This is a genomic window from Enterococcus sp. AMC1623 (assembly GCF_058216495.1).
This window is the reverse complement of the sequence record NZ_CM177096.1, coordinates 1,910,515-1,968,185: the sequence shown is the minus strand read 5'-3', so window position 1 is coordinate 1,968,185 and position 57,671 is coordinate 1,910,515. Positions and strand designations below refer to the sequence as shown.

Annotated in this window: 50 protein-coding genes and 1 riboswitch (2 of these 51 only partly in view); of the genes, 40 read left to right on the top strand and 10 right to left on the bottom strand. The window is 35.4% G+C overall.

Translation table 11 applies throughout. The features are described 5' to 3' along the window. Positions 1-51 carry the 3' end of a LysR family transcriptional regulator gene (locus AC4BC7_RS09585; protein WP_207871527.1) on the top strand. The gene continues 864 nt to the left of window position 1, outside the view, so the window shows 51 of its 915 coding nt (coding positions 865-915); its start codon lies beyond the left edge, outside the window; it ends in the stop codon at positions 49-51. Between the two features lie 225 nt (positions 52-276). Further along, complete coding sequence (locus AC4BC7_RS09580) at positions 277-2,220, top strand: bifunctional metallophosphatase/5'-nucleotidase (RefSeq protein WP_490502731.1); 1,944 nt, start codon at positions 277-279, stop codon at positions 2,218-2,220. Positions 2,221-2,266: 46 nt separating this feature from the next. On the opposite strand, the gene AC4BC7_RS09575 is transcribed toward AC4BC7_RS09580, so the two are convergent. The 3 genes from AC4BC7_RS09575 to AC4BC7_RS09565 all read right to left on the bottom strand — a co-directional run bounded on the left by AC4BC7_RS09575 (position 2,267) and on the right by AC4BC7_RS09565 (position 5,323). Then, positions 2,267-2,743, bottom strand: coding sequence for a YehS family protein (locus tag AC4BC7_RS09575; protein ID WP_490495154.1), 477 nt, complete (start codon positions 2,741-2,743; stop codon positions 2,267-2,269). A gap of 43 nt (positions 2,744-2,786) precedes the next feature. Next, complete coding sequence (locus AC4BC7_RS09570) at positions 2,787-2,990, bottom strand: hypothetical protein (RefSeq protein ID WP_490502730.1); 204 nt, start codon at positions 2,988-2,990, stop codon at positions 2,787-2,789. A gap of 164 nt (positions 2,991-3,154) precedes the next feature. Then, the gene (locus tag AC4BC7_RS09565) at positions 3,155-5,323 is read right to left on the bottom strand and encodes an amidase family protein (protein ID WP_490502729.1); all 2,169 of its coding nucleotides are present in this window, start codon (positions 5,321-5,323) and stop codon (positions 3,155-3,157) included. Positions 5,324-5,497: 174 nt separating this feature from the next. Between AC4BC7_RS09565 and AC4BC7_RS09560 the strand changes: the two genes are divergently transcribed. Both AC4BC7_RS09560 and AC4BC7_RS09555 read left to right on the top strand, forming a co-directional pair. After that, positions 5,498-5,962 (top strand): hypothetical protein, encoded by a 465-nt coding sequence (locus AC4BC7_RS09560; protein ID WP_207871522.1) that lies wholly within the window; start codon positions 5,498-5,500, stop codon positions 5,960-5,962. Between the two features lie 21 nt (positions 5,963-5,983). After that, positions 5,984-7,282 (top strand): hypothetical protein, encoded by a 1,299-nt coding sequence (locus AC4BC7_RS09555; protein ID WP_490502728.1) that lies wholly within the window; start codon positions 5,984-5,986, stop codon positions 7,280-7,282. A gap of 55 nt (positions 7,283-7,337) precedes the next feature. On the opposite strand, the gene AC4BC7_RS09550 is transcribed toward AC4BC7_RS09555, so the two are convergent. Continuing rightward, a complete protein-coding gene (locus AC4BC7_RS09550; RefSeq protein WP_207871520.1) occupies positions 7,338-7,670 on the bottom strand; it encodes an arsenic metallochaperone ArsD family protein in 333 nt (110 codons plus the stop codon). 158 nt (positions 7,671-7,828) lie between these two features. On the opposite strand from AC4BC7_RS09550, the gene AC4BC7_RS09545 reads away from it, so the two are divergent. The 7 genes from AC4BC7_RS09545 (at position 7,829) to AC4BC7_RS09515 (ending at position 17,875) form a co-directional block, all read left to right on the top strand. Continuing rightward, complete coding sequence (locus AC4BC7_RS09545) at positions 7,829-10,132, top strand: D-alanyl-D-alanine carboxypeptidase family protein (protein ID WP_490502727.1); 2,304 nt, start codon at positions 7,829-7,831, stop codon at positions 10,130-10,132. A gap of 154 nt (positions 10,133-10,286) precedes the next feature. After that, the gene (locus AC4BC7_RS09540; RefSeq protein WP_490502726.1) at positions 10,287-12,539 is read left to right on the top strand and encodes a glycosyltransferase family 2 protein; all 2,253 of its coding nucleotides are present in this window, start codon (positions 10,287-10,289) and stop codon (positions 12,537-12,539) included. 5 nt (positions 12,540-12,544) lie between these two features. Next, positions 12,545-14,092, top strand: coding sequence for a chitinase (locus tag AC4BC7_RS09535; protein WP_490502725.1), 1,548 nt, complete (start codon positions 12,545-12,547; stop codon positions 14,090-14,092). A gap of 189 nt (positions 14,093-14,281) precedes the next feature. Next, the gene (locus AC4BC7_RS09530; protein ID WP_490502724.1) at positions 14,282-14,749 is read left to right on the top strand and encodes a hypothetical protein; all 468 of its coding nucleotides are present in this window, start codon (positions 14,282-14,284) and stop codon (positions 14,747-14,749) included. 89 nt (positions 14,750-14,838) lie between these two features. After that, a riboswitch (PreQ1 riboswitch) is annotated at positions 14,839-14,883 on the top strand. An 18-nt stretch (positions 14,884-14,901) separates the two neighbouring features. Then, positions 14,902-15,876 carry a nucleoside hydrolase gene (locus AC4BC7_RS09525; protein ID WP_490502723.1) on the top strand — a complete coding sequence of 325 codons (975 nt, stop codon included), beginning with the start codon at positions 14,902-14,904 and terminating at the stop codon, positions 15,874-15,876. A 15-nt stretch (positions 15,877-15,891) separates the two neighbouring features. After that, entirely contained in the window at positions 15,892-16,446 is a 555-nt protein-coding gene (locus tag AC4BC7_RS09520; RefSeq protein ID WP_207871515.1) for an ECF transporter S component, read from the top strand. Positions 16,447-16,513: 67 nt separating this feature from the next. Then, positions 16,514-17,875, top strand: a complete 1,362-nt coding sequence (locus AC4BC7_RS09515; protein ID WP_243430364.1) for a coiled-coil domain-containing protein — start codon at positions 16,514-16,516, stop codon at positions 17,873-17,875. Positions 17,876-17,926: 51 nt separating this feature from the next. On the opposite strand, the gene AC4BC7_RS09510 is transcribed toward AC4BC7_RS09515, so the two are convergent. From AC4BC7_RS09510 to AC4BC7_RS09500, 3 genes are all read right to left on the bottom strand, one after another. Continuing rightward, entirely contained in the window at positions 17,927-18,871 is a 945-nt protein-coding gene (locus tag AC4BC7_RS09510; RefSeq protein WP_490504395.1) for an IS3 family transposase, read from the bottom strand. Continuing rightward, positions 18,757-19,320, bottom strand: coding sequence for a helix-turn-helix domain-containing protein (locus AC4BC7_RS09505; RefSeq protein WP_311055572.1), 564 nt, complete (start codon positions 19,318-19,320; stop codon positions 18,757-18,759). Before AC4BC7_RS09505 ends, AC4BC7_RS09510 begins: the two co-directional genes overlap by 115 nt. An 85-nt stretch (positions 19,321-19,405) precedes the next feature. Continuing rightward, a complete protein-coding gene (locus AC4BC7_RS09500) occupies positions 19,406-19,885 on the bottom strand; it encodes a GyrI-like domain-containing protein (protein ID WP_207942494.1) in 480 nt (159 codons plus the stop codon). A 108-nt stretch (positions 19,886-19,993) separates the two neighbouring features. Here AC4BC7_RS09500 and AC4BC7_RS09495 point away from each other — a divergent pair, with 108 nt between their 5' ends. Both AC4BC7_RS09495 and AC4BC7_RS09490 read left to right on the top strand, forming a co-directional pair. Then, positions 19,994-20,926: a helix-turn-helix transcriptional regulator gene (locus tag AC4BC7_RS09495; RefSeq protein WP_490502722.1), complete on the top strand. Its 933-nt coding sequence runs from the start codon at positions 19,994-19,996 to the stop codon at positions 20,924-20,926. A gap of 53 nt (positions 20,927-20,979) precedes the next feature. After that, a complete protein-coding gene (locus AC4BC7_RS09490) occupies positions 20,980-21,645 on the top strand; it encodes an HAD family hydrolase (RefSeq protein ID WP_207942492.1) in 666 nt (221 codons plus the stop codon). 114 nt (positions 21,646-21,759) lie between these two features. Here the strand turns inward: AC4BC7_RS09490 and AC4BC7_RS09485 are convergent, their stop codons facing one another. Continuing rightward, positions 21,760-22,299, bottom strand: coding sequence for a DUF924 family protein (locus AC4BC7_RS09485; RefSeq protein WP_207942491.1), 540 nt, complete (start codon positions 22,297-22,299; stop codon positions 21,760-21,762). 2 nt (positions 22,300-22,301) lie between these two features. Further along, the gene (locus AC4BC7_RS09480; RefSeq protein WP_207942490.1) at positions 22,302-22,883 is read right to left on the bottom strand and encodes an alpha/beta hydrolase; all 582 of its coding nucleotides are present in this window, start codon (positions 22,881-22,883) and stop codon (positions 22,302-22,304) included. 32 nt (positions 22,884-22,915) lie between these two features. Between AC4BC7_RS09480 and AC4BC7_RS09475 the strand changes: the two genes are divergently transcribed. The 25 genes from AC4BC7_RS09475 to AC4BC7_RS09355 all read left to right on the top strand — a co-directional run bounded on the left by AC4BC7_RS09475 (position 22,916) and on the right by AC4BC7_RS09355 (position 55,132). Continuing rightward, positions 22,916-23,893, top strand: coding sequence for a VOC family protein (locus AC4BC7_RS09475; RefSeq protein ID WP_490502721.1), 978 nt, complete (start codon positions 22,916-22,918; stop codon positions 23,891-23,893). 133 nt (positions 23,894-24,026) lie between these two features. After that, the gene (locus AC4BC7_RS09470) at positions 24,027-26,258 is read left to right on the top strand and encodes an ATP-binding cassette domain-containing protein (protein WP_490502720.1); all 2,232 of its coding nucleotides are present in this window, start codon (positions 24,027-24,029) and stop codon (positions 26,256-26,258) included. Positions 26,259-26,419: 161 nt separating this feature from the next. After that, positions 26,420-27,802 carry an extracellular solute-binding protein gene (locus AC4BC7_RS09465; RefSeq protein WP_490502719.1) on the top strand — a complete coding sequence of 461 codons (1,383 nt, stop codon included), beginning with the start codon at positions 26,420-26,422 and terminating at the stop codon, positions 27,800-27,802. Between the two features lie 55 nt (positions 27,803-27,857). Next, complete coding sequence (locus tag AC4BC7_RS09460; RefSeq protein ID WP_490502718.1) at positions 27,858-28,739, top strand: carbohydrate ABC transporter permease; 882 nt, start codon at positions 27,858-27,860, stop codon at positions 28,737-28,739. Continuing rightward, complete coding sequence (locus AC4BC7_RS09455) at positions 28,739-29,560, top strand: carbohydrate ABC transporter permease (protein WP_207942485.1); 822 nt, start codon at positions 28,739-28,741, stop codon at positions 29,558-29,560. Before AC4BC7_RS09460 ends, AC4BC7_RS09455 begins: the two co-directional genes overlap by 1 nt. 67 nt (positions 29,561-29,627) lie before the next feature. Further along, positions 29,628-30,656: a LacI family DNA-binding transcriptional regulator gene (locus AC4BC7_RS09450; RefSeq protein WP_490502717.1), complete on the top strand. Its 1,029-nt coding sequence runs from the start codon at positions 29,628-29,630 to the stop codon at positions 30,654-30,656. A gap of 243 nt (positions 30,657-30,899) precedes the next feature. Next, entirely contained in the window at positions 30,900-31,925 is a 1,026-nt protein-coding gene (locus AC4BC7_RS09445) for a LacI family DNA-binding transcriptional regulator (RefSeq protein ID WP_490502716.1), read from the top strand. Between the two features lie 140 nt (positions 31,926-32,065). After that, positions 32,066-33,331, top strand: a complete 1,266-nt coding sequence (locus AC4BC7_RS09440) for an extracellular solute-binding protein (protein ID WP_207942482.1) — start codon at positions 32,066-32,068, stop codon at positions 33,329-33,331. Between the two features lie 82 nt (positions 33,332-33,413). Then, the gene (locus tag AC4BC7_RS09435) at positions 33,414-34,310 is read left to right on the top strand and encodes a carbohydrate ABC transporter permease (protein ID WP_060792734.1); all 897 of its coding nucleotides are present in this window, start codon (positions 33,414-33,416) and stop codon (positions 34,308-34,310) included. Positions 34,311-34,325: 15 nt separating this feature from the next. Beyond that, positions 34,326-35,150 (top strand): carbohydrate ABC transporter permease, encoded by an 825-nt coding sequence (locus tag AC4BC7_RS09430; protein WP_207942481.1) that lies wholly within the window; start codon positions 34,326-34,328, stop codon positions 35,148-35,150. A 31-nt stretch (positions 35,151-35,181) separates the two neighbouring features. Then, the gene (locus AC4BC7_RS09425) at positions 35,182-36,492 is read left to right on the top strand and encodes an alpha-glucosidase/alpha-galactosidase (RefSeq protein WP_207942480.1); all 1,311 of its coding nucleotides are present in this window, start codon (positions 35,182-35,184) and stop codon (positions 36,490-36,492) included. Positions 36,493-36,639: 147 nt separating this feature from the next. Continuing rightward, positions 36,640-37,899, top strand: coding sequence for an extracellular solute-binding protein (locus tag AC4BC7_RS09420; protein WP_490502715.1), 1,260 nt, complete (start codon positions 36,640-36,642; stop codon positions 37,897-37,899). Positions 37,900-37,908: 9 nt separating this feature from the next. Beyond that, positions 37,909-38,781, top strand: coding sequence for a carbohydrate ABC transporter permease (locus AC4BC7_RS09415; RefSeq protein ID WP_002290370.1), 873 nt, complete (start codon positions 37,909-37,911; stop codon positions 38,779-38,781). 11 nt (positions 38,782-38,792) lie between these two features. Next, positions 38,793-39,623, top strand: coding sequence for a carbohydrate ABC transporter permease (locus AC4BC7_RS09410; RefSeq protein ID WP_490502714.1), 831 nt, complete (start codon positions 38,793-38,795; stop codon positions 39,621-39,623). Between the two features lie 39 nt (positions 39,624-39,662). Further along, on the top strand, positions 39,663-41,846 hold the full coding sequence (locus AC4BC7_RS09405) for an alpha-galactosidase (protein WP_490502713.1): 2,184 nt from the start codon (positions 39,663-39,665) through the stop codon (positions 41,844-41,846). Between the two features lie 167 nt (positions 41,847-42,013). After that, complete coding sequence (locus tag AC4BC7_RS09400) at positions 42,014-43,006, top strand: LacI family DNA-binding transcriptional regulator (RefSeq protein ID WP_207942477.1); 993 nt, start codon at positions 42,014-42,016, stop codon at positions 43,004-43,006. A gap of 59 nt (positions 43,007-43,065) precedes the next feature. Then, positions 43,066-44,373: an ABC transporter substrate-binding protein gene (locus tag AC4BC7_RS09395; RefSeq protein WP_490502712.1), complete on the top strand. Its 1,308-nt coding sequence runs from the start codon at positions 43,066-43,068 to the stop codon at positions 44,371-44,373. A 65-nt stretch (positions 44,374-44,438) separates the two neighbouring features. After that, positions 44,439-45,323, top strand: coding sequence for a carbohydrate ABC transporter permease (locus tag AC4BC7_RS09390; protein WP_207942475.1), 885 nt, complete (start codon positions 44,439-44,441; stop codon positions 45,321-45,323). Continuing rightward, positions 45,323-46,156 carry a carbohydrate ABC transporter permease gene (locus AC4BC7_RS09385; protein WP_207942474.1) on the top strand — a complete coding sequence of 278 codons (834 nt, stop codon included), beginning with the start codon at positions 45,323-45,325 and terminating at the stop codon, positions 46,154-46,156. Before AC4BC7_RS09390 ends, AC4BC7_RS09385 begins: the two co-directional genes overlap by 1 nt. Before the next feature lie 19 nt (positions 46,157-46,175). Then, entirely contained in the window at positions 46,176-47,867 is a 1,692-nt protein-coding gene (locus tag AC4BC7_RS09380; RefSeq protein WP_490502711.1) for a glycoside hydrolase family 13 protein, read from the top strand. Beyond that, entirely contained in the window at positions 47,864-49,309 is a 1,446-nt protein-coding gene (gtfA, locus tag AC4BC7_RS09375) for a sucrose phosphorylase (RefSeq protein ID WP_490502710.1), read from the top strand. Before AC4BC7_RS09380 ends, gtfA begins: the two co-directional genes overlap by 4 nt. 92 nt (positions 49,310-49,401) lie before the next feature. Further along, positions 49,402-50,799 carry a glycoside hydrolase family 32 protein gene (locus AC4BC7_RS09370; RefSeq protein ID WP_490502709.1) on the top strand — a complete coding sequence of 466 codons (1,398 nt, stop codon included), beginning with the start codon at positions 49,402-49,404 and terminating at the stop codon, positions 50,797-50,799. 122 nt (positions 50,800-50,921) lie between these two features. Further along, positions 50,922-51,920: a LacI family DNA-binding transcriptional regulator gene (locus AC4BC7_RS09365; RefSeq protein ID WP_207942471.1), complete on the top strand. Its 999-nt coding sequence runs from the start codon at positions 50,922-50,924 to the stop codon at positions 51,918-51,920. Between the two features lie 125 nt (positions 51,921-52,045). Then, positions 52,046-53,704 (top strand): glycoside hydrolase family 13 protein, encoded by a 1,659-nt coding sequence (locus tag AC4BC7_RS09360; protein WP_490502708.1) that lies wholly within the window; start codon positions 52,046-52,048, stop codon positions 53,702-53,704. 15 nt (positions 53,705-53,719) lie between these two features. After that, complete coding sequence (locus AC4BC7_RS09355; RefSeq protein ID WP_490502707.1) at positions 53,720-55,132, top strand: PTS transporter subunit EIIC; 1,413 nt, start codon at positions 53,720-53,722, stop codon at positions 55,130-55,132. 34 nt (positions 55,133-55,166) lie between these two features. Here the strand turns inward: AC4BC7_RS09355 and AC4BC7_RS09350 are convergent, their stop codons facing one another. Further along, a complete protein-coding gene (locus AC4BC7_RS09350; protein WP_490502706.1) occupies positions 55,167-56,609 on the bottom strand; it encodes a helix-turn-helix domain-containing protein in 1,443 nt (480 codons plus the stop codon). A 281-nt stretch (positions 56,610-56,890) separates the two neighbouring features. On the opposite strand from AC4BC7_RS09350, the gene AC4BC7_RS09345 reads away from it, so the two are divergent. Together AC4BC7_RS09345 and AC4BC7_RS09340 are read left to right on the top strand one after the other, a co-directional pair. After that, a complete protein-coding gene (locus tag AC4BC7_RS09345; protein ID WP_207942467.1) occupies positions 56,891-57,310 on the top strand; it encodes a hypothetical protein in 420 nt (139 codons plus the stop codon). Between the two features lie 32 nt (positions 57,311-57,342). After that, positions 57,343-57,671: the start of a helix-turn-helix domain-containing protein gene (locus AC4BC7_RS09340; protein ID WP_207942466.1), read on the top strand. 1,075 nt of this gene lie beyond the right edge of the window; 329 of the gene's 1,404 nt are visible here — the first part of the coding sequence; the start codon lies at positions 57,343-57,345; its stop codon lies beyond the right edge, outside the window.

The following is a 57,671-nucleotide window of genomic DNA, read 5'->3' as shown; positions in this document are numbered from 1 at the left end:
GAATCAAAAGAATTATGTACGGTTTTAGGGGATGAGTTGTACGAAAAGTAACAAAGGTGCCATGAATGGAGATATTGAGGAATCACTATCTCTTCAGCGGACAGTAATAAGATGTTATTTATTTTGGATAAAGTTTTCATATTTCACTTGAAGAAAACTAATAGTGTTCCTTCAATTGCCCATAAAACCGCAGTATGTTATGCTATTTCTTGAAACTGTTTTCAAAAAGTGTAGAGGAGGAATATCCTTAGAAAGGGCTAAGGGTAGATGGGGAATATGAAGAAATATATAAACAAGAAAGTAGTTGTTTTATTAAGCATGGGAGTACTTGCTGGCTGTGCGACTAATACGACCAGTGAAGACAAAGAAACGGAGAGCGCTAATTCTGAAGAGAAACAAATCACTATTTTAGGGACATCGGATATTCATGGTCGCTATATGGCGTGGGATTATGCGATGGATGTGGAAAATAAGGCGGGAAGCTTTGCGCAAATTAGTACGATTGTCAAAGAAGTTCGCGATAACAATGAGCATACAATTTTAGTTGATGCGGGTGATTTGATTCAAGATAATTCAGCGGAATTGTTTAAAAATGATGACCATCATCCAGCCACAGAAGTGTTAAAAGCCTTGGATTATGATGTTTGGACGATGGGAAATCATGAGTTCGATTATGGATTTGATGTTTTGGACAATATCACTGAGCAGTTTGATGGGGGTGTTTTAGCTGGAAACGTACAGTTGGAAGATGGAACGCCGTATTTTGATTCGTATAAAATTGTGGAACGCGATGGTGTGAAACTTGGTTTTATTGGGATGACGACGCCATTAGTTGCGGAGTTTAAGAAAGATACAGATATTTTTGATGGAAAAAAATTAACTGATCCTGTCAAAGAAACGATTGAAGTCGTAAAAGAGTTGAAAAAAGATGTCGATGTATTAGTAGGTGTTGTTCACATGGGAATCTCTAATGAAAACGATGTGCATAATACGGGTGTAGCAGATATGGCAGAAGCCGTTCCAGAATTGGATGTGGTATTTGCAGGTCACATGCATACATTGGTAGAGGAAGAGTTCATTAATGATGTATTGATTGTTGAACCTGATAAATATGGCCGTTTTGTTTCGCGTGTGGATTTAACCTTAACTAAAAATGAGGATGGTTATGAAGTGCAAGACAAATCTGGTTCTGCTATAGAAGTGGCTGGTTATGAAGAAGATCCTGAAATTAATGAATTACTAAAACCATCGCATGAACGTGCGAGAAAAGATGCGAATACGGTATTAGGTGAACTTGTGGGCATGGATTTAGTTCCTGAAAATGAGATTCAAGGGATTTCATCTGCACAAATTCAAGAAACACCGTTAGTCAATTTCTTTGGTGAAGTGATGCTTCATTATAGTCAAGGAGCCGATGTGGTGGCGTTTCAAATTGATACTGATACACCTTCTTTAGATATGGGAGAAATTAAGAAAAAAGACATTGCACGAAACTATCAATTTACAGATGGTGAAGTGACGGTCTATGAAATCACTGGTAAAGATTTAAAAGATTATATGGAATGGGGCGCTGACTATTATAATCAAACGAGACCGGGCGATGTGACAGTCAGCTTTAATCCAGAACGTCGAACAAGCAAATACAATACAAATGACCGTTTTTACAATGTGAAATATGACATTGATTTATCAAAGGAAACTGGGGAACGAATTGTTAATTTAAGACGTTTAGATGATACACCAATCAAAGAAGATGACACGTTAAAAATTGGAATGAATCAATATCGAATGAACTTTTTAGTATCTGAAGATGGACCGTTAGCCGGCAGAGAATTTAAAGAAGGCTATTCCACTTTTGCTCAGGACGCATTTGGTGAAGTAGAAGGTCGCATTAGAGAACTGTCTGCTCGTTATATTAAAGAAGAGAAAGATGGCGTCTATGAAGGTGTTCTGCTAAACAATTGGAAAATTATTGGTGTAGAAAATGATGCAGAAGTACGCAAAGATGTTGTCGATTTAGTCAATGCAGAGATTTTAGAATTACCTAGTGTGGAAGAAGGTAAAGTGACGAACATTGCGTCAATCAATATCAACGACGAAGTAACCCAACAAGATATTGATGCATTAGCTAAAAAAGCCAATATAGCGGTTGAAGAGTTGCCAGATATTCAAACGACAGGTGAATTGTACCAAGCGATTAATGAAAAACGTAGTAAATAATCAAAAAATAAACCGCATCAGATGGGAATCTGGTGCGGTTATTTTTCTACTTATCTTTACGATATTCTAACATTAATCCTTTTAAGAAATTACGCGCATATTTATCTAAACAAGGTTTGTAATTGCGATGCCCTTCTTTACGTAAAATGGCACCTAGTTCGCCTTTAGAAACGTTCACTCCTGCGAGCGCTAAAATCTCTAACATATCTTCACTAGTTAGGGACAGGGCAATTTTTAATTTCTTTAGCAACAAGTTATTGGCATTGCCATTATGCAACTCTAGCGCAGGTTCAGGAGCACCTTCACGCACGCCACGCTGAGAAGTAATCATACCATTTAGAAAACGTTCAAAATTCTCATTGGTTAATGCTAATTCATAGTTTTCTTCATCTTTTTTCTTCAACATTTCTCGAACTTCTTCTTTAGTAACAGTTACGCCACCTAATGCAAAAATTTTTATCATATCGTTATCTTTAATGTCTAGCGCATAGCGTAAGCGCGTTAAACGATCATTATGATTCATACTTAACACCTTCCATTTCCCTTTGATTATAACAGATTTATCGTTAGTCTGTTTGATACATCGAAAAAAGCGATAAATCTTCTAATGTAACGTAATAGAAATTTTCAGTTGTCACAAATGTGGAATAAACGGATTTCGGTATCGCTACTTCAATATGACTAAATTCCAGTTCATCATTTTTTAAAGTGGTAAGGGCGTTTTGATAATTTTGTTGTTCGTCTTCAACTAGAGAACTAGATCCATTCATCATCTTCTCTAAATTATCTTCTGGATGTTTCAAAAGGTACGTAAAGTTAGAAATTAAAAATTCTTTGACTTCTATACCACCCTCATGGAGTTAGATTTTTGGTCTAGCTTTTTGGGGTCGGTACATAGTTCAAACTATAATGGGCGTTTTTTCTGTTAGACAAACTAGTTTTTAAGTTTTCGCCAAGCTACAAAACCGCCTGCAATCATGAGAATACTCACACCAGCAATTGGCAAAATATTTTCGGATTCTCCCGTTCTAGGTAAATTCTTGGAAGGGGGATTTTTTTCTTTAGCAGTTGGTTTATTTGTTTTTTTTGTTGACGAAGTTGTTTTTGATTCAGTTGTATGCTTTTTTGTGCTACTAGTTGACGTTTCCTCTTTGGAAGAAGAATCGTTGGTACTATTAGTAGAAGTTTCATTTTCAGTTGTTGATTCTGTGGAACTAGTTGTTTCACCTGTCGAAGAGTCTATGGTGCTGCTTGATTGTGTATGTGTATCTGAAGTCGATTCTCCCGAGTTTGATTCTGAGGTTTTGGTGCTCGATTCTATGGTGCTACTTGATTGAATTTCTTCATCACTTGAATCATCGGGTTCTTCAGGTATTTCTGGCGTTTGCGCGATTTGATTGAATTGTTGATTTTCTTCAAATAATTTTCCGACTTCCAGTAATAAATAGTCGTTATTTTGAGCAGCCATAAATTGAATGCCTAAGGGTAAGCCATCTGTTGAAACATAAGTTGGTAAACTAATCGCAGGTGTACCTGTTAAATTTGCTACTTGGGTAAACGGTGTATGCGTTAGACCTGGTAACCATTGATCATAAACTAGTTGCAATTTTTCTTCTTTAGACAAAGTTTCCATATTCTTGATAGCTTCAATGTGTTCTGGAAGCATGGCTGTATCATTTAGCAAAGGGGCAGTCGAAGCAGTCGTCGGTGTTAAAAATAAAGGATATTTTTCTTGAAACGAAGCCAGTTCTGCACCAATTTGCCGAACTTCTTCCCATGCTTGATCAACGTCTGCGGTTGTTAAATCTTTACTTGTTTGAAACAATGCCCAAGTCGTCCAATCAACATCGTCCATTTCAACTGGTCGTTTTGCTTGTTGTTTGGCTAAAAAATCAATGATGCCCATGGAGCTAGCACCGATTGTATAATAATTTTCCATCAACTGGACACCGTCATAAGGTTGCTCGACTTCTTCTACTTGAAAGCCTTGTTGACGTAAAAAATCAACGGCTGTTTCTACTGCTTGAACGGCTTCTGGTTCAACGGGCGTACCCACAGGTGATTTAGTCGAGTAGGCGATTTTAACGTCTTGTGTTAATGAAAGTTGTGGCAAGTCTTGGGTTTTAAACGTATCAAACAAAGTGATGGTATCATCCATCGTTTTTGTTTCTGCAAAATGACTGGTTTGTCCACGTTCGCTAGCGGAATTGCCAACTAAAACACCTCGAGAAGGCTTCATCCCAATAATGCCATTCCAAGAAGCTGGGATACGAATGGAACCACCGGCATCGCTTCCTGTACCAATCGGTGTATAACCAGCAGCGACCCCAGTTGCTGAACCGCCAGAAGAACCGCCTGCTTGATATAAAGGATTCCATGCACTACCTGTCGGACCATAGAGCTTGGAATTTGTAATATTTTTTAGTCCCATTTCTGGATAATTGGTTTGCCCGATTACAATAAAACCAGCATTTTGAAAAGCTTTCGTGAACGTTCCGGTTGAACGTGAAACGACATCTTTTGAAAATGTTAAACCGTTTGAGTTACTCCCACCAGCAATTGTGTGACCCAATCCTTTGACAATTAAAGGAACACCTAAAAAAGGTTGTCCTGTATCTTCAATTTCAGCGGCTTCTTTGAGCGCTTCTGTTTCACGCAAAGAAATCATGGCATTGTAGGTATCATCTTGCTCGCGAATTTTTTGAAAAGCGAATTGGACTAATTGAACACTAGTCACACGCTGTTGCCGGACAGCTGCTGCAAGTTCTAATGCCGAACTATTTTCATAGTCTGCCAAAGTAAAGGTACTGGGTACTTCGGAAGAATTTTCGGTAGACTCAACAGAAAAATTAGTTGCAGATTCAGTTGTTATTAAAGTAGAATCGGTTGTATTTTTCTGTTCACTACTGGAAGTGAGTTGTTCTTCATCTGAAGTGACGCGTTCAGATAGACTAGTGGATGTTGCTATACTTTCGACAGTGGTTTGTTCTGTACCACTGGTTGAATCGATCGTGTCTAAAACCCCTGTTGACACTGGAATAAGTAACACACTTGTTGCTAATAAAATTCCCCATTGTTGCCATTTAATCCCTATTCTCTTCATAAGCATCTCCTTAAAATAACAAAAGTAGTTACGATTATTAGGCTAAAGGAAAGCTGTATTTCTGTCAATTCAATTGATTGCTTGTTATTTTATTTAATGATGGTTAAATAAAGGTTGTCACTATAAAAAGAACAAGTTATCATTAAGGAAATAACTATAATTGGGGGTTTTGTTATGAATGAGTATCAACAGATAGTCGCACGTTATAAAAAATATAAACAATACGAGTGGAAGGTGCTTTTCGTCTCGATTAGCTTACTTATTTTAGCGAGTATCTTTGTTTCATTAGATTTGATTCGAATAAATCCATTTGTCGTGTATTTGTTTGCGATGGGGGTCGCACTTTATTATGCCTGGCATATTCGTGTGGAGACTAAAAATTTTTATCAATTAAAACGTTTTTTGAAAAAACATGATGTCGAAACATTGAAAGATAAAGAATTGTTATTTTTTATAGATTACCAATTAACACACGCAGTGAACCAAAAAGTGTTAGATGTGAATGCCCATCAATTAACTGAGACAAAACAAACATTGTCATTGATAAAAAATTATTATAACCATTTAAAGGATGGTGATAATCAAGAAACAACGTTGACATTAATTGGGTATCAAACTTTGATAGAACAAGAAAAATAGTGCGAGTAGGTAGGGTGTAAAATGAAATTAAGACGTGCAGTAGTAGGTATTATTTTAGCATTTTCAGCTACAGGGGTTGTTGCAGCAAATGAGAATGCCAATGCGTACCAAGAAGTTTATACACAACAAGATAAACAAGAACGACAAATTCAAACGATTTTAAACTCGGAATTTATTTCTGAAGAAGACTCAGAACTATTAAAGCAAAAAGTAACCGAAATCAATCAAGCAGAAGAAAAAGCGAATCGCCAGACATTAAAAACGTTAATTGCAGAAGAACAACAAGATTTTTCTGCTGTTAAAAAACGGGTTGCCAAAAATGAAAAGCTAGTCATTCAGACAGAGCAAGAAGAGTTATTAAAGAAAATCACAGAGCTAGAAATTAAAAGCCAAGAGAAATTTATTGCTAAAAAAGATCGCCAACAATTAACAGAACTGAAAGAAGAAGCTCAATTGGCGCCTAATTCCACTATCACCACTATTCGAGAACTTACACGTACAGTTAGCGAATTAGCTGAACAAATGGCAAACAATCAAGCGTTAATTACAGAAACAGTGAAGGAACTAGCTGAATTAAATAAATCATCAGAAGCGCTAGCTAAACAAAAGTATGTATCTTCTAGTGAAAAAGAGGAGTTAGCAGCAGATAGAAAAGAAAATGCGACATATTTAGAACAAGCCGAGAATCTACAAGCAATTACAGAGCGCAAATCCTCTTCTCAATCTTTAGTCACACGCTTGCAAACAAAACAAACAGAAAGTGCTGAAGATTTTGATGCACATGAAAAGAAAGCTACCGAATTCATTCAAACGGCTCGCTCTTTAGTAGCAAATGGGGACTTGACGTCTGATGAGCAAGCAAAACTAGAGGACGTGCTTACAACATTAGATGATTCTCTAAAAATGAAAAATTATCAGCCTGGTGATTTGGCAAAAAATTCGCAAACTTTGCAAACAACATATGATGAATTCTTAGAAAAAAGTAATGAACGAATTGCAGAAGCGAAGAAAAAAACTGAAAAAGAAGCAGCTGAAAGAGCAAAAAAAGAAGCTGAGGAACAAGCTGCTCGTGAAAAAGAAGCTCAAGCGGAAGCTGCTAGACAACAAGCAGCAGTGGAACAAACGACGAACGCTAACGATTCAGCTACTCCTACTTTAGTGGGCGACTGGCATCAAGCGCCAGCCGGGTATAAGTATTTAAAAGTAGAGAGCGGGAAAACATATGGTCAAGTGAAAAATCCAGGGAATTTTAGCTTGATTACAGAAGCCGAAGCTGCCAATTATAGTCCTGGTCATGGCAATGGCTCTGCTAAACAATAACTACCAAAGACGAGATGACCGATTTTAGTCATCTCGCCTTTTTAGTAGTCCCTGTCTACATCAGATCATCTGGTTTGTATTGGAAAGAAATCCCAAACCCTGTTAATTCACTCAACTCAAAAACATCCAATAAACTGTTTGTTTTGACTATTTTTTTATTAACACAAGCAATAGGTAATATATGTGTACCATGTTCCTCTAGCAACTTCCACACAGCGTAATTCTTTTTAAATTCTGCGGAGGAATCGTTCAAAGAGTGTAGATAGTAATTATTGCAATCTTTGTGAGAATGTTTGTTTTTGTTTAACGCTGCTAATACTTCTATCCCTAACAGGATTTCTTCTGATTCTGGTTTATTTTTGTCTAATACATAATAGTCAATATCCATTATTATCCTCTCCATTCATATTGCTACAATTTAATCCTACCATATCATTTAGTATGCAAAAGAGCTAGATAAGGAAAAGTTCATCGCCTCCATGCGTCATTGCAGGGAATTTGCTATACTATAAATAGAAATATAATCGTTTTTTTAGGAGGAGGAATATGAATATCAAATTAGGTAAATTGTTGATTGCTACAATAATTATGGGAAGTTTTCCAGTAAACTTATTTGCAGAAGAAACAGTAACTTCTACGACAGACAGTGATATAAGCTCTGAATCAATTTCTGACATTTCAGAAAGTCAAACATCTGTGACTAGTGAAAGTCAAAGTTTTGAAACAACAGAATCTTTAGTAGAAATAACAGATAGTTTAGAAAATACCGAAACAACCACTGAAGAATCTAGTACTTCGGTTAGTGAACAACTTTCTAGCGAGACAAATTCTTCAACAATGAGTGAAACAAAGACAACCGAAACAACGACAAGTGAATCTTCTACAGAAACCTCTCAAGAAACAGAAGAAACCACAGAAGAACCGCAAATTCAATTGTTTCAACAAGCGATATCTTTACCTTACGCCACCATTTTGTCAACAGCTAAAATCTGGGATGATACGTTGAAGAAAGAGTTGGGCACGACAGCGACTCTAATCAATCAAACTGTAAAAGTCGAAAACAAGCTAACGAAAAATAATCTGACGTATTATAAGATTGCTACTAAAGATCGGTCATTAGGATATGTTGAAGCAAAAGTTTTAGAACTGACAAAAGAAGGTAATGGGAAACACCATAGTTATGGAAAATATGTAACGGTAAAAAATGATCAATACATGTGGCAAAATTTTTCATGGGAGAAACGAACGACCAACGCTGCGAAAAAAAATCGCACCTATCAAGCCCGCGGGTATTATCAGCATTTTAATGGGAGTCGTTATTTAACCTTATACGATAATCATGGCAATTGGGTAGGTTATACCAATGAAAATAATGTAGCCGTAGCAGACGGTCAGCAAGGGATTTATCTGGCGAATAATAACTATGTAACGGTAAAAAACGATCAATACATGTGGCAAAATTTTTCATGGGAGAAACGAACGACCAACGCTGCGAAAAAAAATCGCACTTACCAAGCACGCGGGTATTACCAGCATTTTAATGGGAGTCGTTATTTAACGCTATACGATAACAATGGCAATTGGGCAGGTTATACCAATGAAAATAACGTAGCCGTAGCAGATGGTCAGCAAGGGATTTATCTGGCGAATAATAACTATGTAACGGTAAAAAACGATCAATACATGTGGCAAAATTTTTCATGGGAGAAACGAACGACCAACGCTGCGAAAAAAAATCGCACCTATCAAGCCCGCGGGTATTATCAGCATTTTAATGGGAGTCGTTATTTAACGCTATACGATAACAATGGCAATTGGGCAGGTTATACGAATGAAAATAACGTAGCTGTAGCGAATGGCCCACAAGGAATTTATCAAGCAGATAGTAAACAGGTAACAGTGACGAATGATCAATACATGTGGCAAAATTTTTCATGGCAGAAGCGAACGACTAACGCTGCGAAAAAAAATCACACGTATCAAGCACGTGGCTATTATTACCATTACAACGGCAGTCGTTATTTAACTTTATATAACAATCAAGGAACTTGGATGGGGTACGTGAACGAAAATAATACGAAAAAAAGTAGTCCACAAGGCGACGCTATTTCCACATCAAAACGAGTAACTATCCCTAGCTCAAACTATGAGGTGTGGCAAAATTTTGATTGGCAGCGAAAAACGACAGCACGTCAATTAAGCGGGAAAATTTATCACGTGAAAGTCTATTATCAACATAGGAATGGTTCAACCTATTATTCCTTGTATGATTCGAAAAATAATTGGCAAGGTTATATCAACGCAACTGGAACAAGAACAGTTGAGACTAGGCAAGGGATTACCTATGTCGATGGTATTCTAATTGCGAATAAAAAGCATTCTTTGCCAGCTAATTATAATCCAGGCGAAAATTCAACAGCAGGTGGTAAATTCCGTCAATTATTACGAGCGATGCAACAATTGAATATGGATGTGAGTAATAGTTACAGTGGTTTTCGTTCATATAGTTATCAAAGTGTGTTATATCAAAATTATGTAAGAGCCTACGGGCAAGCCGCAGCAGATCGTTTTTCTGCACGACCCGGCTATTCTGAACATCAAACAGGTCTAGCTTTCGATTTAATTCATAACAATGGCTCATTATTGGAAAAAAGTCGCGAAGCTAATTGGTTAGCGGCGAATGCACATCAGTATGGTTTTATCATTCGTTATAAAGCAGGAAAAGAAGCCATTACTGGGTATCAATATGAGCCATGGCATGTGCGTTATATCGGGAGTCAAGCAAGTGCGATTTATCGCTCAAACAAAACATTAGAAGAATATTTAGGAATTCCTGGTGGAGGATACTAAATAAAAAGCGACAGTGAAGATGAATCATTGTCGCTTTTTTGCGCACAAAAATCATTTAGTTTCTAAAATGTAAACGTTTTTATTGAAGTTTATAAAATAGAAGTATATAATTTCTATAATCGAAACAATTATTAAATAAAAAGGTTGTGAAGAAATGAAGAAAAAAGAGTTTGGAACCGAAAAAAGCACCAAACCATTATCCGTGTTGCATGACCACGTTTCAGTTTCTAAGTTAACCCTCAATCGACTCTATATTGTCACCTCGATTGGTTTTTGGGTACTGTATGTCTCTTCCACTATTTTTAAGCAATTTACGAATACAACACATGAATTTCAAACAGTTGTAGAAGCAGCTCTTTATATTTTGATTGTGACACTCTTAAATTTTTCCGCCTTAATCTATTTATTTTCTAGAGAAGGGGCATTTAAACGATTTAATCAACACACTCGAGTCCCCCGAGAAAAAATCGATCAATTTTTTACACAAAAACAACCGACGATTACGGTGTTAGTTCCGTCTTATGATGAAGAAGTCGCTGTTATTCGTAAGACGTTATTATCCGCTGCGTTACAAGAATATCCGCAAATGCGGGTGGTTCTTTTAATTGATGATAATCCGGTGCCAAATAATCCACAAGCCTTTGAAAAATTAGAAGCAACGAAACGATTGATTCACGAAATTACTACGCTTTTACAAGAACCACGCGACCATTTTGAACAAGTTCTAAAAGTGTTTGAGCGTGGACAAGTTACTAAAAAAATTGCGGGTGATCGTTTACGAGCAATTGCTAGAGAGTATACACGTGCGGGTGACTGGTTAAGTGAGATGGCGCAACAAGAAATAAATGAAGACCACGTCGATCAATTTTTCATTGAGCAAGTCTTACATGATTTAGCGAATGAATTATATTTAGTGGCAAAAGCGTTACTGACTGCTGCGAATCAACAGTCATCAATTGACTATACTCGTGCACATCAACTGTACTGTCGCTTGGTGTGGCTATTCAAAGTAGAACTTGATTATTTTCAAAGAAAAAAATATAGTTCATTATCCCATGAAGCGAATAAAGCGATGAATTTAAATGCGTATATTGATTTAATGGGTGGCAGTTATCAAATTGAGCGTACGCCAGCGGGTGACATTTTGACACGAACAGAAGAAACACCAGATGTGGTGATTCCAGATAGTGAATTTTTGTTAACGCTTGATGCCGATTCTATTTTATTAAGAGAGTATTGTTTGCGTTTGGTTTATTTATTGAATCAAGCTGAAAATAAAAAAGTTGCGGTTACGCAAACGCCCTATTCATCTTTTCGAGGGACGCCTACTAGGATCGAACGAATTGCAGGTGCTACCACCGACCTTCAGCATATTCTTCATCAAGGAACCACCTATTACGGCGCAACATTTTGGGTAGGAGCTAATGCGGTCATTCGTAAAAAAGCTTTGGAAGATATTGCCGAAATATCTTATGTGAATGGCTTTAAAATTAGACGTTTTATTCAAGACCGAACTGTAATTGAAGATACCGAATCTAGCGTAGATTTAGAAAAACACGGCTGGCAATTAGTAAATTATCCAGAACGTTTGAGCTACAGTGCGACTCCGCCAGATTTTGGTTCCTTAATCATTCAAAGACGGCGTTGGGCAAATGGTGGATTATTGATTCTTCCAAAATTATTTGGAACAATGAAACAACGAAAAAAGGCGGGCCATCCAATCAAATGGATGGAATTTTGCATGCGTCTTAATTACATGGCGTCCATTTCTTGGGCTAGTTTTAGTTTGATTTTTCTATTAGCGTATCCCTTTGCTGAAAATCTTTTAAGTGTCTATATCTTATGTTCAGCATTACCTTATTTTATGGCAATGGCGGGAGATTTGAACTATTCACGTTATAAACGAACAGATATTTTTAGAATCTATGGGTTTAATTTAATTCTCTTAGCAGTTAATTTAGCGGGTGTGCTTAAATCAATCCAACAAGCGTTAACTGGAGAGAAAATTCCTTTTGCACGGACACCTAAAGTAAATAATCGCACGGCTTCACCAACCATTTATTTACTTATGCCGGTAGTCATTATTCTTTTTTCCAGTTTTATGTGCTATCGTTCGTTGCTAGTAGGAAATTGGGGAAATGCCCTTTTTGCTGGTTTCAATGCAATAACAGCTACTTGGGCATTTGTGTCGTATATTGGTATTTGGAATATGTGTGTGGACATCTTCCATAATTTTATTGATTGGTTCTTTGTCGAAGTGAAACCAAAACATACCACCTTACAAAATCCGGTGAATGACTTGAATTGGCAAGCAGTCTTGTATTATGGGGATGATAAAAATAAAGTCCCTTTAAACGTCGAGTTGCAATATTCGAAACAACCACTAGCCAAGAAGAGAGAGGAATGAGTGATATGAAGAACAAACAGGTTACGCCTACTCGTCGCTTGTCCATTTTACGTCTACTATTCATGGTGGTGGTACTTTTGATTGGGTCAGGTGCTTATTTAAATCGTACAGAACTGTTTGCTCAATTTCAAAAATCGGATCATCAACCGTGGTTTGCTTCATATGTCGATGTGACTGCAACACCCCAGTTTAATTTTGAGCAATTGGAGGATAACGTTGTTTTATCATTTGTTGTAGCATCAGAAAAGGATGGTTCACCTAGTTGGGGGAATTTTTATTCATTAGAGGAAGCGAGTCAGAATCTAGATCTTGATCGACGTATCGCACGACTAAGACAAAAAGGGTATGATGTGATTGTTTCCTTTGGCGGACTATTGAATGATGAATTGGCGTTGCGCTATACGGATGTTGATTCGCTTGTCGCAGCGTATCAAGAAGTCATCGATCGTTATGACTTAACGACGATTGATTTGGACTTGGAAAATGATGGTCTCACCAATCGAACAGTCAATCAGTTACGGGCACAAGCAATTGCTAAGTTACAAGCAACTCGAAAAAAAGCTGGCAAACCGTTGGCTGTGTGGTTGACACTGCCGGCTGATCCGAATGGCTTAACAAAAGATGGAACGGATACAGTTGCTGAATTTTTAACCAACAAGGTTGATTTAGCAGGAGTGAATATTATGACGATGAACTATGGTGGTAGCCGTCAACCGAAATTATCTTTAGCTGAGAATGCGATACAGGCATTGAAGGAAACCCATCGGCAATTAAAAATTATGTATAACAAAGCTGGAATTTATCTAAGTGACGCTGTATTATGGGCAAAAATAGGTGCAACGCCCATGATTGGACAAAATGATGTTGCTACTGAACGCTTCACCTTAAAAGATGCGACAGAATTAAATCAGTTCGCCCAAAAAGTGAAATTAGGACGAATGTCGATGTGGTCGGCTAATCGTGACCGTAAATCCAATCCAGATTATGTACCAGCAATGTTGGTATCTGATAGTTATAGCGGCGTTACCCAAGAAGGCCAAGATTTTGCCAAGCGATTAAAGAAAAATTTAAACGGCAAAGTTGCAGAAAATGCGCAACTTACAACAGTTTCTAATTTAACAAAAGAAGAGTTACAAAAACCCGATGATCCTGCGACTAGTCCGTATCCGATTTGGTCAGAAGAAGGCGTTTATTTAGCGCAAACGAAAGTCGTTTGGCATCATCATGTCTATGAAGCAAAATGGTGGACGAAAGGCGATGCACCCGACAGTCCGATTTTACGTGCCGAAGAAACGCCTTGGCAACTTATCGGTCCAGTTTTGCCTGGTGAAAAGCCGTTACCTCAATTAAAATTACCTGAAGGGACGTATCCGAACTGGTTAGAAGACACAGTGTATACTGCTGGAAAACGAGTCATGTTTGACGGCATTGGGTATGAAGCAAAATGGTGGAATAAAAATGAAAATCCCGAAAAAGCGTTAATCAATTTTGAAACATCGCCATGGAAAGCCCTGTCTCAAAAAGAGATTAAGCAGATGATACAAGCAGAATAATTTTTCAGATAATTTTCAGAAAAAAGGCAAACGTATGCTCCCCTCTTGTGGTATACTGTTAACGGAATAAAATGCAAAAGAGGGGTTAGTATCGGAAAAAGAAGAAAAACATTAAAAAGTCGTGTTAAAAAAATAACACGTAAACTTATCCGTCAATTAAAAAAAATGCCACCATCAACAGTCGTCTCTTTGTCTTCAGTTATGGCTAGTTTATACGGCGTTTTAGGAGAAGGATTTGTTAAATTTTCGAATTATAATTTGATTACGCTGTTTAATCAAATGGAAAGTGTCATTAAACGTTGGGCGGCATATAGTCCAGAATTGTTAATGAATTATCGCAATAATTTCCAGCTTTTCGATTTTGCGAAGTACGCACTAATCGGAGTGCCTATCATCATTTTAGTTTTACATGTCTTATCTTCCAAAAAAAGTCAGATTATCGCTTTTGTTTTTTCTGTCGTTCAATTGGGCTTGTTTACGTATCTGAACAGTTATACTGGAAAAGTTGTTTCCGCTGCGTCAGATGATTACACGACTAATTTTGTCCGCTTACTTCTGGATAATCAAAACAATATGTTTGGGATGCCTGCGTATTCTTTATTCGTTGGTGTGATTGGTTTAATTTTAACATCGCTATTTAAAGCCGTGAAGCGCTAGAATTTTTCTAGTGCTTTTTTCATTCAGCTCTTTTCATTCAAAATAATTTACGGTATGATGAGACACGTGCATGAAATCGAGAAATTTTTCTCGGACTGGTTCGAAACCTCCCAGTTATAAAAAACTATATACCTCTTGAAAGGAGGTTGGAAATGCAACGACAAAAAGTAATTATTGATTGTGACCCTGGTATTGATGATATGTTGGCGCTAATGCTGGCTGTTCAAGCACCAGAGCTAGAAGTAGTTGGAATCACTGTTGTTTGTGGCAATGTTCCTGTTGAGTTAGGAGTTGAAAATACCTTTCGCTGTTTGGAACGTTGTCATAGACTAGATATTCCTGTGTATCAAGGTGCAGCAACACCTTTGATGCGAGAATTTATCAGTGCGCAAGATACACATGGAATGGATGGTTTAGGCGAAACATATTTCCCTCGAACATCCAAGAAAACAATAGAAGCACAAGATGCAGCAACGTATCTAGCGACCACTTTTGCTCAACCAACAGCTATTTCCGTCATCGCCTTGGGTCCGTTGACAAATATTGCGCAAGCTTTGCAGAAAAATCCACAGCTTGGAGAACATATGCAACGCTTTGTTTCAATGGGTGGAACGTATAAAAGTCATGGGAACTGTTCACCAGTAGCAGAATACAATTACTGGTGTGATCCAGATGCTGCAGCGTACGTCTTTCAACAGCTAAATCAAACAATCGAAATGGTTGGTTTAGATGTAACGCGTGAAATTGTTTTTACACCGACATTAATTGAATACTGTCAACGGATGAATCCAGAAATTGGTCAATTTATTCAAGCAATCACCCGCTTTTATGTGGACTTTCATTGGCAGCAAGAGCATATCTTGGGCTGTGTTATTAATGATCCGCTTGCGGTCGCTTATTTTATTGACCCCACGATTTGCACGGGTTTCGAAAGTTTTACTGCTGTTGAAACAACGAGTATTAGCATGGGACAAACCTTAGTTGATCGCTATGATTTTTGGCAGAAACCTGCGAACAGTAAAATTTTAACTGAAGTGGATACGTATTCTTTCTTTGGGAAGTTTTTGACCGTCATTCTTCATGCACAAGAAGAACTGATTCAAACGGATCTAAAAAACTTAATGTGAGGATGACTATGTATCATGAATCAAACAAAAACCATCACTACTAGAACCATTACCATTGTTGCGTTAGCTTTAGCATTGAATTATGTAGGGGGCACCATTGCCTTGTTCTTGCGTCTGCCTATTTATTTGGATACGATTGGAACAATTTTCGCTGCTGTATTATTAGGTCCTGTTTATGGTGTATTAGCAGGCTTATTAAATGCTTTACTTAGCGGTTTGACTACTGATTTATTTGCTTTATATTATGGACCTGTCCAAATTGTTACTGGGTTTTGTGCAGGTTATTTCTTAAAAAATCGCTTAGAAGGAAAACAATTAGTGATAAAAACGTTATGGATTTCATTACCTGGAACAATTATAGCAACGATTATCACGGTTGTTTTATTTGGAGGTATCACGTCTTCTGGTTCGAGCGTGATTGTTCAATTATTACGTGGGATTGGCTTATCACAAGTTTCCAGTGTCTTCCTTGTTCAAGTGATTACAGATTACCTTGATCGATTGGTGTCCATTGTTTTGGTGTTGATGGTGACAACTCGTATCACGCATCGGTTTATGAAAGAGTACTAGAATTTTTCTAGTGCTTTTTTTGTGGGGGAAATATGCTAAACTAATGGAGATGTTGGGAGGAGAAGCAATGAAAAAATTAAGTAATTCGTCTACTGATTTAGTGAAAATGACGAAATGCCCAAAATATTGGTGTATTTATGGGGGATTAGTTGGAAGTATGCTGGGCTTTTTTCAGCCGGTAGTATCAGCCGATAGTTGGCAAGTAAATTCGGTTGAAGAAATTGTTAGTCGTATCGATTCAACCCACTCGTTAACAATGATAGAAGGGGATACTGTGTGGAATATCGGCATGGCGTTAAATATTAAAAATCCGATGCAGTTGTTATCTGCGAATGGTTACCAAGATGGCGAACAATATACGTTGCCAGTTGGTACAGTTATTACGTGGGATGGCAATTATGTCATTGTTAAAGACGAGCAAAATCAGGTAGTAGGTGAAAAAATCATAACGGATAATGAAAAAATGAATCCTGAAAAAACGATAGCCAATCAAACAACGGATGAACCACAGACACCAGCAATTAAAGAAAAAATTGCCAAACAGCGTGAACAAGTGGCTCAAGCAAGAGCAGACTTAGAGGCTGGGGAGAATCAAAATGTAGAACGAGCACCTGCTGTATCAACTGCAAAAAAACAAGAACTTGAAACAGCTTTAGCAGATAAACAAGCGGAGCTAACGGCTTTAGATTCAGAACTAGCTGTCGCACAAACACAAGAAACGAGCGAAGATTTAAAAGAGCAAGCAAACGCGCAACAAACCATCGCCGAAATTGATGTGAAACGTCAACGTTTAGAAACAGAAATAGCGATTTTAGAAGCGGAATATAGCGCAGCTAAAGTAGAGGAGACAGATTCAACTCATACAGCTGAGGCAAGAAATCAAGCAATTCAACGAGATGCTTTACAAAAAGCGGCTTTAGAACAAACACAAATCCTACAAATCTTAGAGGACAATTTGCAACAGCAAACAGTGATTGAATGGACACAAGCAGTGGAAGACTTTTCAATGACTTTAGCAGATACCGAGAAGCTATTCAGTACAATGGAGGTGACGGCAACGCCCCAAACGAATCAAACGATAGCAGCTGCCAATGAAGCACTAAATCAAAAACAAACGCAACAAGCTGAGTTGTCGATACAATTAGAACAAGCGCAGAACGATTATCAAGCTGCTCAAGAACTATATACGAATTGGTTGAATACTGGGAGTGACAAAAATGCAGAAGGCGAGCAATTAGCGACGACGTTATTAGACATGGAACAAGCTAAAAATGAAATGGTTGACCGTTTTACAGCAGACTTGCTAGATTTTGAGGAAATAAGCCTAACTTTCTCAGATCTTGCCTCTCAATTAGCAACTTATCCAACAACAAACCAATTCACCAAAACACAACAAGCGATTGCGACAGTCATTCAACGCTATAAATAACAAAAAAGAGACGTGTACGAGGGTGGCGACCCCTAAAAGTTAGAGTTTTTATTATGCAGCTGATTGGCTGGATTGAATTCGGTATTCGACCGGACTCAGTCCAGCCAATTTTACTTTTGATCGTACGTGGTTATACCAGTAGATGTATTCTTTAATTCGTCGTTTTAATTCTTCATAACTGACTAGTTTCTCTCCATAATACATTTCTTGTTTTAATATGCCAAAGAAATTCTCCATCGAAGCATTGTCTGCACACGTTGCTTTACGTGACATACTCTGGAATACATTGTTTTTATTTAATGTTTTTACCCATTTATTATGTTGGTAATGCCAACCTTGATCCGAATGGATAGTTGTACGGTAGGTTGCGTGATTCTTTATTATCTCTATTGTTTCATTTAGTGGCTCCATGACTAAATCTAATGTTGGGCGTTTCTTAATTCCAAACGCAATCACTTCTCCATTATATAGGTCAAGAATAGGGTTTAAATACAACTTTTCTTCCCCTAGACATTTGAATTCCGTAATGTCAGTTACTAGTTTCTGAAATGGGATAGGTGTACTAAACCGACGTGACAATCGATTCTTCACTATTTTTCCAGTAGTTCCTTTATATGAATTGTATTTACGGGATTTTCGCATGAATTTTACACACTTTAATCCTAGCTCTCGCATAATGCGATACACCTTTTTATGATTAATACAGTATCCTAATTTCTTTAACTCGTCTGTAATCCGTTTATATCCATAACGTTCATAAAACGCCTTAAATAGGTGAGTAATGCGTTCTTTTAGTTCGATATCCAGATCTTCTTTTCCGAAGTTCTTGACATGATAGTGATAGGTTGCTTCGGGAATTCCCACAACTAGGATAATATCCTTTAATCGGAACCCTTCTTCTTTAAGTTCGAATGCCCATTTTGCTTGCGCTTTTCGAGTAAGACATTCGGATTTTCCCGAAAAGCTCTCAGCTTTTTTAAATAGGCAATTTCTAATCTCAGTAGTTCATTCTCTCGTTCTAACTCCGTTTCACGTGTGAACTTGTTTTCTTCCTTTTTCGTTTGTTTATTTAGTTTCTTAGTCATAGAAGGTCGCTCCTTTGATTTTGGTTTCAAGCCTTCTATCCCTTGAGAATTAAAATCTTTCATCCAACGATAAATTAATGAAGGATTATTTAATCCGAATTGTTCAGTCGTTTCCTGATAAGAAGCACCTGTGTCTAACATAAATTGTATCGTATTTAATTTAAATTGAACAGGATATACTTCCTTCCTTTTTCTTCGTTTTAATCCCTCCATCCCTTGTGTTTTATAAGCTCTTACCCAATTTTGTAATGGTGTTGCAGAAGGCATATTGTATTTCTTCGCCAATAATTTATAACCAATATTTCCATCCAAATACTCCGTAACAAGCTTTATTTTAAATTCTTCACTATATTTAGCCATAAAAATACCCCCGAAAGTTAGATTTATTACTCTAACTTTCGGGGGTCGGTACCCAGTCTGACTTCTACTGTTTCTCTTTTTTTTGTTATTTTTCAACTACAGGAATCCACATTTCACCAAAAACGTGATTATCGTGTGTACCCATTTCAACGGCAGCATTTGGTCCGCCAATGTATTCATAGTTTTGTTCTTCAACTAAAGCTTGTCCAAAAGCAAGACCTGTTAAGGTATCTTTTAATTCTTCAGAAGTTGCGGCTTCTGCTTTAACAATGACATACGTACCTTTTGGAAATTGGATGACGCGTGTCGCATCGGGTAACGTTTCGTTCGTTAAAACACCTACATAATACATCATTTTATTATCGTAGGCTTCATTGACAGCGAAGACAAACTCATTATCGGCTAATACTTTTAATTTATCCAACGTGCCATCTGTCGTAATCTTTTCCCAAAAAGCGGCTTTCTCTTGAGCGATTCCCATATAATCAGTGTAATCACTGGTTAATTCTGTTCCAAAACCTAAAACTGTAAATGCGTCTTTTTCTACTAATGTGTAAACTGACATTGTAATCCCTGCTTTCTTTTGATTGTTTCAAATGCTGTCATTTCTCATTTGATACATTTATAATAAAGTCAAATCGTGTCAAAAAATGACACTGTTTAGGAGCGAACGATGAAAAAAACAGAAAGAATTCACACGATGATTCGTTACATTAATAATCGTGCACATTTTACCATTACAGAAATTATGCAAGAATTCAATATTTCTCGATCCACGGCTATTCGTGACATTCGAGAAATTGAAACAATGGGCGTACCGTTGATAGCAGAAGTCGGACGTGATGGAGGATATTCCGTCATGCACAACTCTTTTTTACCGCCGATTCATTTTTTAGATGCCGAAGTTAAAGCACTCTTTGTCGCATTTATGGCAACACGCAATCAGCAATTACCTTATTTAAAAAGTCGGCAATCATTGGCTGAAAAATTACTTTCCCTCTTGTCAGAAAATCAACAAGATGATTTGGTACTTTTAAATCAACTATTATTATTTGAAGGAACAAACCCTTATAATCCTGATTTATTAGACTTAGCTGATTTACCGCATCCTCTTTTAGAAAAAGTTATTCAATTGTTGTTGCTAGATCGTCATATCACATTACTTTCTAAAGAAAAACAGTTTGATGTGTATGTGCTGCATTTGTATCATGAAAAAGGCAATTGGTTTATCGAAGGGATTGAATTGTCGTCTGCTACTAAACAAATAGTTGCAGTGGGACAATTGCTAGATGTTGTACTCTATACAGGAAACCAACGCTGGCATCAAAGAAAACCGATACATGAATCGATGAATTTGATTGCGACGCTAGGGCCTAAAGCAATTGCGCAATTCAAGAAATATCATCCATTTAAATTAACCTTGGCATACACAGATCCGTATCAGATGCGAGCGATATTACGAACGTTTGTAGATGAAAAGAATCCCGAAGAATTGCTAGAAATGGTGAACTGGTTTTTGTTTTTAGGAACAGAGATAGCGATTCAAGAAGCACCTTCTGCCTTTATGAACGCTTTAAAGCAACGTTGTTTAGTGGAAATAGACTAGGAAAAGTTTATTAAGTACGTTAAGATAAAAGAAAAAGAAAGTGAGCAGAGGGAATGAAAGCAATTATTTTTGACTTTAATGGCACCTTATTCAGCGATACAGCATTACATGAAGAAGCTTGGCAACAATTTATTCAAGAAGTGTTAGGCTATCAACTTTCAGAAACAGAATTCGCTAAAATTCACGGGCGTACCAATCATTTAACCATGGAACGCCTATTAAATCGCCCATTATCGAAAGAAGAGGGCGAAACTTTTTCAAATCGTAAAGAAGCGATTTACCGAGAGATTGTCTTAGAGAAAGAGCATGATCAATTAATTGATGGTGTGACAGAATTTTTTGATTTATTACAGCAAAAAGGGTATTCGATGAATATCGCAACGGCATCACCACGTGTGAATGTGGCGTTTTATTTTGATTATTTTCAATTGAATCGATGGTTTGATTTTGAAAAAGTTGTCTATGATAACGGCACATTAAATAGCAAACCTGCACCTGATTATTACGTGCAAGCTGCAAAAAATATCAATGCCAATCCACAAGAGATGGTGGTGTTTGAAGATTCTCCGATTGGCTTACAAGGCGCTGCCAATGCGCAAGCCAAACAGATTATTGCCGTTTCAACCAATGGAAATCATCAAAAATTAGAAGAGACGGGTGTTGTTGATTTTGTGATTGATGATTTTCGTGATGAACGTTTGATTCAATTATTTTCTTAAAAGTTCATTGCGATAGAAAAAATCCGAGCGCTAGAGAGATTCTTGTAAAGTTTCAATAAGAATCTTTCTAGCGTTCGGATTGTTGTTGTTCCTCAATTTGCATGTGGGTTGTTGCTAAAATGATGAATTTGGTTCTTTTAAAAAGGCCACTTCTTCTTCTGTTGACAGACGACCTAGTACTTGATTACGATGTGGATAACGTCCAAATCGTTTAATAATCGCATAATGTTGTTTTTCATATTCAAAATTTTCTTCTAATCCCGGTTGGTCAAATAAAATCATAGCTTTATTGTGAATCATCAACGATTCTGAGTGCATAAACGGCATATATAAGAAACTGCGTTCAACATTGGATAGTTCATTGATATCCGGATGTGCTAATGCTTCTTGAGCTAAGATTAATGCCATACCATCCGTGGCGAAAGCTTGAGATGAATGACGGAAGAGATTACGAGAAAATTGGTCTAAGACAATGATTTCTGCTAAGCGTCCGTGAATAGTTTCCCGCCAACTAACCAATTCACCCGCAGCAGCTTGTTTGTGTAGGTTGGTGAAACGCTCCGCAATCAATTGATCGACATCTGTGCTATTAAACCATTGTTCAGGGGTTAGTTCGTTAAACCAAAAATGTAAGACTGCTTGAGATTTCATCATAATCATTCTCCTAATCGTTTTTGAATGTCATTGACTTCTTGTTCGGTCAATTGGTGTCCGCCATCAGTTAAAATCATTGTTGTATTTGGGAAAAATTGTTTTAATTCTTCAGTTAATTTTAAACCATCACCCGGCAGACTAATGTTGTCTTGTGCACCGACTGTTAAATAAATTTTCACTTCACTGGATTGGTTGAATGAATAGACGAGGCGACTCGGATGCAGTAGAATAACAGTATCCGCAATATCAGCGTGTTGTTCAAGCAAACCAAGAATAAAATTTGCACCATTGGAGTAGCCAATTAAAATGATTTCTTGATATTTTTGAATAAAAGTAAGAAGTTCTTCTTGAAAAAATTGTGTCGTTTGCTGGTCAAACTCTTGTCGATTGAGTTGTCCGTCAATTAACGGAGCAAAAAAGCGACGTTGGCTGCCTTCTGATACCGAACCAAGAAAACTTAAGAGGCTCGCTTGTGGAAATAATTCTGCTACTGTCGTTAATAGTTGATACTCATTACCACCGGTTCCATGAAAGGCCAGAACTAGTTGTTGTTGAGTAGCTCCTTCTTGAAAAAAATAATCCATGACTAACCTCCTAAAAAGAAAGGAATTATATTATGCCTGCACGTATTCATCACATTTCTATTGTGAATCGCTTTATTCGACCGACATTTGACTTTTATCATAATATACTCGGTTTAAAATTACTAATGAAAACAATTAATCAAGACGATCATACCATGTATCACCTGTTTTTTTCAGATAATCACCACCGTGTGGGAACTGAACTGACTTTTTTTGAAGTACAAGAAGGGAACAACCAGTTTTTTGGAACCAATACGATTGAACGAACAATACTAAAAGTTCCTTCTGAAGCATCATTGCATTTTTGGGAAATATATTTTGAAACACAAGGCGTCTGCCATTATGGAATCGAATCATTTTCTGGACGACCTATCTTACGTTTTGAAGGGCCAGATGCAACACAATTGGCTTTAGTTCCCTTACGCGAATTTGAAGATATTGATGATTATTTCCCGTATGTCACAGATCAGATTCCTACCGAGCATGCTATTTTAGGAATTGATGCCATTCAACTACGCGTACAATATTCCGATGCGACTGAACGAGAATTATTGTCGCTAGGCTGGCAGCACAAAGAATACGTCAATTTCTTTTCGGGTCATCAAAGAGTGACAATCTTAGAAAATCAAGACACTCAGTTCTATCAAGAAGTTCAGATTATTCAAGATCGTGAGAATCCAATTGCCGTTGAAGGGATTGGTGGTGTCCATCATGTTGCGTTTGGCGTAGAAAATAAATCTGATTTACAACGCATCGACAAACAATTACAAGAGCGCAATTTTATAAATTCAGGAATAAAAGATCGCGAATTTTTTGAATCACTTTATTATCGTGACCCAAATCAATTATTGATTGAAATTGCTACAGGGGAAGGAAACCTAGATGCAAAAGCGTATGAAAATCAAAGTCCACGCTTTGAAGAAATTCCTTTATTTTTACCGCAATACTTAAATTTCATTCGTGAACAAGTGGAGCAACAACTATCTAATCAAATCCATGACGAAGAGTAAGGAGAAACAATGATGTTTCTTCTTCTTTTTTTCTTGATTTTTATACCGCTTTCTTGGTAAACTAAACGTCTGCCAAAAATACCGTGTCTCATTGAAACATTCTCAACTATTTCAAAATAAAGGGGAGTACCAAATGAACGAGTATATTGAAATTATCCACGCAAAAGAAAACAACTTAAAAAATGTCAGTCTCAAAATTCCCAAAAATAAAATTACTATTTTTACCGGCGTCTCTGGTTCAGGAAAATCATCGATTGTTTTTGATACTATTGCCCAAGAAGCTGGTCGTCAACTGAATGAAACCTATGATAGTTTTACCCGTTTATTTTTACCTAAATACAGTCGTCCAGAGGTTGATGAGATTAATAATCTTTCTACGGCGATTGTGGTCAATCAAAAGAAGATTGGTGGCAGTGCGCGCTCAACGTTAGGGACGATTACTGACATCAATGCGTTATTTCGTGTGTTATTTTCACGTTTTGCAACACCTAGTTTAGGATATGCAAATGCTTATTCATTTAATGATCCTAGTGGAATGTGTTCTGTCTGTCAGGGGATTGGTAAGACGATTGCATTAGATGTTGAAAAAGCAGTCGATCATGAACGTTCCTTAAATGAAGGGGCGATTTTACTTCCAGGATTTACAGTAGGCTCATGGTATTGGAAATTACACGCAGAAACCGGCCTATTTGATCCTGATAAAAAAATTAACAAGTATACACCAGAAGAATATCAGCTCTTAATGTATGCTGATGCACAAAAAATTACAACGGCAGAAACTGGTGATATGAATGTCACGTATGAGGGCATTGTAACGCGTTTTATGCGTACCACTATTCATACTGAAAAGGAAACTAGTAAACGTGCCGCCAAAGTAATTGAAGAATTTACAGTTATGAAAGCTTGTCCATCGTGTGCAGGCAAACGTTACAATTCTGAAGTGCTTGCTTCAACGATTGATGGCTACAATATTCATGATGTGACATCCGTTCAATTAACTGAATTGATTGAGATTTTGAAAGAAATTGATAATGAAACACGTCATCCAATTATTATTGGGATTCAAAAGCGTGTACAAGACTTAGTTGATATTGGTTTGGGGTATATGGATTTATGTCGGGAAACCAACAGTTTATCAGGTGGAGAATCACAACGCGTCAAAATGGTCAAACAATTAGCGAGTAGTTTAACGAATATGATTTATATCTTTGATGAACCGAGTACAGGGTTGCATCCTCGCGATGTCTATCGTTTGAATGAATTATTGCGGAAAATTCGTGATGCAGGTAACACGGTTTTAGTTGTTGAACATGATCCAGATGTAATTCAAATTGCGGACTACATTGTTGATGTAGGTCCCTTTGCCGGTACGCACGGTGGAGAAATCACCTTTACAGGTAGCTATGAAGAATTACTCCAATCAGATACCTTAACTGGAAAATCATTAAAACAATCCCTACCTATCAATGAACAACCAAGGCTGGTAAATGATTATTATGAAAGTCAGTCTAGTTCTTTGCATAATTTAAAAAATGTTCAGCTGCGAGTACCAAAAGGGATTTTCACAGCTATCACTGGTGTGGCGGGTTCAGGTAAAAGTACCCTGGTTAATCAAGTATTTGCGAAAGACTATCCAGATGCCATTCAAATTAATCAAACACCGATCCATACAAATAAACGTTCAAACCCAGCAACATATACTGGAATCATGAATAGCATTCGAAAATCCTTTGCGAAAGCAAGTGGCATGGATGCTGGTTATTTCAGTTACAATTCAAAAGGTGCTTGCCCGGAATGTAACGGAAGTGGAACGATTGAATTAAATCTATCTTTTATGGATAAATCTGAAGTAGAATGTACACACTGTCATGGAAAAAGGTACAATCCTACTGTTTTAGAACATGTCTATCAAGGAAAAAATATTGTTGAAGTAATGGATATGACGATTGAAGAAGCAGTTGTCTTCTTTGATGCGAAAGACATTCAACGCAAATTAAAAAACTTGCAAGAAGTAGGAATTGGTTATCTAACATTAGGGCAACCAATGGATACTTTATCTGGAGGAGAAGCGCAACGTTTGAAATTAGCGAACGAATTAAAGACAAACGGGAATATTTATATTTTAGATGAACCAACAACAGGTTTGCATATGTCTGATGTCAAAAACGTTATCCGGATTATCAATAACTTAGTTGAAAAAGGGAACACAGTGATTGTGATTGAACATAATGTCGATGTGATTCGCAATGCCGATTGGGTCATTGATCTTGGCCCAGACGGCGGCCGTGATGGTGGCGAAATTCTTTTTGAAGGTACTGTTAAAGAGTTGAGAGAATCAACAACGATTACTGGAAAATATGTGTAGATAATCATAAAAAGCATTCAGCAGAAGTTGAATGCTTTTTATTTATTGTTAATGTAAAAAAAAACATTTTTTTTGAAAGCGCTTGACACACTTTTAGTTTAACGTTAAACTATCTTCGAAAACTAAAGTTTAACGTTAAACTAAAATTAGGAGGATGTTTTATGAAGAAAAAAGTCTTAAGTGCTTTATTTTCGATGTTGTTGGTAACGAGTTTGGCTGCATGTTCTTCTGGAGGTGATAAAGCAAGTGGTGGTACAAAAGATGAGAATGCAGATAAAGGTTTGGAAGTTTTAGGTGATACGGTGACATTTGATCCTAACAAACTTGTTAATGATGGAGAGCCGATTACTATTGAATATTGGACTTGGGGAGAGAACGATCCAACATTGAAAATGGCAGAAGCTTATGAAGAAATTTATCCAAATGTGGAAATCAAAGAAGTTATCCAACCATGGGATGATTTTTGGACAAAACTACCACTTTCCTTAAAAGGAAAAAATGGACCTGCTGTTTTCAATATTCATAATTCACAGCATGATTTAATCATGCCATATTTAGAAGCGTATGACATTCCTGTTGAAAATTTACAAGCCGATTTTAATTCTGTGGATCCACATATTATTGATGGTAATGTTTATTATACGGATAGTGTGATTAACACAGGAAATATTTATTACAACAAAAAGCTTTGGGAAGAGGCAGGATTAACAGATAAAGATATCCCTAAAACATGGGAGCAATTTAGAGAGATTGCCAAAAAATTAACTAAAACAGATGGTGATAAAATTGTACAAGCTGGTTTCAACTATAATGGCGAAACATATAATGCATTATATCAAGGAATGAATTATCAAAAAGGTGAATTATTATTTTCTAAAGATGGTAAAGTAGCAAACTATGATAATTCTGTTACCATTGAAAATACTCAATTTTTTGTTGATTTATATGAAAAAGATAAAGTAGGGTCAAAAGACTTCGGTGACGACTCTACTATGAGCTTCGGTAATGGCCAGACAGCGATGGTTTACAAATGGGGTTGGATGGTTGGCGAATTAGAAGCTAAATATCCTGACATTGAGTATGGCGTGTTTGCCACACCAACGCCAACAGAAGAAGTACCATTTGCATATGATCGATTTAATGGTGAAAGCACACCTGGGATTAATAAAAATCAAACAGAAGAACAGCGTGCAATCGCACAAGATTTCATCCGTTTTTGTTTAGCGAACGATGAATATTCAGTCACTGCTGGTTTAACGATGGCTTCTTTCCCAACAAAAAAATCATTAGCAGATAATCCTAGAATTTTAGAAGACCCCGTATTAAGCGTGATTGCACCACGTGTAGAACGTTTAATTTGGCCAGGAGCCTTTCCATCAACCATTGAAACTTCTGCAAAACAAACAATTGAAGATATTCTTTACAATGGTAAGTCAGTTGAAGTAGCTGTCAAAGAAGGACAAGAACGCATGGATAGTGACATGAAGAATTCTGATTTTACTTCGTTAGAAAGTAGTTATCAATTCTTTGATGAAGCTAAATAAAATCGATAGCGCTGATAATTAATTTGTCAGCGCTTTATATAAAGGAGAACAACGAATGGGTAGTAGAAGTCGAGTTAGTTCGAATATTTTTAGACTAAGAAATGTTACGATTCTATTTTTAGTGGGTTATTTTGGTATTTTTGTTATTTATCCTATTTATAAAGCTTTTGCGGGAAGTCTGCATGATTGGAATCCTTTAATAGATCAATATGACTTTGTAGGGTTAGCTAATTTTAAAAATGTTTTAACCAATCAATTATTTTGGAGTTCAATCTCTAACACGTTTATTTTTGCTTTTTTCTCAGTAATCTTTCGTATAATTATTGGTTTAGGGTTAGCTATCTTGCTCTATTCGAAATTAGCAAGATTTAAGACTTTTTTTAGAGGAATGTTTTATATGCCAACAATTACTCCATTGGTAGCAGTATCTTTTGTATGGATGTGGTTATATAATCCCCAATTTGGTTTGATTAACAAAGTATTCCATATAGATATTAATTGGTTGAAAGATTCACATTGGGCACTACCAGCAATTATTATTATGACAATTTGGAAAGATTTTGGTTATGCTACTGTTATTTTTTTAGGTGGTTTAATGGGGCTACCAGAAGATGTATTTGAAGCTGCAGACATGGATGGTGCTTCAAAATGGCAACGCTTTGTAAATATTACATGGCCTTTGTTGAAGCCAACAACCTTATTTGTAACAATTACGTCTTTAATTTCATATTTACAAGCGTATGTGCAAATTTTGATAATGACTGAAGGCGGTCCAGGAACCTCCACGTATGTTATTTCTTATCTAATTTTCGATGAAGCTTTCGTTAAATATAATTTTGGTGTTGCTTCAGCCATGGCAATTATTCTATTTGTAATAATTGGTATTTTGACGGTGATTATGTTTAAAATAACTGGGGAAAGTGAGGGACTTGCTTAATGAATGCAGAACGAATAAAAACGATTTTTTTTAATACAATTCTACTAATTATTGCGTTAATTACTGTCGTTCCGTTTATTTGGATGTTGATTTCTTCTTTTGCACCAAATAGCGAAATAGTGAAAATTGGGGGAAGCTTTTTTCCAACACCATCAACATTTTCTAACTACACAAGCATTCAGGAACGCTTTAATTTTATGCGAATGTTCGCTAACAGCTTAGTTGTTTCTTTAACAGTCACCGTATTGACTATTTATTCAAGTGCTTTAGTTGGTTTTGTCTTTGCAAAATTTAAATTTCGTGGTCGTAATATATTATTTGGGATGGTTTTAAGTTCTATGATGTTACCATGGGCAGTCACCATTATTCCTAAATATGAAATGATGGTTAACTTCGGTTGGTTAGATACTTACAAATCATTAATTATTCCATCTATTGTGAGTGGTTTTGGCATTTTTATGTTTCGTCAATCTATTTCACAAATCTCTGATGAAATGTTAGAAGCTGCCAGAGTTGATGGTGCTTCCGATTTTTTCATTTTTCATCGAATTATTTTACCAATGTCTAGAAACACCATTTCTAGTTTAGCTATTTTTCAGTTCTTGTGGAGTTGGGAAGATTTCTTATGGCCATTCTTAATGATTAATGATGAGAACAAGCAATTAATTTCTGTAGGATTACGTTTATTTAATGGACAATATGGGACAGATTATGGAGGTTTATTTGCGGCCACCTCTATTTCAATTATTCCAGTTATTATTGTGTATATCGTTTTCCAAAAACAATTTATTGCCGGTATTGCGAGTGGTTCAGGGAAATAGAAATTATTACTTAAAAGAAAGGGTGTAGGGTATACTAGAGGTGATTAGATAAAAGGGAGGACAACCTATGAGAGTGACAATTAAGCAAATTGCTGAAGAAGCAAACGTTAGTGTAACAACCGTATCAAATGTCATTAATAAAAGATCTCATCGTGTTTCCAAAGAGAAAATTGCCTTAATAGAAAATATTATTGAAAAGTATAATTACATTCCTAATATGAATGCGCGATCCTTAGTGCAATCTTCTTCTAATTTAATAGGATTGCTTTATTTTTCGGCTATTGATAATGCTGATTTTGTATTTTCTGATCCATTTACCGCAGAAGTTTTGTCTGGAATTGAGGAACAGGCAAAGAATCATGGTTATTTTGTATTGGTGCATAATGTTAATTCAGCAGAAGATGTTAAAACTATTCAGAGAAATTGGCGTTTTGAGGGGTTCATTGTTGTTGGTGTACGTGTAAAAGAATTTTTGGAATTAAATAACGTTTTTGATGGCCCTGTTGTTTATATTGATACGCATCTTTCAAAAGAAACATTAAGGGAACTTGAACAACAAACGAATCGTTTATTTGTAAATACAAATGATTATCAAGCTAGTACATTGGCAGTGGAACATTTGATTCATTATGGTCATGAGAAAATAGCGTTTCTTTCTTTTGACTACATTGTGGGTGAACCAAGTGTTATTCAAGAACGACATCAAGCTTATATCGATACATTAAAGAAATATCATTTAATCTTTAAATCGCATTGGATATATAACAACTCTGAATTTGAGCGAATTTATCAAGAATTAGCTGAATTTACTGCAATTGTTGTTACTGGAGATTATTTAGCGGCTAAATTAGTAAAATTTTTAAAAAATAAGAATAAACGAGTGATGGAACAATTATCGATTATTGGATTTGATGATATTACTTTTGCAGAATTAATGGACCCAGCGTTGACAACAATACGACTAAATCCAGGTAACAAGGGGGCGATTGCTTTTCACCAACTGATTGGACTGGCCAAACAAGAAGAAATAAAAAATCAAGTACTACTATTAGAGGGAGAATTGATTTCTCGAGACTCTGTTCACAAAATCAAATAAAAAAGCTCTGTGAAATAAGTATAGTTAACAATAAAATATCCGAACGATAGAGAGAATGGTCTGTGATCTAGCAGTTCCTCGTCGCAAATTCACTAGAATTAGCGTTACTTACTCCAAATTGTTCGGATATTTTTTCTTGTTTTTAATTATGTTACAGTGCCTATTTTTAACGAAATTTGCTTATTTTCAAAATGTATGATTATATTTTAGTAAACACTTTCAAATATGAAAAGAGGAGCTATTATGGTAGGAATTAGGGATGTTGCAAAACGGGCGGGTGTGTCCATTGCAACAGTATCGCGTGTGCTAAATGAGGATCCGACACTTTCAGTAACCGATGAAACCAAACGAAAGATTGCAGAATCGGTTAATTTTTATCATTATGTCAAAAAAAGTCCCGTTGCAAAAAATTTAACGAATATTGCATTGATAACGACGGTTTCTGAAGTAGATGAATTGGAAGATCCCTATTTTCGAACGATTCGCAGAGGAATTCAAGTCGAAGCAGAACAAAGCAAAGTCAATTTGAAAAAAATTATTCGTTTATCAGAAACACCATTGGAGCAAGACGATTTGTTAAAATGTCAAGGTGTGTTGATTATTGGGCAGGTATTATCTTCTGTGATTGAAGAAGTGTCGGCAATTAATTCGAATGTCGTAGTGATTGACGATCCTAGTATTGAAGCTGAAGTAGATGCAGTGTACACCGATTTAACGAAAGCAACGAATCAGCATTTAGATCGGTTGTATAAAAAAGGTCACCGAAACATTGCGTTTATTGGAGGAGGACGTGTCCGTTTAGATAGCCAAGGAAATAAACACGTGTCAGATGATGATTATCGAAAAATAGCCTATGAGACGTGGATGAAACAAAAAGGATTAGAAAAATATAGTCAAATTTATTTAGAAGGCTGGACCACACTTGACGGAATGCAGGCAGCAGATTTACTTTTGAAAAAACATGCTCAAGATAAGTTGCCGACTGCTATCATGGTAGGAAATGATCCTATTGCTGTGGGTGTTTATCGTTCACTTCAAAAAAATGGCCTACATATTCCAGAAGATATTTCGATTGTGAGTTTTGATAATATTGAAGTTGCCGAATTTTTAACACCTGCATTAAATACGGTGAATGTGAATACAGAAGAAATTGGAAAACTAGCAGTTCGCATGGTTAATGAACGAATAAAAGAAGTTAGAAAAGTTTCGATTCAAGTGATTGTTTCTAATAATATTATTGTTAGAGAAAGTGAAAAAAATATCGATTAAAAAAGTAAACATCCAAAAAATTGGGTGTTTACTTTTTTTGTTTACTAATATTTTTAGTAAAAAATATTGACAAAACATTAAGTAAACAGTTATAGTGTTGTTAACAAAAAGAAAACGCATTCAAAACAGGAGGAATTAAGATGAAACATTTCAAAAAAATAGCTTTAACAGGGTTAGCTGTTTTAACTGGGACATTACTCGCGGCATGTGGTGGGGGAGATAGCAATTCTAAAGACGGGCAAGTAACTTTAAGCTATGCGAGTTGGGATACTGACCAAGCTCCAGGATTAAGAAAAATGTTAGATGAATTTGAAAAACAAAATCCTGATATCAAAGTAGAAATGGAGACAACGCCTTGGGATCAATATTGGGTTAAATTAGAAGCTGCAACAACGGGAGGTAATATGCCAGATGTAGTAACCATGCACTCTAGCGAATCCTATAAATATATGTCACAGAATGCTTTGATGGGACTTGATGATGTTATCAAAGAAAATGATATTGACATGGGAAACTTTACTGAAGGAATTGCTGATTTCTATACACTTGAAGACGAACTATACGCAATCCCTAAAGATGCTTCTGTAGTGGGACTATGGTACAACAAAGAATTATTTGATAACGCAGGTGTTGATTATCCAGATGAAACATGGACATGGGAAACACTCAGACAAGCTGCAATTGATTTAACAGATGAATCAAAAGGCATCTATGGTTTTGCATCACATATTGGGACAGAGACTGGTTACTGGCCATTTATTTATCAAAATGGGGGAGAAGTATTTGCTGATGACAATACAAAATCAGGTTTGAATACCCCAGAAGCACAAGAAGCTTTAGCTTTTTATCGAGATATTGCACTTGTGGATCATGCTTCACCAACAATTACAGAATTACAAGACCCTGATAAGTTAAGTCGTTTTCAATCAGGTAGATTAGCAATGATGATTGAAGGAAACTGGTTTGCACCGGGATTTTTGAAAAATGACTATCTAGTTGAAAATGCTGCTTCTGCCGTGTTACCTAAGGGAAAAGTTAATGCAACAATTACAAATGGACTTGGTTGGGCTGCCAGTGCGAATACAAAACACCCAGAAGAAGTGAAAAAACTAATGGCATTTTTAGCTAGTGAGGACGCCAATAAAATCCAAGCGGAAACGGGTGCATCAATCCCAGCACTAAAAGGCTTTGAAGACGAGTGGGCTGCTTCTTCAGATACAATTGATTTGAGTGCTTTTGGAAAAATGTTGGAGTATGGAGTCCCTCGTCCATACAATAAAGATGGATTACGAGCTGAACAAGCAGAAGTTCAAATTATCAACCGTATTCTTTCTGGTGAAGTAACTGTTGAAGATGGAACCGCTCAAATTGAAAAAGAAGTCAATGCGATATTGAGCGGAAATTAAATTAGTTAATTATACAATATACAGGCGAAAGGATTCTATTTCGTCTGTATATTAATGGATGAATACCAAAAAGGGGGATATTATGAAAAATCGAATTTTTGGAAAATATCGTAAAGATCAAGTGATATGGGGCTATATTTTTATTTTTCCAACGGCATTAGGATTAATTTTATTAAATATATGGCCAGCAATTCAAACAGCAATTTTAAGTTTTCAAAAAACAGTGGGGTTCGGTGATACTGAATGGGTCGGATTAAGAAATTACCAAAAAATGTTTGCAGACGGTGAAGTTTTTCAGTCTTTATTAAACACGTTAATTTATGCAGTGGTTTCGATACCTAGTATTGTTGTATTGTCCTTATTGGTGGCAGTTTTAATGAATAGAAAAGTTAAGGGATTGTCGATTTATCGGACAATTTATTTTCTACCAGTCGTTGCTGCACCATCCGCAGTCGCAATGATTTGGCGCTGGATGTTCAATAATGATTATGGACTGATTAATAACATGTTGGCTAAAATAGGTCTCGATGGACCAGCATGGTTAACGGATCCATCGATTGCGATTTATTCTATTATCATTGTAGGAGTTTGGAGTGCTATTGGTTATAACATGGTGTTATTACTAGCCGGCTTACAAGAAATTCCTAAAGACTATTATGAAGCAGCAGAGATTGATGGTGCTAGTCCAATCCAGCAGTTTTTCAACATTACGTTACCATTAGTTACACCAACATTATTTTTTGTAGTTGTAACAACAGTTATCAATGCTTTCCAAGTATTTGATGTTATTTTTATGATGATTACTCCTAATAGTACCGCCATGTTTAAATCACAATCATTAGCCTATTTATTCTATAAACATTCATTTATTTTAAATGACAAGGGATATGGTTCGGCAATCGTTATGTTCCTTTTAGTGATTATATTAATTATTACTGCAATTCAAATGAAGTTGCAGAAAAAGTGGGTAAACTATTAAGGAGGCTATCAAATTATGAAAAACAAATTTTTTTCAAATGCGCCAATCCATATCATGCTTATTTTAGGTGGTATTGCAATGGCATTACCTTTTATTTGGATGATTTTAACTTCAGGGAAAACGTTGGTTGAATCTACCCAAATTCCACCTACAATTTTCCCTGAGAAATTTCAGCTAAGTAACTATCAACAAGTACTTGATTTATTACCATTCATGGCTTTTTATATCAATACATTTTTAATGGTTGTTGGACGAGTGATTGGCTCGGTTTTATTTTCAGCAATGGCTGCATATGCTTGTGCGCGTTTAAATTTTCCAGGGAAAAATATCTTTTTCAGCTTAGTACTTATTCAAATGATGATTCCCGGTTCAATTTTTATTACTCCGCAGTATTTATTAGCACAAAAATTGGGTATTTTAAATACAATTCCAGCGTTAATATTACCAGGGGTAGTTAGTGCGTTTGGTACGTTTTTATTAAGACAATTTTTCTTAGGTTTACCTGATGAATTGGAGGAAGCGGCCTATTTAGAAGGTGCTAATATTTGGACGATCTTTTTCAAAATTATGTTGCCGCTTGCTAAATCAGGATTGGTTGCACTTGGAATATTCACAGCGTTGTTTGCATTTAAAGATTTAATGTGGCCATTGATTGTCAATACTTCAATTGATAAGATGCCTTTAGCTTCAGGTTTAGCAAACTTACAAGGACAATATGCCACGAACTTCCCACAATTAATGGCAGGTTCGTTATTAGCAATTTGGCCAATGGTTGTGATATTCATCGTTTTCCAAAGAAAATTCATTGAAGGAATTGCTACAACAGGTGGTAAATTATAAAACTATTAATTAGTGATTGGAGAGTAACTACATGACAAAAATTACATTTATTGGTGCAGGAAGTACTATTTTTGCAAAAAACGTATTAGGCGATGCGATGTTAACCCCAAGTCTACAAGATGCACATATTGCATTGTACGATATTGATGAAAAACGACTAAAAGAATCAGAATTAATGCTTAAAAATATTAATAAAAATTCGAATGAAAATCGTGCTGATATTGTTTCTTATCCTGATCGCAAAGAAGCGTTAAGAGAGGCTGATTTTGTTATTAATGCTATTCAAGTGGGTGGTTATAAACCGTCAACAGTGATTGATTTTGATATTCCTAAAAAATATGGGTTGCGACAAACTATTGGTGATACCATGGGAATTGGTGGGATTTTTAGAACCCTACGGACACTACCAGTAATGTTAGACTTTGCTAAAGAAATGGAAGAAGTTTGTCCAAATGCTTGGTTATTGAACTATACAAATCCGATGGCAATGTTAACCATGGGTGTTTTAAAAGCGACGAGTATTAAGACTGTTGGTTTATGTCATAGCGTTCAAGTATGCGTACCAGAATTGTTTGAGCATTTAGGAATAGCCGATCAATATGACTTAAATGACTTTCAATGGAAAATTGCAGGCATTAATCATATGGCATTCTTGTTGGAAATTACAAAAAATGGGGAAGATTTCTATCCAACAATTCGTCAGTTAGCTGCAGAAAAACCAAATCCACATCCAGATTCTGTACGTTTTGAATTGTTGAAACGTTTTGGTTACTATATTACAGAATCAAGTGAACACAATGCAGAATACCATCCATACTTTATTAAATCAAAATACCCAGAATTGATTGACGAATTAGGGATTCCGTTGGATGAATACTTACGTCGTTGTGAACAACAAATTAATGATTGGGAAAGCATGCGAGAGGACATTGTAAATAATGGGGAGTTAACACATACGAGAAGTCGTGAATATGCTTCATATATCATGGATTCTATTACGACAGGAACTCCGTCAGTGATTGCAGGAAATGTCTTAAATAAAGGCTTAATCACAAACTTACCGACAGATGTTTGTGTGGAAGTACCTTGTTTAGTCGATAAAAATGGCGTGCAACCAACCTATGTCGGTGAATTGCCAACACAATTAGCTGCTTTAAATCGGACGAATATCAATGTTCAAGAACTGACAGTAGAAGCCGCTTTAACACTAGATAAATCAAAAATTTATCAAGCAGCGTATTTAGATCCACATCTATCATCTGAATTGTCTTTAACAGATATCAAAAATTTAGTGGATGATTTAATCGAAGCACATGGGGACTATTTACCTGAATATAATTAAAAAGAAGCTGAAAGAGTAAGGAATTGAAAATTCCTTACTCTTTTTTTAGTTAAATTTAGTAAAAATATTGACAAAACACTTAGTGAACAGTTACATTAGTGTTAACAGAAAGAAAACGCATTCGAATTATATAAGGAGGAGCATGAAATGAAGTGGTCTAAAAAAATCATTTTAGCTTGTATAGCACTAGGAGCAACAATCTCTTTGACTGCTTGTGGAAAAAATCAGGAAGATGCAAGCGGTAAGGTAGAAATAGAGTTTTTTAATCAAAAAAAAGAAATGACTCAAACGATTCAGGAGATTGCTAAAGATTTTGAAGCAAAAAACCCTGATATTCATGTAAAAGTTGTGGATGTACCGAATGCTGGTGAAGTAATTAAAACACGTATGTTAGCAGGCGATGTACCAGATGTCATTAATCTTTATCCTCAAAGTATAGAATTGAAAGAATGGGCGAAAGCTGGTTATTTAGAGGACTTAACCGAAGAACCGTATTTAGAGAATATCAAAAATGGGTATGCACAACGTTTTGCTATTGAGGATCGTGTATATAGCATACCATTAACCGCTAATGTCTATGGTTTTTACTATAACAAAACTGCTTTTGAGGAAATGGGGATTCAAGCACCAGAAACTTGGGCAGAATTTGAAAAAATAGTAGCTGAGATTAAAGATCAAAACAAAGTACCATTTGCGATTGCAGGATCAGAAGGCTGGACTTTAAATGGTTATCACCAACTAGCTTTAGCGACTGCTGCGGGTGGTGAAGAGGAAGCGAACAATGTTTGGCGTTTCTCAGAAGTTAATGGAATTAATGCTGAAAGCAAAGAAATGCAAAAAGATTTTAATCGATTAGATTTGTTAAGAGAACCAAAAACTTTGCAAAACAACTGGCAAGGTGCCGGTTATAACGATACAGTAGTTACTTTTACAAAAGGTGATGCGTTGATTATGCCGAATGGTTCATGGGCAATGCCGATGATTAATTCACAAAATCCAGATTTTGAAGTAGGAACTTTTCCTTTTCCAGCAGATGAAGCAGGTCAAAGTCTAACGATTGGCGCAGGAGACCTAGCCTTGTCAGTTTCTGCAACTTCTCAACATAAAGAAGAAGCCAAACGTTTTGTAGAATATATGACAACGCCTGAAGCGATGCAGAAATATTATGATGTAGATGGCGCACCGTGTGCTGTTGAGGGTGTTATCGAGAATACTCAAGATTCACCATTAAGTGGTTTAACTGAACTTGCTTTTACTGATCGTCATTTAGTTTGGCTAGCCAAAGATTGGAATAGTGAAAATGATTTTTATACCTTAACAACAAATTATTTACACAATGGCAATCAAAAAGCCATGATTAACGCATTAAATGCTTTCTTTAATCCAATGAAAGCTGACGGAAGGTAGGAAAATAAAATGAAAATAAAAGAAATTTTAAATCGTTACTGGGCAATCATTTTTGTAGCAATTCCAATTATTTTGCAGATGATTTTTTTCTACTTTCCAATGGTTCAAGGTGCTTTTTACAGTTTAACTAATTGGACTGGTCTGACTTATAATTTTGATTTTGTGGGTTTGAACAATTATAAGATTCTTTTTTCTGATCCGAAGTTTATCAAATCGATTGGCTTCACTTTAATTGTGACGCTTTGCATGATTGCTGGACAAATTGGTTTTGGTATTTTGATTGCGCGGGCGTTGAACGCAAATATTAAAGGGAAAACATTCTTTAGAGCATGGTTCTTTTTTCCAGCGGTCTTGTCGGGCGTGGTTGTTTCTTTAGTATTTAAACAAATTTTTAACTATGGTTTACCAAAAATTGGTAGTATGTTAGGCATTGAATTTTTACAAACCAGTCTTTTAGGAACAACATGGGGAGCGATTTTTGCAGTAATTTTTGTTTTACTTTGGCAAGGAATTGCCATGCCAGTCATCATTTTCTTAGCGGGTTTTCAAAGTATTCCACAAGAAATTATTGAAGCTGCTAGAATGGATGGGGCGAATGATAAGCAAATTTTTTGGAATATTGAAATCACCTACTTATTACCAAGTATTTCAATGGTATTTATTATGGCATTAAAAGGCGGTTTAACAGCATTTGATCAAATTTTTGCTTTAACTGGTGGTGGACCAAGTGATGCCACAACATCTTTGGGGTTACTTGTTTATAATTACGCTTTTAAAAACAATCAGTTTGGGTATGCGAATGCTATTGCTTTAGTCTTATTTATCCTAATTGGGATTGTTTCACTGGCACAATTAAAATTATCGAAAAAATTTGAAATCTAGGAGGTTTCCCAATGAAAACATCAAAAGAAAAAAATATTTCTAAATACTTGCTTTTATTATTAGGGGGCTTCATGATTTTAGTTCCTTTAGTCTCAACGCTATTCGGTTCTTTTAAAACAACACCTGATATTATGAATAATTTCTTTCGTTTTCCTAATCCAGCGACTTTGGAAAATTTCCGAAGATTGTTAACGGATGGAATTGGTCATTACTTCTGGAATTCGGCAATCATCACGATCATTGCAGTAATTGCTGTGACAGCAATTATTCCTATGGCTGCTTATTCACTAGCAAGAAAAATGACTCGTGGGAAAGCATACGGATTGATGTATCTATTTTTAATTTTAGGAATTTTTGTTCCTTTCCAAGTAATTATGATTCCAATTACCGTTATGATGAGTAAAATTGGTTTAGCAAATATGTGGGGATTAATCTTACTATATCTCACTTATGCCGTACCACAGACGCTATTTTTATATGTTGGTTTTATTAAACTAAATGTGCCTATCAGTCTGGATGAGGCTGCTGAAATTGATGGGGCTAGTCACTTTACAACTTATTTCAAAATTGTTTTCCCAATGTTAAAACCAATGCATGCTACGACTATTATTCTTAATGCTTTATGGTTTTGGAATGATTTCATGCTACCATTATTAATTTTAAATCGTGATTCTAATATGTGGACACTACCATTGTTTCAATATAATTATACGGGACAATATTTTAACGACTATGGTCCAAGTTTTGCTTCCTATACAGTAGGAATTGTCACGATTACACTAGTTTATCTTGCTTTCCAAAGAAGTATTATAGCTGGAATGAGCAATGGAGCAGTGAAATAACCAATAAATTATTCTCATTATAAAGGAGTTCATAAACTTATGATTATATTTGACAATCACACACAAACATTTCATTTACAAAATAAAAAAATTAGCTATCTATTAGGAATCGAAGAAAATAATTATTTAACGCATCTTTATTTTGGAAAAAAGATTACGCACTATTCTGGTGGGTATCGCTATCCCCGAACAGATCGTTCCTTCTCACCCAACAATGCAAATGCGCAAGATCGTTTATTATCTTTAGATACATTACCATTAGAATTTCCAGGATATGGACACGGCGATTTTAGAGAACCGGCGCATAATATTAAATTAGTAAACGGTAGTCGTGTAAATGATTTTCGTTATGACAGCTACGAAATTCAAAAAGGAAAGCCCAGCTTAGCGGGATTACCAGCCTTATATACGGAAGATGATGATGAAGCTGAAACGCTGATTATTCAATTGAAAGACGCGATTAGTGGATTGACTTTACAGTTGTTCTACACAATTTATCAAAATCACAGTGCAATTATTCGTTCTACGCAATTAGTAAATAATAGTGATGAAACAGTGGAGATTAATCGCTTAGCTAGTCAATCAATTGATTTTTCAAATCGTCCACTCGAGTTAATTCATTTAAATGGTACCTGGGCAAGAGAACGTCAAATGACTAGAGAAAAAATTCATACAGGGATGAAAGTATTAGATAGTAAACGCGGGTCAAGCAGCCATCAACAAAATCCGTTTGTTGCTTTAGTAGATGCCAAAACAGATGAATTTCAAGGAGAGGCATATGGATTTAATTTAGTTTATAGCGGTAATCACGAAACGGTGATTCAAAAAGATCCATTTGACCAAACACGGGTCATTATGGGAATTAATTCATTTAATTTTGGTTGGCAACTAAAAACTGGCGACACATTTCAAACGCCAGAAGTCGTGATGGTTTATAGTAATGAAGGTCTAAATGCGTTATCACATACGTATCATGAATTGTATAATCACCGTTTAATTCGTGGAAACTATCGTTTACAAGAACGTCCCACGTTAATCAACAACTGGGAAGCAACGTATTTTGATTTTAACGAAGAAAAAATCATGAATATTGTCGATGATGCGAAAAACTTGGGCATTGAAATGTTTGTTTTAGATGATGGTTGGTTTGGCGGTCGTGAAAATGACTTCACTTCATTAGGTGATTGGGTTGAAACAGAAGGCAAACTTGCTTGTGGTTTGGAAAATTTAGCCAAGCAAGTGCATGATAAAGGGATGAAATTTGGGATTTGGTTTGAACCGGAAATGATTTCTGAAGATAGTGAACTATTTCGAGCACATCCAGATTGGTCATTGGGCATTCCAGGTCGTGACCGCTCAATTAGTCGAAATCAATATGTCCTTGATTTTTCAAGACAAGATGTTCGTGATAATATCTATCAACAAATGACGGCGATTTTTGATCGTGTACCGATTGATTATGTGAAGTGGGATATGAATCGAAATATGACAGAAGTCTATTCTGTCTTGTTGGACTCAACGATGCAAGGTGAAGTGGCTCATCGTTATATGTTAGGGTTATATGAATTTTTAGAAAAATTAACAACGAATTATCCAACTATTTTATTTGAAAGTTGTTCGGGTGGAGGCGGTCGTTTTGATGCAGGTTTCTTGTATTACATGCCACAAACTTGGACGAGCGACAATACTGATGCCGTGGCTCGTCTGAAAATTCAATATGGAACCAGCTTAGTGTATCCAATTTCAAGTATGGGTGCGCATGTTTCAGCAGTCCCAAATCATCAAACAGGAAGAGAAACGAGTTTAACTATTCGTGGCAATGCTGCGATGGCTGGTGTTTTTGGTTATGAGCTAGATTTAACGCAATTAACTTCTGAAGAAAAAGCAGAAATTAAAGAACAAGTTGTCTTTTATAAAAAACATCGTCAACTTTTGCAATATGGAACTTTTTATCGCTTGGAAAGTCCGTTTGAAGGTAATGATACTGCATGGATGTTTGTCTCAAAAGACCAAACAGAAGCCATGGTCTTTTATTTCCGAGTATTAGCAGAAGCTGCGCATCCATTAGTCACATTGAAATTAGCAGGATTAGCAGAAGAAGCAACTTATCAAATGGAAGATGTAACATTTGCTGGCGATGAATTGATGAATCTCGGTTTTTATATTGATTCAGAACTACATGGTGATTATGCGACACAACGCTTTTATTTGAAACAGATATAGTAGCTAAAAAAGGAAAGTCCAGTACTCAAGAAGTGCGTGCTGGACTTTTTAGCAATAGAATTATTTTTGATGAAAAAAAATCAAATGATGATTGACTTACTAAAATTAATATGATATATTCTTGATTGAAATCGATATCAGAAAACGTTATCATAAGGAGGGAGAGAATGGCAAATATTTCAGATGTAGCAAAACTTGCTGGACTTTCTGTGTCAACAGTGTCGCGAGTGATTAATAATCAACGTTACGTTACAGAAGAAAAAAAACAAGCAGTGCTCAAAGCAATGGAAGAATTGAACTATCAACCTAGTGTAGCGGCGAGACAGTTACGAGGAAGACAATCTAAAATTTTAGGAATCATTGTTCCTCGCATTACGAATCCTTTTTTCTCCTATCTTGTTGATGAAATTCAAAAACAAGCATATGAAAGAGATTTTCAGATTATGATTTTTCAAAGTGATGAGAGTAAAGAAAAAGAAATTACGTTTTTAAATCTCATGCAACAAAAACAAATTGATGGCGTCATCATGTGTGCAGTAGAGAATGACGAGGAGAAAATTTCTTCCTACTTAGAATATGGGCCTATCATTTTATGTAACGAAAAGTTCATTTCAGGTAAGTTACCCACGATTAGCTTGGATCAAGAATATGGTGCGTATATCGGTGCTAAATATTTAATTGAAAAAGGCTATACAAAAATTGCTTATTGTACAGGTGGTTATTTTGATGGTGATGGTAAAGGAAATGAACGCGATAAAGGATTTCAAAGAGCATTAACAGAGTGTGATCTTGAATTTTCAAGAGAATGGTTATTTACAAATCAACATACGATTGAAGATGGGAAAAAACTTGCACATACTTACCAAGAATTAAAACAACGCCCAGATGCTATCTTTACGGGAAGTGATGAGATTGCTGCCGGATTTATTTCTGAGGCGAATCGATTAGGGATTAATGTTCCACAAGATGTGGCGGTATTAGGTTTTGATAATCAACTCATCGCAGAATTAACAACCCCAGCTATAACGACTGTTCATCAACCAACGGAAGAGCTTGGGAAACAAACCATTAACTTAATGTTCAATATTTTAGAGAATAAATCTTATAAAATTGAGGATGAGAAGTTAAATATGCATATAGTCATTAGGGAATCTGCATAAATAGTGCAGTTTTTCTTATAAATAATCTGATAACGATATCAGAAATGGAGGAAACAGTAATGAAGAAAAGAACTTTAGGTTTAGGGCTAGTCACATTGTTAGCATCAACAGTTTTTATTGCAGGTTGTGGTTCAAATGGTGATAAAGGTAGTTCTGCAAATAAAGCAGAAATCAGCTTGCTAATTGGTAAAGAGGAAATTGCAACGGAATTGGATGAAACAATTGCTAAATATAATAGTTCTCAAGATAAATATGAAGTGAAAGTTTTACCTTTAGCAGGACAAAATATTAATGAAAAATTGACTTCTTTATATGCTGCCAAAAATGCTCCAGTCATGATGAATATGGGGGTTGCTTCAGATTTGGCTTTATGGGAAGACAAATTATTAGACTTATCTGATTTGCCTTTGGTAGAAAATATCGAACAAACTTATTTAGATTCAGGAATTGTTAATGGAAAACAATTAGGTATTCCAACAACAATCGAAGCATTTGGTTTCTTATACAATAAAGAAGTATTAGATGAAGCTGTCGGTGGCGATTTTGATCAAAATTCTATTCAATCAAGAAGTGATTTAGAAGATTTAATCAAGAAAATTGAAGCGTTAGATGGGAAAGCTGCTTTAGAAATTTCACCAATGGATTGGTCATTAGGTGCCCATTTTTCTAATGTAATGTTTACGGATCAATCAGATACAACTGAAGGCAGACATCAATTTATGACAGATATGCAAGATGGAAAAGTTGATTTAGCTAAAAACGAAGTCTACAACAATTGGGTAGATACATTTGATTTGATGAAAGAACACAATGCCGCTAAGAAATCAGCATTGTCTGCGGACTATGATTCAGCAACACTAGGATTAGCTAATGGTGATATCGGTCTTTGGTTCATGGGAAATTGGGCAATGCCTCAATTATTAGAAGCAAATCCTGATGCAACTTATGGTATTTTACCTGTGCCAATTTCAGATGAAGAAGGCGCTTATGGGAATACCCAAATTTCAATTGGTGTTCCTCAAACGTGGGCAATTGATGCGTCACAATCAACGGAAGAACAGCAAGCAGGTGCAAAAGACTTTTTAAATTGGATGTATGAAGATGAAGAAGGTCAAGATTACTATGTGAACAAGTTAGGCTTTATTCCAATTAACAGCAGTAACAAAGTAGAGCCTAAAGATTCATTGTCGCAATCAGTATTAGGGTACCTACAAGAAGATCGTGGATTAGAATGGATGAATGCTTATTATCCACCGACCGCTTTCCCATCAATGGGTGCGTCTATTCAAAAATATTTGGGCGGCGAAATTGACCGTGATGGTTTGACAGAAGAAATTGTCAATTATTGGAAAAATGATTCAAAATAAGCATGTATTGAAAAGAAAATAAGCGCTGGATTCAGCGCTTATTTTTATCAAAAGGGGGAAAAAAGATGTACGACAATCAAAGCTTGCTCGAAAAGCTAAAAAGATTTGGAATTTTTGCAGCAATACCTGTCTTTGTATTTATCACCGTAGTAGCTATTCCATTTTTATTAGGTATTTATATGACGGTTACGAATTCTACAGGTACAAATATTTCAACTGAATTTGTAGGGTTAAAAAATTACATTGACGCTTTTAACGATAAAGTTTTTTGGAACTCATTAATTTTGACATTTAAGTATACATTTTGGGCATTATTATTAACAAATGTAATTGCGTTTGCTTTAGCATTATTAGTTACTAGTGGATTCAAAGGACAAAACTTCTTCAGAATGGGTTTCTTTACACCTAATTTGATTGGTGGAGTTATTTTAGGATTTATTTGGCAATTTATTTTCACTCGTATTTTAGTTTATATCGGTGATGGTGTGGGCTCAGAATTATTAGCAAACTCATGGTTAGCAGATCCTAAAATGGCGTTATGGGCGTTAGTCCTTGTAGGGGTATGGCAAAATTCAGGTTATATGATGTTGCTTTATATAGCGGGGTTAACTGGAATTCCAGAATCGTTAACTGAAGCAGCTTCTTTAGATGGAGCAAATAATTGGCAAATTCTACGAAAAATAAAAATTCCAATGATGTTACCAGCATTTACAACAAGTATTTTTTTAACATTACAAAGAAGTTTTATGGTCTACGATACAAACCTTTCTTTAACAAAAGGTGGCCCGTATCGTTCGACAGAAATGATTTCTATGCATGTATACAATGAGGCTTTTCTATACCAAAACTATGGTACGGGACAAGCAAAAGCAATTATCTTATTTTTAATTGTTGCAGCAATTGCGTTAACGCAAGTTGGAATCATGAAGAGAAAAGAGGTTGAAGCTTAATGGGATTAAAAGTACAAAAAAATATAACTAAAATTACAACATTTGTTTTATGTGCTTTGATGTTTGTGTTATATGCCTTTCCTTTTTTATTGGTATTAATTAATTCATTTAAAACGAGAATTGAGGTTGTAGAAAATCCAGTTGCTTTACCTAAAACTTGGAGTTTTGATAACTTTATTGAAGCCTATAAAACGATGAATTTTGGAAGTGCTTTGATTAACTCATTACTTGTTACAACTATATCTGTCACTGTAATTATTTTGTGTTCATCAATGCTGGCGTATTATTTAGTAAGAACGAATTCAAAATTAAGTAAAGTTATTTTCATGTCATTAGTTGCTTCGATGATTATTCCTTTTCAGTCTTTGATGATTCCATTTGTTACTATTTTTGGGAATATTGGTCTATTAAATAGTCGAGGAATGCTGATTTATTTCTATTTAGGATTTGGAATTAGTATGGCAACGTTTATGTATCATGGTTTCATTAAAAGCATTCCTATTGAATTGGAAGAAGCCGCTATTATTGATGGAGCAAGTCAAATACAAGTCTTTTTTAAAGTTGTGTTTCCTATGTTGTCTCCAACGACAGCTACAATTGCCATTTTAGATGTGTTGTGGGTATGGAATGATTTTCTCTTACCATCGTTAGTTCTGGTAAATGATGATGTCCGAACATTACCATTATCAACGTTTTATTTCTTTGGTAAATATACAGCAAATTACAGCGTTGCCATGGCAGCTTTAGTATTGGTATTGCTCCCAATTTTAATTTTCTATTTTATTATGCAAAAGAAAATTATTGCTGGCGTAGCAGATGGCGCAATTAAATAATTGAATAGGTGGATGGAAGATGGCAAATAGTTGGTGGAAAGAATCAGTAGTATATCAAATTTATCCCAAAAGCTTTCAAGATAGCAATAATGATGGGATTGGGGATATCAAAGGAATTATTAGTCGATTAGACTATATCAAAAAGTTAGGAACAGATGTCATTTGGATTTGTCCGGTATATAAATCACCCATGGATGATGGTGGTTATGATATTTCAGACTATTTCCAAATTGATGAAATGTTTGGAACAAATGAAGATTTAGATGAACTACTAGAAAAAGCAAAACAGCTAGATATTAAAGTACTTATGGATTTAGTAGTTAATCACACATCGGATGAGCATGTATGGTTTCAAGAAGCTTTGCATAATCCAGCTAGCAAATATAGAGATTATTATATTTTCAAAGAAGGAATAGATGGGAACCCTCCGAACAATTGGCGTTCTTATTTTGGCGGATCTGCTTGGGAAACAGTTCCAAACGAAGAAAATATGTTTTATTTACACGCATTTACTAAAAAGCAGCCTGATTTGAATTGGGAAAATGAAGAAGTACGTGAAGAAATCTATGCAATGATTAACTATTGGTTAGATAAAGGACTAGGCGGATTTAGAATCGATGCGATATTAAACATCAAAAAAAGACTAGAGTATGGCATCTTTGAATCTGATGGAGAAGATGGGTTAGCCTTCATTGGGCACTGGATTCTTAATCAACCAGGCATTGAAGTGTGGTTAAAAGAGATGAGAGAGCGGACATTTAAACCACATAATAGTATGACGGTAGCAGAAGCCGATGTTCCTAATGAACGTTTAGATGAATATATTGGCGAAGATGGCTATTATTCGATGGTTTTTGATTTTAGTTATACAGATATTGATGTACCTGAAACTGGTGAATGGTTTAAAGATAGCCAATGGACATGGACGGATATGCGTACCAATATTTTTACGAATCAATTAGTTACGCAAGATAAAGGTTGGGGCGCTTTATATTTAGAAAACCACGATCAACCACGTTCAATTAATAAATATATTCCAGAAGAATGGATCAATGATTATAGTAAAAAAATGTTGGCGACGCTTTTTATGTTATTAAGAGGTACCCCTTTTATTTATCAAGGACAAGAACTAGGGATGACCAACATAGAAATGGCATCATTAGAAGATTTTGATGATGTAGCTACACATTCTCAATATAAACGTGCATTAGAATATGGATTGGCACCAGAGCAAGCATTGAAAGCTGTCAATAAACGAAGTCGAGATAATTCTCGAACCCCTATGCAATGGAATACGCAAAAAAATGCCGGATTCTCAACTTCTGATAATGTATGGTTAAAAGTAAATCCTAATTATCCAGAACTCAATGCAGAAGCTCAGCTAACCAATCAACAGTCGGTATTCAATTATTATCGTCAATTAATTGAATTAAGGAAAAATAGTGTATACAATGACGTGCTAATCTACGGACAGTTTCTACCAGTGAAAGATAAAAATGAACATATTTTGCTTTATGAACGACAATTAGAAGATAAAATCGTATTAGTTATCTTAAACGTTACAGCAACGGAACAAGAATATTATGTAGATGAACAGTACCAACAAGTATTAATCAATAATTATGAAGATATTTTATTAGATCAAAGTCGAAAATTGCGTTTACGACCGTTTGAAAGTATTGTATTAGCTAATTATGGAGGACAATTATGAAAATTAAAAACGAAGCAATGCTCATCACCTATGCAGATAGTTTAGGAAAAAACATGGGCGAATTAAAGCAAGTCTTAGACAAACATTTACAAGGTGTTATTGGTGGTGTCCATTTGTTACCATTTTTCCCATCGACAGGTGACCGAGGCTTTGCACCGAGTGATTATACGACAGTTGATCCAGCTCTTGGAACATGGGAAGATGTTGAAGCATTAGGTGAAGACTATTATTTGATGTTTGATTTTATGATTAATCACATTTCTCGTGAATCGAAATTTTTCCAAGATTTCAAAAAAAATCATGAACTGTCACCGTACAAAGAAATGTTTATTCGTATTCATGAATTTTTCCCAGAAAATCGACCAACGCAAGAAGACATCGATTTAATCTACAAGCGTAAAGACAAAGCGCCATTTCAAACGGTAGAATTTGCAGATGGTACGAAAGAAGAAGTCTGGAATACCTTTGGCGAAGAACAAATTGATTTAGATGTGACCAAAGAAGTTGTGAAAGAATTTATTCGAGAAACTATCAAAGATATGGTGAGTCATGGCTGTTCTTTAATTCGATTAGATGCTTTTGCTTATGCGATTAAAAAATTAGATACTAATGATTTCTTCGTGGAACCAGATATTTGGGAACTTTTAGACGAAGTACGCCAAGAAGCAGCGAAATATGACGTCGAATTATTACCAGAAATCCATGAGCATTATTCCATTCAAATGAAAATTGCCAATCATGATTATTATATCTATGACTTTGCCTTGCCAATGGTCACTTTGTATTCACTTTATAGTGGAAAATCAGAACGCTTAGCCCATTGGTTGAAAATGAGTCCGATGAAGCAGTTTACGACATTGGATACGCATGATGGAATTGGTGTTGTGGACGCTCGTGATTTATTAACAGATGAAGAATTGGATTACACCTCTGAGGAATTGTATAAAGTCGGGGCGAATGTGAAGAAGGTCTATTCAAGTGCCAATTACAATAATTTAGATATTTATCAAATTAACAGCACCTATTATAGTGCCTTAGGCGATAATGACCGTAGCTATCTTTTAGCACGTGCGATTCAAGTATTTGCGCCAGGAATTCCACAAATTTATTACGTTGGTTTATTAGCAGGCAAAAATGATATTGAACTGTTGGAAGCAACGAAAGAAGGGCGCAATATTAATCGTCATTACTATGATTTAGCCGAAATTGAAGAAGAAGTGCAACGTCCAGTGATTCAACAATTATTTGCTCTTTTGAAATTTAGAAATGAATCTCCGGCGTTTGATTTGGATGGAACGATTGAAGTAGCAACACCATCAGAATCAGAAATAGTGATTACACGTAAAAATAAAAACGGTAGTGATAGTGCAACATTAACGGCTAACTTGGATACGAAAGAATTTATCATTGAGTCTAAAGATATAAAAATTTTGAAACAATAAATAATAGAAATCGTGAACTAAATAGAACAATTTGCTATTCATTTGCATAGATAGCAAGTTGTTCTAATTTGGATTTAGCAGAAAGGATTTATATGAATTATACAGTAGAAAGAGCAAATCGATATATTAAAAATAATAAAGAAAAAGTAAATCCTCAATTTCGTCAAAAAATCCATGCACAACCACCAATTGGTTGGATGAATGATCCGAATGGGTTTATTGCAATTAATGATAAACTACATTTATTTTATCAATTTTATCCATATGATAGTGTTTGGGGACCCATGCATTGGGGACACATGACAAGTACAGATGGTCTAACTTGGCAAGATCAACCTGTAGTTCTCGCACCAGACCATGTGTTTGACGAAAAAGGCTGTTTTTCTGGTACAGCAGTACTCGTAGATAATCAATTAATTTTAATGTATACGGGTTGTGAAGAGATAAATGGGCAAGCTATTCAACAACAATGTATAGCGACATCGACTAATTTGAAAGATTTTGAGAAAGTGGAAGAAAACCCGGTCATTTCGACCAATAATAGTCCTACATTTATTTCAGCAGTAGATTTTAGAGATCCTAAGATTATTTACAGAAAAGGCCGCTATTATGCTCTAATCGTCACGAAAACACCAGCCAGTGAAGGACAAATTATTTTGTTTGAATCACTGGATTGTAAAACGTGGCAGTTCAAATCAATACTCTTAACTGGAAATCATGAGTTGGGTGTCATGTGGGAGTGTCCTGATTTATTAGAAATTGATGATAAAGATATTCTGATTCTTTCAGCAATTGAAATGCCTAGTCAAAAAGAGAAGTTTACTAACCTCTCTTCTTGTATTTATTTTGTAGGGAACATGAATTGGGAAACTGGTCAATATAGTTATGATTATTATGAGGAAATCGATGCTGGGTTGGATTTTTACGCTCCACAAATGACTATATTCAAAAATAAACCCGTATTGATTTCTTGGATGCAAATGTGGGATCGTAATATTCCAACCCATGAGTTGAATCATTTATGGGCCGGATGTATGACTAGTGTGCGGCAATTATCTATAGAGAATGGACAACTTATTCAACGACCACTCACACACTCTATCACGGATAAGCTATTTTTAAAAACGAATATGGCAGAAATTATTCCACTGAATAATCAACCGAAGTATCTGAAAATAGAATTTGTACCTGAAAATAATTTTAATATCCAATTTCAAAATAAAATTGGAGAAATACTTAGTTTAAAAAAAGAGGGAACATTTTTTACGCTTTCTCGAGAAAAAATGCAAACTACTATTTTGGGAAAAGACAAAGACTTTCAAAATTATCGAATATATGATTCAAAAGGTATGTTAAGAGAGAACTTTGTTGAAATTATTTTAGACACATCAAGTATTGAAGTGTTTATTGGTAATGGGCAAAAAACGATGTCTATGCGCTTTTTTCCAACGATGCCTTTATCAACTTGCCAAATAATAGAAAACGAATGAATACTTTTGAAATCTGTTCTATAATTTTTTGATAGAACAGATTTTTTTGCATAACTAGTTGACAACGGATACATAATCTTTTATATTATATATGGAATCGATACCACAAAGGAGGAGGCAAAATGGCTACGATTAAAGATGTCGCAAAACGAGCGAATTTATCTGTATCGACAGTCTCACGATACTTGAACAATCATCCATATGTTTCGGAAGAGCGTAAAAAACGTATTAAAGAAGCAATGGAAGAGCTAAATTATACGCCAAGTTCAATTGCCACTCAACTTCGTTCAAAAAAAGGAACGATGGTTGGTATTTTAGTTTCACGGATTACTAATCCATTTTTTTCATATTTAGTAGATGCAATCGAGAAACAAGCCAAGCAACAAGGCTATAATGTACTAATTATGCAAACGTATGATGATCAAACTGCTGAAATGAAAATGCTAGAAATGTTAAAACAACAAGTCATTACAGGTTTAATCATGTGTTCCGTTGAAGGAGACTTTAAAGTAATTGAAAGCTATCAAGAACATGGTCCGATTGTTTTTTGTAATGAGAAAATTTCAGAAGCAAATATTCCAAGCGTGGTAACGAACCAATCGCAAGCCACTTATGAGGCGATACAATTTTTGATTCAAAAAGGTTATCATAAAATAGCGTATTGCACAGGTGGAACACTAACAACTAAAGGTCACGGAAAAGAAAGAACACAAGGCTTTGAACGAGCTTTATTAGAAAATTCGTTACCATTCAAAAAAGAATGGGTATTTCAACAAGTGCATACGATTGCAGATGGTCGTAAAGTAGCGCAGCAATTAATCACTTTGCCTAAAGAACAACGTCCAGATGCGATTTTTACCAATAGTGATGAGGTAGCAATGGGAGTATTAGAGTCTTTCAAAGATGGTGGTTATAATATACCTGAAGATATTGCGATTATGGGTTTTGATAATCAACCAGTTACTTCTTTGTTATCAGTGCCTTTAACGACAATTGAACAACCAGTCGAAGCTTTGGGTGTGGAAGCAACCAAATTATTAATTTCCCTGATTGAAGCAACAAATTATCAAATTGATCAGTCGCAATTACAATTATCATTAATTCAACGAGCATCCGTTTAAATGCGGATTCTCTTAAATCAAAATATGGTATCGATACCATCTGATGTTTAAACCAATTATTAGTGAAAATATTTTTTTGTTTTTATTATATGGTATCGATACCACTAAAATTAAAGGAGAATGAAATGACAAATACACTTATAACAAAAGACTGGTGGAAAGATGAAGTTATCTATCAAGTCTATCCAAAAAGCTTTAAAGATTCAAACAATGATGGAATCGGGGATTTAAATGGTATTCGTGAAAAATTACTGTATTTAAAAGAATTAGGTATTACCACTTTATGGATTTGCCCTATTTTTACCTCTCCAATGATTGATAATGGGTATGATATCGCTGATTTTGAAGGGATTGATCCCCAATTTGGTACGATGGAAGATTTTGATCGACTATTGTTAGAAGCCAAAAAATTAGATATTAAAATTATTTTAGATTTAGTGATTAATCATACGTCAGATGAACATATTTGGTTTAAAAAAGCTTTAGCAGATAAAAATAGTAAATATCGTGATTATTATATTTTCAAAGAAGGAAAAGAAAAACCAAATAACTGGCGTTCAATTTTCGGTGGGTCTGTTTGGGAGAAAGTTCCGGAAGAAGATTGTTATTATTTACACGTCTTTGATAAAAGTCAACCAGATTTGAATTGGGAAAATCCAGAAGTACGTCAAGAATTGTATCAAATGATTAATCGATGGTTGGATAAAGGGATTGCTGGTTTCCGAATTGATTCAATTACTTTTGTAAAAAAGGATCAAGATTACAGCAGCCTGCCAGCGGATGGGGTAGATGGGTTAGTTTCTTGTAAACATAAAACACGTAATCGCCCAGGAATTGAAGTGTTTTTAAACGAGTTGAAAAAAGAAACATTTGAAAAATATAATTGTGTTACAGTCGGTGAAGCGCCTGGTGTGGCTTATGAAGAGTTTTCAGATTTTATTGGGGAAGATGGTTATTTTTCAATGATTTTTGATTTCCATTATGCTGATATCGATGTAGAATCTGGCTCTGATTGGTTTAAACGTACAAACTGGACAACAAAAGAATTTAAAGAATTAGTTATTCAATCTCAAGAAGCTTTACAAAATGCTGGTTGGGGAGCAAATTTTATCGAGAATCATGATCAACCGCGGTCGTTATCTAAGCTAGTTAAAGAGGAATTTCAAAATTCAGAAGCTGCCAAAGGGATTGGTGCCATGTATTTCTTCTTAAGAGGAACGCCGTTTATTTATCAAGGGCAAGAATTAGGTATGCTTAACGCACAACGAACAGATATTAAACAATTTGACGATATTTCAAGTATTGATAATTATTATCGCTCTATTCAAGAAGGTTTTTCTGAAAAAGAAGCGTTAGATTTTGTTAACATGCGTAGTCGTGATAATTCACGAACTCCAATGCCATGGGACAGTAGTCAATACGGTGGTTTCTCCACTCATCAGCCTTGGTTAGAAATGACAAAAGAATATCCAGACATTCATACGACAGATAATTCAGTATTGGGATTTTATAAGGAAATGATTGCTTTACGGCAGCATTCTGAATTACATGAAGTGTTGACAAAAGGAGCGATTGATTTTATCTCAGAAGTTCCTGAAAATGTGATTGCTTATACACGTGAGTGGAAGAATGAAAAAATTTATGTATTAACGAATTTAGGCGTTAACAAAGAAAAGGTAAATTTACCTAAAGCGATTGAAAAGTTATATTTAGTGACTCATAACAATGTTGTTTCAGGACAAGAAATTACTCTTGCACCGTATCAAAGCATTTTATTTAAGTAGATCGGAGGAACAAAGATGGCGACAGATTATAAAAAAATTGGTGAAGAAATTTTAGAAGTAGTTGGAAAAGATAATATTTTAACGATTACCCATTGTGCAACACGTTTACGTTTAGAGGTAAAGAATCGTGCAGTAATTGATGATAAAAAAATCGAACAAATTGACCAAGTAAAAGGCGTATTTTTTAATGCCGGACAATATCAAATTATATTAGGGACAGGAACTGTCAATAAAGTTTATGATTCAATTATTCAAAATGATAAAGAAATTGGAAATAAACAAGCAGATTTAGCTGAAGTGAAAAAAGAAGGTAATCCCATTAAGCGTGGTATTCGAACGTTAGCAGATATTTTTATTCCAATTATTCCGGGGATTGTGGCAACAGGTTTATTTTTAGGTCTAAAGGGTGTCGTCTTAAATGAGGCATTTTTAGAATTATTTGGAACATCAGCGGATAATATTCCTGAATATATTTTAACATTGATGAGTGTCTTAACTGATACGGTCTTTGCGTTTTTACCAGCGTTGATTTGTTGGTCAGCTTTTAAGAAATTTGGTGGGACACCGATTATTGGCTTTGTTATTGGTTTAATGCTTGTTTCACCGATGCTTCCAAATGCCTATGCTGTAGCGGATATTAATAGTGGTGTTGAACCATTGATTGCTTTTGGGTTTATTCCAATTGTTGGATATCAAGGAAGTGTACTAACTGCTTTAGTGATCGGAATAGTAGGTGCAACTTTTGAGAAATTTTTACGTAAACGTATGCCAGACTCCTTAGATTTAATGTTTACACCGTTCTTTGTTATCGCTGGTATGATGCTGATGGGACTGTTAGTGTTGGGACCCTTGTTGCATTTTATTGAAGATGGTTTAGTTTACGTAGTTGAAGGATTAATCCATGTACCATTAGGTATAGGTGGCTTAATTATTGGATTTATTTATCCATTAGCTGTTATGACAGGTATGCATCATTTATTTATTATGATTGAAACGACTTTGTTAGCATCGACAGGGTTTAATCCTTTAATTACATTGTGTGCAATGTATGGTTTTGCAAATGCTGCCGTTTGTTTTGCCATTAGTATTAAAGCGAAAAACAAAAATGTTAAAGTTATTGGCACTAGTGCGGGTATTACTCAATTACTAGGTGTTAGTGAACCAGCATTATTCGGAATTACCTTACGTTATGGAACAAAACCCTTAATTGTTATGTTAGCTTGCTCAGCACTTGGTGGAGCAATATTATCAATACTAGGTATTCAAGCAAATTCTTATGGATTAGCAGTTATTTTGTCACCATTAATGTATATTTATGATTCTTATCAATTATTTAGTTACGTAGCTGTAGGAATTGCTACATTTGTAGTTGCTTTCATTTGTACGTATTTCTTTGCTGTTCCTCAAGAAGTAATGAATGCGGAATAAAAAAAAGCGTCATAGAAAATTTCTATGGCGCTTTTTATGTGTCTTCTGTGCATAGATTAGCCGTTATTTCTCGGATGGCTTGTTCAACTAACAGCATATCAAGGACAGGAAAGTTAATCCGAACTTGTAAGAGTTTTTGTTGTTCAGTAAGCTGTTCTAAAAATTCAATGGTACTTATGATGAGCTCTGCTTCTCGATAATCATCGACAAAACTTAGTGAATAATTGGATAAATTATTTTTCAAACGAACTTGAAAATAATGTTTATGTAATTCGCTAACATCTGAAAAAACATAAATAGTAATTTTAGGTTTCATACGTTCAAAATCAATCAGCTTAATTGCAGTTAATAACGACATGCGACGAACATATTCCGATTGCTGATAAATCATTTCTTTATTTGATACTTTTTGCCAAAATAAATCAAAAAGCTCCATAAATTCGGGGAATTGCTCACGGACCGTATATTCATTGACGCCTTTAAAATTATCCAACAATTCTTCTTCAAAAGGAAAATTCATCGCACAAATTAAATGTTTATCTAATAAAACACGTGCCGGTTCTTTTTCTGACTCATATAAAGAAAAGAAATATTCTTCAAATAATAGTAACCAAGAATCAATTTCTTTTTCAAATAAAAGTTCATTTTTTAACAAAAGATGGCTGTCATATTTTGTTTCAACTAAATTATAGATATACAAAAAAGCAACATAAAATTGCCAATCAGAAGTCGACCAAGTAGTTAAAAAAGGCGGTTTATCTGGGTAAGTGACAGAGCTTAAATGTTGTAATAATAAATCATCTGGTGTAAGAAACTGTTCATGGATTACGCCAAGATGGTTCACCAGAGTTAATAATGTCAGCATTTGTTTTTGATTAATGGTAAGCGGGATGTCAAGATACTCAAAAATATCAGCAGTGACTTGTTCCAAATCTTCTTGATATTCGTGATTTGGATAATGTTTAAACATTCGATGTGCAATGAACAAAAAAATATAACCAAACATTCGAATTCGGCTTTCTTCGCCGTTAATACTGATGCGACTGGAAAGAGAAATATGCAGACCATAATGATGCAAAATCGTATTTAAGATTCGTGTTCGATTATAAAGTGCAGTTCTGGATATAAAGTGTTCTTCTAAAAATAAATCTGTTGAAGTTGTGCGCTGGATGAACAAAACCGATAACAAAGGATAAACAATATCGTTGACTAATAATTGTTGAGCTAAACGCTGGATATTGACACCATTACGAACGAGTTTAATACCACCAGATACCTTGATAAGAAATTCAGCTTCTTCTTTTGTATATAACTGTTCAAATTGTTGCTTTAGTTCTGTGCATGCTTGTTTGACACTGTTAAAGGACGGATAACCTAACAGTTCAGTGATTTCTTTGGTAGAGATATATTCTGTATTATTTTCTAAAATTTCGAGGATGTCTCGTTTGAGCCGAACGCTGCCGTGTAACGCGAACATTTTTATCAACTCCTTATATTCTCATCTTTTTTTAATCTTATTTTTATCGATGAGTAATTATAGTTTAAAAAACAACGAATAATTATGGGAAATTTGGAATTTCTTTTTTATCATATATTTCTTATTATATCAGTATATTGTGGGAATTTTTCTATAAGTATTTGTGAAAACAAGAAATTTATTTATAATAATAACACAAATGATATAGATGCATGTATTTAGTGGATTCTCATTTTATGAAACTATTATTGGAATTTGATTATAAAAGAGGATGAGAAAAAATGAAACCTATGTCACACAAATTAAAAGCAACAGCTAGGAACTATATTTACTTGTCAGTTCAGTTGATTTTTATCAATTTACTCTTGTTGATTGTGGGCGATATGTTCTATATGCAATTAACTAGTATCTTAAAAATGAGTTTATTTGTTCATTTAGGCATCTTTTGCACTTCGCTACTATTGAATGGGTTGACACTATACATGTTCGTTAGTAAATACAGTTTAGTCTCTCAAAAAAATATGATTACATTTATGCTGACAAGTTTAGATTGTTTGCTGGCTTTTTTTGCACTGGCATCATTTGTGCAAGTTAGTGGCATGTATGATTATGTGGGTGATACGAGAAACATCTGCCTATTAATTTTAATGATTTTAGTGCCGATTAGACTATTAGTACCCTTGTTGAAAGATCAGAAATAAAAATATTTTCTAGACAAGAAAGGAGCGAGATTATGTTTGGTTTATCTAAAGAGACACAAATTAAACTGAAATTACTTCAATATTTAGATAATCATGAAAGTTATGTTAACAGTGAAAAAATTGCCGAATATTTAGGTGTACAATATCAAACGATGCGAAAATATTATCGAGAAATTAATCAGCAATTAGAGCAGATTTATCCCGAACAACAATTTTATGTAGAAGCATCCACACGCTATGGGACTCGATTGTATCGAGGAGAAATGAATTTGGATCAAATTTCTGAGATAATTTTAACTGGTACGCTTGAATATGCTGTGTTTCAAAAATTTATTTATGAACGTTCATTTTCATCACAAGC

What these genes read in the sequence shown, in the direction of transcription:
- AC4BC7_RS09380 (WP_490502711.1), top strand. Translation starts at nt 46,176, where the DNA reads ATGGCAAATAGTTGGTGGAAAGAATCAGTAGTATATCAAATTTATCCC.
- AC4BC7_RS09500 (WP_207942494.1), bottom strand. Translation starts at nt 19,885, where the DNA reads ATGTCAGTTTACACATTAGTAGAAAAAGACGCATTTACAGTTTTAGGT.
- AC4BC7_RS09565 (WP_490502729.1), bottom strand. Translation starts at nt 5,323, where the DNA reads ATGAAGAGAATAGGGATTAAATGGCAACAATGGGGAATTTTATTAGCA.
- AC4BC7_RS09405 (WP_490502713.1), top strand. Translation starts at nt 39,663, where the DNA reads ATGATTATATTTGACAATCACACACAAACATTTCATTTACAAAATAAA.
- AC4BC7_RS09535 (WP_490502725.1), top strand. Translation starts at nt 12,545, where the DNA reads ATGAAGAACAAACAGGTTACGCCTACTCGTCGCTTGTCCATTTTACGT.
- AC4BC7_RS09445 (WP_490502716.1), top strand. Translation starts at nt 30,900, where the DNA reads ATGGTAGGAATTAGGGATGTTGCAAAACGGGCGGGTGTGTCCATTGCA.
- AC4BC7_RS09490 (WP_207942492.1), top strand. Translation starts at nt 20,980, where the DNA reads ATGAAAGCAATTATTTTTGACTTTAATGGCACCTTATTCAGCGATACA.
- AC4BC7_RS09575 (WP_490495154.1), bottom strand. Translation starts at nt 2,743, where the DNA reads ATGAATCATAATGATCGTTTAACGCGCTTACGCTATGCGCTAGACATT.
- AC4BC7_RS09415 (WP_002290370.1), top strand. Translation starts at nt 37,909, where the DNA reads ATGAAAATAAAAGAAATTTTAAATCGTTACTGGGCAATCATTTTTGTA.
- AC4BC7_RS09435 (WP_060792734.1), top strand. Translation starts at nt 33,414, where the DNA reads ATGAAAAATCGAATTTTTGGAAAATATCGTAAAGATCAAGTGATATGG.
- AC4BC7_RS09430 (WP_207942481.1), top strand. Translation starts at nt 34,326, where the DNA reads ATGAAAAACAAATTTTTTTCAAATGCGCCAATCCATATCATGCTTATT.
- AC4BC7_RS09345 (WP_207942467.1), top strand. Translation starts at nt 56,891, where the DNA reads ATGAAACCTATGTCACACAAATTAAAAGCAACAGCTAGGAACTATATT.
- AC4BC7_RS09485 (WP_207942491.1), bottom strand. Translation starts at nt 22,299, where the DNA reads ATGATGAAATCTCAAGCAGTCTTACATTTTTGGTTTAACGAACTAACC.
- AC4BC7_RS09480 (WP_207942490.1), bottom strand. Translation starts at nt 22,883, where the DNA reads ATGGATTATTTTTTTCAAGAAGGAGCTACTCAACAACAACTAGTTCTG.
- AC4BC7_RS09420 (WP_490502715.1), top strand. Translation starts at nt 36,640, where the DNA reads ATGAAGTGGTCTAAAAAAATCATTTTAGCTTGTATAGCACTAGGAGCA.
- AC4BC7_RS09570 (WP_490502730.1), bottom strand. Translation starts at nt 2,990, where the DNA reads ATGAATGGATCTAGTTCTCTAGTTGAAGACGAACAACAAAATTATCAA.
- AC4BC7_RS09465 (WP_490502719.1), top strand. Translation starts at nt 26,420, where the DNA reads ATGAAGAAAAAAGTCTTAAGTGCTTTATTTTCGATGTTGTTGGTAACG.
- AC4BC7_RS09385 (WP_207942474.1), top strand. Translation starts at nt 45,323, where the DNA reads ATGGGATTAAAAGTACAAAAAAATATAACTAAAATTACAACATTTGTT.
- AC4BC7_RS09350 (WP_490502706.1), bottom strand. Translation starts at nt 56,609, where the DNA reads ATGTTCGCGTTACACGGCAGCGTTCGGCTCAAACGAGACATCCTCGAA.
- AC4BC7_RS09450 (WP_490502717.1), top strand. Translation starts at nt 29,628, where the DNA reads ATGAGAGTGACAATTAAGCAAATTGCTGAAGAAGCAAACGTTAGTGTA.
- AC4BC7_RS09425 (WP_207942480.1), top strand. Translation starts at nt 35,182, where the DNA reads ATGACAAAAATTACATTTATTGGTGCAGGAAGTACTATTTTTGCAAAA.
- AC4BC7_RS09395 (WP_490502712.1), top strand. Translation starts at nt 43,066, where the DNA reads ATGAAGAAAAGAACTTTAGGTTTAGGGCTAGTCACATTGTTAGCATCA.
- AC4BC7_RS09390 (WP_207942475.1), top strand. Translation starts at nt 44,439, where the DNA reads ATGTACGACAATCAAAGCTTGCTCGAAAAGCTAAAAAGATTTGGAATT.
- AC4BC7_RS09555 (WP_490502728.1), top strand. Translation starts at nt 5,984, where the DNA reads ATGAAATTAAGACGTGCAGTAGTAGGTATTATTTTAGCATTTTCAGCT.
- AC4BC7_RS09410 (WP_490502714.1), top strand. Translation starts at nt 38,793, where the DNA reads ATGAAAACATCAAAAGAAAAAAATATTTCTAAATACTTGCTTTTATTA.
- AC4BC7_RS09440 (WP_207942482.1), top strand. Translation starts at nt 32,066, where the DNA reads ATGAAACATTTCAAAAAAATAGCTTTAACAGGGTTAGCTGTTTTAACT.
- AC4BC7_RS09400 (WP_207942477.1), top strand. Translation starts at nt 42,014, where the DNA reads ATGGCAAATATTTCAGATGTAGCAAAACTTGCTGGACTTTCTGTGTCA.
- AC4BC7_RS09460 (WP_490502718.1), top strand. Translation starts at nt 27,858, where the DNA reads ATGGGTAGTAGAAGTCGAGTTAGTTCGAATATTTTTAGACTAAGAAAT.
- AC4BC7_RS09470 (WP_490502720.1), top strand. Translation starts at nt 24,027, where the DNA reads ATGAACGAGTATATTGAAATTATCCACGCAAAAGAAAACAACTTAAAA.
- gtfA (WP_490502710.1), top strand. Translation starts at nt 47,864, where the DNA reads ATGAAAATTAAAAACGAAGCAATGCTCATCACCTATGCAGATAGTTTA.
- AC4BC7_RS09475 (WP_490502721.1), top strand. Translation starts at nt 22,916, where the DNA reads ATGCCTGCACGTATTCATCACATTTCTATTGTGAATCGCTTTATTCGA.
- AC4BC7_RS09360 (WP_490502708.1), top strand. Translation starts at nt 52,046, where the DNA reads ATGACAAATACACTTATAACAAAAGACTGGTGGAAAGATGAAGTTATC.
- AC4BC7_RS09580 (WP_490502731.1), top strand. Translation starts at nt 277, where the DNA reads ATGAAGAAATATATAAACAAGAAAGTAGTTGTTTTATTAAGCATGGGA.
- AC4BC7_RS09540 (WP_490502726.1), top strand. Translation starts at nt 10,287, where the DNA reads ATGAAGAAAAAAGAGTTTGGAACCGAAAAAAGCACCAAACCATTATCC.
- AC4BC7_RS09525 (WP_490502723.1), top strand. Translation starts at nt 14,902, where the DNA reads ATGCAACGACAAAAAGTAATTATTGATTGTGACCCTGGTATTGATGAT.
- AC4BC7_RS09365 (WP_207942471.1), top strand. Translation starts at nt 50,922, where the DNA reads ATGGCTACGATTAAAGATGTCGCAAAACGAGCGAATTTATCTGTATCG.
- AC4BC7_RS09515 (WP_243430364.1), top strand. Translation starts at nt 16,514, where the DNA reads ATGAAAAAATTAAGTAATTCGTCTACTGATTTAGTGAAAATGACGAAA.
- AC4BC7_RS09545 (WP_490502727.1), top strand. Translation starts at nt 7,829, where the DNA reads ATGAATATCAAATTAGGTAAATTGTTGATTGCTACAATAATTATGGGA.
- AC4BC7_RS09520 (WP_207871515.1), top strand. Translation starts at nt 15,892, where the DNA reads ATGAATCAAACAAAAACCATCACTACTAGAACCATTACCATTGTTGCG.
- AC4BC7_RS09370 (WP_490502709.1), top strand. Translation starts at nt 49,402, where the DNA reads ATGAATTATACAGTAGAAAGAGCAAATCGATATATTAAAAATAATAAA.
- AC4BC7_RS09550 (WP_207871520.1), bottom strand. Translation starts at nt 7,670, where the DNA reads ATGGATATTGACTATTATGTATTAGACAAAAATAAACCAGAATCAGAA.
- AC4BC7_RS09455 (WP_207942485.1), top strand. Translation starts at nt 28,739, where the DNA reads ATGAATGCAGAACGAATAAAAACGATTTTTTTTAATACAATTCTACTA.
- AC4BC7_RS09560 (WP_207871522.1), top strand. Translation starts at nt 5,498, where the DNA reads ATGAATGAGTATCAACAGATAGTCGCACGTTATAAAAAATATAAACAA.
- AC4BC7_RS09355 (WP_490502707.1), top strand. Translation starts at nt 53,720, where the DNA reads ATGGCGACAGATTATAAAAAAATTGGTGAAGAAATTTTAGAAGTAGTT.
- AC4BC7_RS09505 (WP_311055572.1), bottom strand. Translation starts at nt 19,320, where the DNA reads ATGGCTAAATATAGTGAAGAATTTAAAATAAAGCTTGTTACGGAGTAT.
- AC4BC7_RS09495 (WP_490502722.1), top strand. Translation starts at nt 19,994, where the DNA reads ATGAAAAAAACAGAAAGAATTCACACGATGATTCGTTACATTAATAAT.